At 43.7% G+C, this 57,671-nt stretch carries 51 protein-coding genes and 2 pseudogenes (2 of these 53 cut by a window edge); 38 read left to right on the forward strand and 15 right to left on the reverse strand.

Annotated elements, in window-relative coordinates:
- The 5 genes from BLQ13_RS02830 to BLQ13_RS02850 form a co-directional block, all read left to right on the forward strand.
- A protein-coding gene (locus BLQ13_RS02830) for a sensor histidine kinase (protein ID WP_090915792.1) crosses the window boundary here: on the forward strand, positions 1-1,025 show its 3' portion. 274 nt of this gene lie to the left of the window's left edge; only the last 1,025 of its 1,299 coding nucleotides appear in the window; its start codon lies beyond the left edge, outside the window; the stop codon is at positions 1,023-1,025.
- 111 nt (positions 1,026-1,136) lie between these two features.
- Positions 1,137-3,188: a serine hydrolase domain-containing protein gene (locus tag BLQ13_RS02835; RefSeq protein WP_090915795.1), complete on the forward strand. Its 2,052-nt coding sequence runs from the start codon at positions 1,137-1,139 to the stop codon at positions 3,186-3,188.
- Positions 3,189-3,430: 242 nt separating this feature from the next.
- Complete coding sequence (locus tag BLQ13_RS02840) at positions 3,431-4,420, forward strand: SDR family NAD(P)-dependent oxidoreductase (RefSeq protein ID WP_090915797.1); 990 nt, start codon at positions 3,431-3,433, stop codon at positions 4,418-4,420.
- Positions 4,421-4,727: 307 nt separating this feature from the next.
- Positions 4,728-5,621: a UDP-N-acetylmuramate dehydrogenase gene (gene murB, locus BLQ13_RS02845; protein WP_090915799.1), complete on the forward strand. Its 894-nt coding sequence runs from the start codon at positions 4,728-4,730 to the stop codon at positions 5,619-5,621.
- 210 nt (positions 5,622-5,831) lie between these two features.
- A complete protein-coding gene (locus BLQ13_RS02850) occupies positions 5,832-6,551 on the forward strand; it encodes a hypothetical protein (protein WP_090915801.1) in 720 nt (239 codons plus the stop codon).
- A gap of 22 nt (positions 6,552-6,573) precedes the next feature.
- On the opposite strand, the gene BLQ13_RS02855 is transcribed toward BLQ13_RS02850, so the two are convergent.
- A complete protein-coding gene (locus tag BLQ13_RS02855; RefSeq protein WP_090915803.1) occupies positions 6,574-7,344 on the reverse strand; it encodes a DUF817 domain-containing protein in 771 nt (256 codons plus the stop codon).
- A 225-nt stretch (positions 7,345-7,569) separates the two neighbouring features.
- Here BLQ13_RS02855 and BLQ13_RS02860 point away from each other — a divergent pair, with 225 nt between their 5' ends.
- The 7 genes from BLQ13_RS02860 (at position 7,570) to BLQ13_RS02890 (ending at position 12,986) form a co-directional block, all read left to right on the forward strand.
- Complete coding sequence (locus tag BLQ13_RS02860) at positions 7,570-7,914, forward strand: YojF family protein (RefSeq protein ID WP_090915805.1); 345 nt, start codon at positions 7,570-7,572, stop codon at positions 7,912-7,914.
- 20 nt (positions 7,915-7,934) lie between these two features.
- A complete protein-coding gene (gene bshB2, locus BLQ13_RS02865; protein ID WP_090916477.1) occupies positions 7,935-8,612 on the forward strand; it encodes a bacillithiol biosynthesis deacetylase BshB2 in 678 nt (225 codons plus the stop codon).
- Between the two features lie 191 nt (positions 8,613-8,803).
- On the forward strand, positions 8,804-10,228 hold the full coding sequence (locus BLQ13_RS02870; RefSeq protein WP_244159195.1) for a right-handed parallel beta-helix repeat-containing protein: 1,425 nt from the start codon (positions 8,804-8,806) through the stop codon (positions 10,226-10,228).
- Entirely contained in the window at positions 10,225-10,827 is a 603-nt protein-coding gene (locus BLQ13_RS02875; RefSeq protein ID WP_244159196.1) for a nitrous oxide reductase accessory protein NosL, read from the forward strand. The genes BLQ13_RS02870 and BLQ13_RS02875 overlap by 4 nt, the downstream gene beginning before the upstream one ends.
- 24 nt (positions 10,828-10,851) lie before the next feature.
- Positions 10,852-11,673 (forward strand): ABC transporter permease, encoded by an 822-nt coding sequence (locus tag BLQ13_RS02880; RefSeq protein ID WP_090915809.1) that lies wholly within the window; start codon positions 10,852-10,854, stop codon positions 11,671-11,673.
- Entirely contained in the window at positions 11,666-12,379 is a 714-nt protein-coding gene (ccmA, locus tag BLQ13_RS02885) for a heme ABC exporter ATP-binding protein CcmA (RefSeq protein WP_090915811.1), read from the forward strand. The genes BLQ13_RS02880 and ccmA overlap by 8 nt, the downstream gene beginning before the upstream one ends.
- A gap of 13 nt (positions 12,380-12,392) precedes the next feature.
- Positions 12,393-12,986, forward strand: a complete 594-nt coding sequence (locus BLQ13_RS02890; RefSeq protein ID WP_244159197.1) for a redoxin domain-containing protein — start codon at positions 12,393-12,395, stop codon at positions 12,984-12,986.
- A gap of 75 nt (positions 12,987-13,061) precedes the next feature.
- Here BLQ13_RS02890 and BLQ13_RS02895 read toward each other — a convergent pair whose 3' ends face one another.
- On the reverse strand, positions 13,062-13,400 hold the full coding sequence (locus BLQ13_RS02895; RefSeq protein ID WP_244159198.1) for a hypothetical protein: 339 nt from the start codon (positions 13,398-13,400) through the stop codon (positions 13,062-13,064).
- A gap of 48 nt (positions 13,401-13,448) precedes the next feature.
- Positions 13,449-13,580 (reverse strand): annotated as a pseudogene (locus BLQ13_RS29135) (TetR/AcrR family transcriptional regulator); the annotation flags it as partial.
- 205 nt (positions 13,581-13,785) lie between these two features.
- Here BLQ13_RS29135 and BLQ13_RS02900 point away from each other — a divergent pair.
- Positions 13,786-15,300 (forward strand): FAD-dependent oxidoreductase, encoded by a 1,515-nt coding sequence (locus BLQ13_RS02900; RefSeq protein ID WP_090915815.1) that lies wholly within the window; start codon positions 13,786-13,788, stop codon positions 15,298-15,300.
- Between the two features lie 259 nt (positions 15,301-15,559).
- On the opposite strand, the gene BLQ13_RS02905 is transcribed toward BLQ13_RS02900, so the two are convergent.
- Positions 15,560-16,132, reverse strand: a complete 573-nt coding sequence (locus tag BLQ13_RS02905; protein WP_090915817.1) for a flavin reductase family protein — start codon at positions 16,130-16,132, stop codon at positions 15,560-15,562.
- Positions 16,133-16,257: 125 nt separating this feature from the next.
- Here BLQ13_RS02905 and BLQ13_RS02910 point away from each other — a divergent pair, with 125 nt between their 5' ends.
- From BLQ13_RS02910 to BLQ13_RS02925, 4 genes are all read left to right on the forward strand, one after another.
- Positions 16,258-16,602 (forward strand): winged helix-turn-helix transcriptional regulator, encoded by a 345-nt coding sequence (locus tag BLQ13_RS02910; RefSeq protein ID WP_090915819.1) that lies wholly within the window; start codon positions 16,258-16,260, stop codon positions 16,600-16,602.
- 233 nt (positions 16,603-16,835) lie between these two features.
- Positions 16,836-17,510, forward strand: coding sequence for an MBL fold metallo-hydrolase (locus BLQ13_RS02915; protein WP_090915821.1), 675 nt, complete (start codon positions 16,836-16,838; stop codon positions 17,508-17,510).
- 301 nt (positions 17,511-17,811) lie between these two features.
- Positions 17,812-19,236 (forward strand): glycoside hydrolase family 1 protein, encoded by a 1,425-nt coding sequence (locus BLQ13_RS02920; RefSeq protein WP_090915823.1) that lies wholly within the window; start codon positions 17,812-17,814, stop codon positions 19,234-19,236.
- A gap of 3 nt (positions 19,237-19,239) precedes the next feature.
- Positions 19,240-20,415 carry an MFS transporter gene (locus tag BLQ13_RS02925; RefSeq protein WP_090915825.1) on the forward strand — a complete coding sequence of 392 codons (1,176 nt, stop codon included), beginning with the start codon at positions 19,240-19,242 and terminating at the stop codon, positions 20,413-20,415.
- Between the two features lie 102 nt (positions 20,416-20,517).
- On the opposite strand, the gene BLQ13_RS02930 is transcribed toward BLQ13_RS02925, so the two are convergent.
- Complete coding sequence (locus BLQ13_RS02930; RefSeq protein WP_090915827.1) at positions 20,518-21,261, reverse strand: MurR/RpiR family transcriptional regulator; 744 nt, start codon at positions 21,259-21,261, stop codon at positions 20,518-20,520.
- Positions 21,262-21,527: 266 nt separating this feature from the next.
- Here BLQ13_RS02930 and BLQ13_RS02935 point away from each other — a divergent pair.
- A pseudogene (locus BLQ13_RS02935) lies at positions 21,528-23,411 on the forward strand (beta-glucoside-specific PTS transporter subunit IIABC).
- A gap of 163 nt (positions 23,412-23,574) precedes the next feature.
- On the opposite strand, the gene metE reads toward BLQ13_RS02935, so the two are convergent.
- Positions 23,575-25,872 carry a 5-methyltetrahydropteroyltriglutamate--homocysteine S-methyltransferase gene (metE, locus tag BLQ13_RS02940; protein ID WP_090915829.1) on the reverse strand — a complete coding sequence of 766 codons (2,298 nt, stop codon included), beginning with the start codon at positions 25,870-25,872 and terminating at the stop codon, positions 23,575-23,577.
- A gap of 290 nt (positions 25,873-26,162) precedes the next feature.
- On the opposite strand from metE, the gene BLQ13_RS02945 reads away from it, so the two are divergent.
- Complete coding sequence (locus tag BLQ13_RS02945; protein ID WP_090915831.1) at positions 26,163-26,852, forward strand: hypothetical protein; 690 nt, start codon at positions 26,163-26,165, stop codon at positions 26,850-26,852.
- A gap of 87 nt (positions 26,853-26,939) precedes the next feature.
- Here the strand turns inward: BLQ13_RS02945 and BLQ13_RS02950 are convergent, their stop codons facing one another.
- A complete protein-coding gene (locus BLQ13_RS02950; RefSeq protein ID WP_090915833.1) occupies positions 26,940-27,752 on the reverse strand; it encodes an undecaprenyl-diphosphate phosphatase in 813 nt (270 codons plus the stop codon).
- A gap of 286 nt (positions 27,753-28,038) precedes the next feature.
- On the opposite strand from BLQ13_RS02950, the gene BLQ13_RS02955 reads away from it, so the two are divergent.
- Complete coding sequence (locus BLQ13_RS02955; protein WP_244159199.1) at positions 28,039-29,085, forward strand: ABC transporter substrate-binding protein; 1,047 nt, start codon at positions 28,039-28,041, stop codon at positions 29,083-29,085.
- A gap of 95 nt (positions 29,086-29,180) precedes the next feature.
- On the opposite strand, the gene BLQ13_RS02960 is transcribed toward BLQ13_RS02955, so the two are convergent.
- Together BLQ13_RS02960 and BLQ13_RS02965 are read right to left on the reverse strand one after the other, a co-directional pair.
- Complete coding sequence (locus tag BLQ13_RS02960; RefSeq protein ID WP_090915835.1) at positions 29,181-30,113, reverse strand: AraC family transcriptional regulator; 933 nt, start codon at positions 30,111-30,113, stop codon at positions 29,181-29,183.
- 24 nt (positions 30,114-30,137) lie between these two features.
- A complete protein-coding gene (locus BLQ13_RS02965) occupies positions 30,138-30,560 on the reverse strand; it encodes a MerR family transcriptional regulator (protein ID WP_090915837.1) in 423 nt (140 codons plus the stop codon).
- A gap of 210 nt (positions 30,561-30,770) precedes the next feature.
- Between BLQ13_RS02965 and BLQ13_RS02970 the strand changes: the two genes are divergently transcribed.
- Positions 30,771-31,811 carry an NAD(P)-dependent alcohol dehydrogenase gene (locus tag BLQ13_RS02970; protein ID WP_090915840.1) on the forward strand — a complete coding sequence of 347 codons (1,041 nt, stop codon included), beginning with the start codon at positions 30,771-30,773 and terminating at the stop codon, positions 31,809-31,811.
- Between the two features lie 197 nt (positions 31,812-32,008).
- Here BLQ13_RS02970 and BLQ13_RS02975 read toward each other — a convergent pair whose 3' ends face one another.
- Positions 32,009-32,989: an aldo/keto reductase gene (locus BLQ13_RS02975; RefSeq protein WP_090916486.1), complete on the reverse strand. Its 981-nt coding sequence runs from the start codon at positions 32,987-32,989 to the stop codon at positions 32,009-32,011.
- A gap of 466 nt (positions 32,990-33,455) precedes the next feature.
- On the opposite strand from BLQ13_RS02975, the gene helD reads away from it, so the two are divergent.
- The 5 genes from helD (at position 33,456) to BLQ13_RS03000 (ending at position 38,916) form a co-directional block, all read left to right on the forward strand.
- Positions 33,456-35,876 carry an RNA polymerase recycling motor HelD gene (helD, locus tag BLQ13_RS02980; protein ID WP_090915842.1) on the forward strand — a complete coding sequence of 807 codons (2,421 nt, stop codon included), beginning with the start codon at positions 33,456-33,458 and terminating at the stop codon, positions 35,874-35,876.
- 330 nt (positions 35,877-36,206) lie between these two features.
- A complete protein-coding gene (locus BLQ13_RS02985; protein ID WP_090915844.1) occupies positions 36,207-36,956 on the forward strand; it encodes a gamma-glutamyl-gamma-aminobutyrate hydrolase family protein in 750 nt (249 codons plus the stop codon).
- 332 nt (positions 36,957-37,288) lie between these two features.
- The gene (locus BLQ13_RS02990; protein WP_244159219.1) at positions 37,289-37,639 is read left to right on the forward strand and encodes a DoxX family protein; all 351 of its coding nucleotides are present in this window, start codon (positions 37,289-37,291) and stop codon (positions 37,637-37,639) included.
- A gap of 25 nt (positions 37,640-37,664) precedes the next feature.
- On the forward strand, positions 37,665-38,369 hold the full coding sequence (locus BLQ13_RS02995; protein WP_090915848.1) for a response regulator transcription factor: 705 nt from the start codon (positions 37,665-37,667) through the stop codon (positions 38,367-38,369).
- Positions 38,370-38,490: 121 nt separating this feature from the next.
- On the forward strand, positions 38,491-38,916 hold the full coding sequence (locus tag BLQ13_RS03000) for a MarR family winged helix-turn-helix transcriptional regulator (protein ID WP_090915850.1): 426 nt from the start codon (positions 38,491-38,493) through the stop codon (positions 38,914-38,916).
- A 170-nt stretch (positions 38,917-39,086) separates the two neighbouring features.
- Here the strand turns inward: BLQ13_RS03000 and BLQ13_RS03005 are convergent, their stop codons facing one another.
- The gene (locus BLQ13_RS03005; RefSeq protein WP_090915852.1) at positions 39,087-41,408 is read right to left on the reverse strand and encodes an MMPL family transporter; all 2,322 of its coding nucleotides are present in this window, start codon (positions 41,406-41,408) and stop codon (positions 39,087-39,089) included.
- An 80-nt stretch (positions 41,409-41,488) separates the two neighbouring features.
- Positions 41,489-42,106, reverse strand: a complete 618-nt coding sequence (locus BLQ13_RS03010) for a TetR/AcrR family transcriptional regulator (RefSeq protein WP_244159200.1) — start codon at positions 42,104-42,106, stop codon at positions 41,489-41,491.
- A 1,119-nt stretch (positions 42,107-43,225) separates the two neighbouring features.
- Here BLQ13_RS03010 and BLQ13_RS03015 point away from each other — a divergent pair.
- Positions 43,226-44,470 (forward strand): saccharopine dehydrogenase family protein, encoded by a 1,245-nt coding sequence (locus tag BLQ13_RS03015; RefSeq protein WP_090915856.1) that lies wholly within the window; start codon positions 43,226-43,228, stop codon positions 44,468-44,470.
- A gap of 1 nt (position 44,471) precedes the next feature.
- Positions 44,472-45,599 (forward strand): carboxynorspermidine decarboxylase, encoded by a 1,128-nt coding sequence (gene nspC, locus BLQ13_RS03020; RefSeq protein WP_090915858.1) that lies wholly within the window; start codon positions 44,472-44,474, stop codon positions 45,597-45,599.
- 129 nt (positions 45,600-45,728) lie between these two features.
- On the opposite strand, the gene BLQ13_RS03025 is transcribed toward nspC, so the two are convergent.
- Positions 45,729-46,511 (reverse strand): SDR family NAD(P)-dependent oxidoreductase, encoded by a 783-nt coding sequence (locus BLQ13_RS03025; protein ID WP_090915860.1) that lies wholly within the window; start codon positions 46,509-46,511, stop codon positions 45,729-45,731.
- 112 nt (positions 46,512-46,623) lie between these two features.
- On the opposite strand from BLQ13_RS03025, the gene BLQ13_RS03030 reads away from it, so the two are divergent.
- Together BLQ13_RS03030 and BLQ13_RS03035 are read left to right on the forward strand one after the other, a co-directional pair.
- Complete coding sequence (locus BLQ13_RS03030; protein WP_090915862.1) at positions 46,624-46,980, forward strand: MerR family transcriptional regulator; 357 nt, start codon at positions 46,624-46,626, stop codon at positions 46,978-46,980.
- 143 nt (positions 46,981-47,123) lie between these two features.
- Positions 47,124-47,996, forward strand: a complete 873-nt coding sequence (locus BLQ13_RS03035; RefSeq protein WP_090915864.1) for a YitT family protein — start codon at positions 47,124-47,126, stop codon at positions 47,994-47,996.
- 86 nt (positions 47,997-48,082) lie between these two features.
- Here BLQ13_RS03035 and BLQ13_RS03040 read toward each other — a convergent pair whose 3' ends face one another.
- Positions 48,083-48,754: a cyclase family protein gene (locus tag BLQ13_RS03040; protein ID WP_090915866.1), complete on the reverse strand. Its 672-nt coding sequence runs from the start codon at positions 48,752-48,754 to the stop codon at positions 48,083-48,085.
- A 322-nt stretch (positions 48,755-49,076) separates the two neighbouring features.
- On the opposite strand from BLQ13_RS03040, the gene BLQ13_RS03045 reads away from it, so the two are divergent.
- The 3 genes from BLQ13_RS03045 (at position 49,077) to BLQ13_RS03055 (ending at position 52,124) form a co-directional block, all read left to right on the forward strand.
- Entirely contained in the window at positions 49,077-49,274 is a 198-nt protein-coding gene (locus BLQ13_RS03045) for a hypothetical protein (RefSeq protein WP_145330658.1), read from the forward strand.
- A gap of 221 nt (positions 49,275-49,495) precedes the next feature.
- The gene (locus BLQ13_RS03050; RefSeq protein WP_090915870.1) at positions 49,496-50,629 is read left to right on the forward strand and encodes a serine hydrolase domain-containing protein; all 1,134 of its coding nucleotides are present in this window, start codon (positions 49,496-49,498) and stop codon (positions 50,627-50,629) included.
- Between the two features lie 352 nt (positions 50,630-50,981).
- Positions 50,982-52,124: a DUF4309 domain-containing protein gene (locus BLQ13_RS03055; RefSeq protein ID WP_090915873.1), complete on the forward strand. Its 1,143-nt coding sequence runs from the start codon at positions 50,982-50,984 to the stop codon at positions 52,122-52,124.
- A gap of 98 nt (positions 52,125-52,222) precedes the next feature.
- On the opposite strand, the gene BLQ13_RS03060 is transcribed toward BLQ13_RS03055, so the two are convergent.
- A complete protein-coding gene (locus BLQ13_RS03060; protein ID WP_244159201.1) occupies positions 52,223-53,257 on the reverse strand; it encodes a DMT family transporter in 1,035 nt (344 codons plus the stop codon).
- 267 nt (positions 53,258-53,524) lie between these two features.
- Here BLQ13_RS03060 and BLQ13_RS03065 point away from each other — a divergent pair, with 267 nt between their 5' ends.
- The 5 genes in view from BLQ13_RS03065 to BLQ13_RS03085 are tightly spaced (at most 14 nt apart) and all read left to right on the forward strand, a layout consistent with a single transcriptional unit that may run on beyond the window.
- Positions 53,525-54,514, forward strand: a complete 990-nt coding sequence (locus BLQ13_RS03065) for a LacI family DNA-binding transcriptional regulator (protein ID WP_090915875.1) — start codon at positions 53,525-53,527, stop codon at positions 54,512-54,514.
- Positions 54,507-55,385 (forward strand): ribokinase, encoded by an 879-nt coding sequence (rbsK, locus tag BLQ13_RS03070; RefSeq protein ID WP_090915877.1) that lies wholly within the window; start codon positions 54,507-54,509, stop codon positions 55,383-55,385. Before BLQ13_RS03065 ends, rbsK begins: the two co-directional genes overlap by 8 nt.
- Positions 55,385-55,786, forward strand: coding sequence for a D-ribose pyranase (gene rbsD, locus BLQ13_RS03075; protein WP_090915879.1), 402 nt, complete (start codon positions 55,385-55,387; stop codon positions 55,784-55,786). The genes rbsK and rbsD overlap by 1 nt, the downstream gene beginning before the upstream one ends.
- A 14-nt stretch (positions 55,787-55,800) precedes the next feature.
- Positions 55,801-57,282 (forward strand): sugar ABC transporter ATP-binding protein, encoded by a 1,482-nt coding sequence (locus tag BLQ13_RS03080; RefSeq protein ID WP_090915881.1) that lies wholly within the window; start codon positions 55,801-55,803, stop codon positions 57,280-57,282.
- 1 nt (position 57,283) lies between these two features.
- Positions 57,284-57,671 carry the 5' portion of an ABC transporter permease subunit gene (locus BLQ13_RS03085; protein ID WP_090915883.1) on the forward strand. 584 nt of this gene lie beyond the right edge of the window, so 388 of the gene's 972 nt are visible here — the first part of the coding sequence; the start codon lies at positions 57,284-57,286; the stop codon falls past the right edge of the window.

Genomic DNA, 57,671 nt, shown 5'->3' on the forward strand with positions numbered 1-57,671 from the left:
CGCTGTTAACCACGGTAAATATCATTTCAGTTTATGTTTTTAGTGTGATTGACGGCATCGACTACCTGAAAGTGCCTGTCTATGGCCCGGAAGCGATATGGTTGTTCTCCAAAGTTCTGCTGCTAGGATGCAGCATTATGTTTGTTGTGATCCCCATTGTTCATCTCATCGCCAAACGCAGGAGCTTTAGGGTGCACCATAGGTCTTATCTTTTATTTTTGATCGTTACTGCGATTACGGTGTACCAGATCAATGTCATTTCAATATATAGCGAAAAAAATATCTTCTATATTTTTTCAGTGCTAGGCTCCCTTTTTCTAAACGTATTTATTGTGTATGTGTTTGATAATATCGTGGAGAAGGCGCATCTCGCTCATGAGAATGAACAATTGCAGCGGCAGATGGATTACCAGGATGCTAACTACGAGAAGACCGTGCACAGTTTCAAAAGCATTAAAAGTATTATCCACGATATCAATCAGCAATTTCTATATATCGAAGAGTGTGTGAAACGTAACGAACTTGCGGCAGCAACAGAGCATATGCATGTTACGATGAACACCATTGAGCATGCGTACCAACGTGTGAATAGCGGTAATCTGGTCATTGATGCTCTCGTTACAAATACGCTAACCGTCGGGCAGGCAAACGGCATTCGAATCGATACGCGTATCAATCTCCATTCTCAACACATAGGCATTGAGCGTTATGATTTGTGCGTGGTGCTCGGAAATATTCTAGACAATGCTGTTGAAGCATCCAAGAAAGTACGGGTCGCCGAGGATCGTTATATCGTAGTATCTATTCATTCTACAGCTTCTGCTCTGGTAATCCAGATTATGAACCATACCGCCCAACCGGCAACGGATCTGAAAAGTGACAAAACGGATTCAGAATTTCATGGTTTTGGCCTGACCAATATATCCAGAATATGTAGCAAATATGGAGGACATATGACCATTGAGCAAGGACAAGGGTCTTTTAACAATATGGTCGTTCTTCCTTACAACACAAACAACGTCTGAACTGTCGTTCAGGGGTTGTTTTTTTCCATTCGGGGTTCTTTTCCGCAGGCCACGTCTTTGCCAAGTATGATGAGTTCATTCAAGTATATCGATCTGAAGGAGGAAATCTGAATGAAAAGGATAATTACGGTTTTATGTGCGTTTATGCTTGTCATCATGCCTGTAGCAGATGTTAAAGCTGAGGCGACAGAAAAGCAGACAACCCAAGCGAAAGCTAAACAACTCGCTGACATGCTGGTTCAGAATTATGGCGTCACAAGTATGCAATATGCGATTATGGACAAAGGTGAAATGATTTTATCTGACGGTGCTGGATTTCATGATAAGGCGAGCCAGAAAGCCGTGGACAAAGATACCATGTACGGTATAGGCTCCGTAAGCAAAATGGTGGTGACAACTGCGGTCATGATGTTGGTCGATTCTGGTAAGGTTGACCTGGACCAGCCACTTACTACGTATATTACCGATTTCAAAATGGCAGACCCCCGCTATAAAGAAATCACACCGCGTATGTTAATGAATCATTCATCCGGGTTGTACGGTTCGCAGTATGGAAACAGCATTCTTTTTGATGATAACGACACACGCAATCATGATGAACTGCTGATCAAACTTCAGGCCGAACGTCTCAAGTCTAAACCCGGGGAATACTCCGTTTATTGCAATGATGGCTTTCAATTGCTGGAGATTCTAGTTGAGCGCGTGAGTGGGCAAAGTTACAGTAAATATGTGGAACAGTCTATCAGCAAGCCGTTGCAACTTGGTTCTACGAAGACACCACTGGATTCTTTCAATAGAGACAAATTAGCTGGAACCTATTGGCCAACTTTTAAATCAAAGATGCCTGTTGAAAATGCCAATATCATCGGTACGGGTGGCATTTATTCAACGGCTGAGGAGTTAACGCAATTTGCTGAGGTACTGATGGGTAACCGCCCGGATCTTCTATCCAAGGCTTCGGCTAAAGCGATGCAAAGTCCAGAATATCGCAAAGGCATATGGGTGTCTGACGAAATCAATTCGTTCAACTACGGACTCGGCTGGGATGCAGTAGAACTTGCTCCATTCAGTGAGTATGGCATTAAAGCACTGACCAAGGGCGGCGATACGATCATGTATCACGCTTCATTAATTACGATTCCAGAGCACGACATATCCATGGCTGTGTTATCTTCAGGTGGATCTTCTGTTTTTGACCAGATGTTTGCCTCTAAAGTGTTGCTGGAAGTACTGAAGGAACAGGGCATTATTGACAACATTAAACCGGATCGCACCTTCTCTGTCCCAGTCCAGACCGAGATGCCTGCTGAGTTGAAAGATTACTCCGGTTTGTATGGAACCGTTGGTGCAACAACGGAGATTAATATTCAAGACGGAGCATTCACCTTACCAGCTATGCTGGGCGGACTAATTGCTGAACAAAAGTATGTGTATACAGGTGACGGGTATTTTACCGGCAAGGACGGAAGCGTGAAGGTGAGTTTTGTAAAGGAGCGGAACGCCAAGACCTATGTTAAAGTCCAAGGATATCTTAGCTTGCCGGGACTGGGACAGATGGGCATGAGCACGTACGATTATCAAAAGCTGGAGCCTAACAAGCTGGATGCAGTTACCCAAGAGAAGTGGGCTGCACGGAACGGTGTGAACTATTTTGCGCTGGACGAAAAAATCACATCGCTCTTCTACCTGGTTCCATCACAGCTTATTAAAAATTTTAAGGTTAACGCAGAGCATGGCTATGTAAATGGGACGCAAATCAAGGATGCCAATTATGCCGTTAATGTTGCGGAGATTCCAGTCATGAATGGCCGAGATGCATTCGACTTGGAATTAATGATGAAAAAAGATGCTGAGATTCTCACGCAGAACGGACAGCAGTACATCTCGGAAAAGGCGATTCCGCCTATTTTCAGTGGGAAATCAGGAATTGCGACTATACCAGCTAACGGTCAAGCTCGATGGTATGCGATTGACGGGAAATCAGCTGAAAAAACGATAACGGTGGATTCTCCTAAGCACGGCGGTTATGCGGTTTATGATGATCAAGGTCAGGCGCTACAGTTCTCTATCGCGACTGGGGAACAGTCCACGAAGCTACCGAAGAAAGGCTTTATCGTATTTGGAGGTAACGCCGGTGATGTTTTCCACATTCGTCTGAAATAAAGAGAATAGAAATGTTTTAATGTTTTAGAACACTCAAATGTGTATGGAAAAAGCTGCCGAATGGCGGCTTTTTTGTTCATCCTGATGGCGAATGAAGATCAATGGTGAATTGTCAGGATAGACGTTTTAAGGGGCATCGTTTGACTTCGAGTTTACTCTAGGGTGTAGACTGATTATTGAAGTCCTAACAGGGATAAATACTAAAGGCAGTTAGAAGTACGAATATGAAGGAGCTGAGTTAAATGGATACAAACAAAGAGACAAGAACAGTTCAGCATAACATACATTCAGGTTTTGACAAGAGTAGTACAGCGGATGAGGTCTTACATGGCCTGGATCTGTCAGGGCGCCTCGCCGTAGTGACAGGTGGATATTCCGGTCTGGGACTGGAAACAACTCGTGCATTGGTTCGAGCGGGAGCACACGTTGTTGTGACTGCGCGCAGACCAGATGTTGCACGTGAAGCATTGGCAGATATTGAGAACGTGGAAGTACACGAGCTTGATCTGGCTGACCTGTCCAGTGTTGCTGCATTTGCGGGACGTTTTCTGGCAAGTTCACGCAGTATAGATATGTTAATCCTGAATGCAGGTATCATGGCCTGTCCAGAGACCCGGATTGGTCCGGGATGGGAAGCGCAGTTTGCTACGAACCATCTGGGACATTTCGCGCTAACCAATCAATTGTGGCCTGCGCTGGTCAGTGAAGGTGGAGCCCGTGTCGTTTCGCTTTCCTCTGCAGGACATCATTTCTCACCAATCCGCTGGCATGATATTCATTTTGAACAGGGATACGAGAAGTTCCCGGCATACGGTCAGTCCAAAACAGCGATCAGCTTATTCACGGTAGAGCTCGACAGACTTGGCAAGCAGCATGGAGTTCGTGCATTTGCTGTACATCCGGGTGGAATCATGACTCCATTACAACGTTATATGCCCAAAGATGAGATGGTTGCTCTCGGTTGGATTGATGAATCCGGCAACGTGGCTAATCCGGGCTTCAAATCACCGGAGCAGGGGGCAGCAACCCAGGTGTGGGCTGCGACTTCTCCCAAGCTTGAAGGCATGGGCGGTGTGTACTGTGAAGATTGCAATATCAGTGAGATGGCTCCCGAAGATGGCGGTTTTTACGGCGTGAAGCCATATGCGATTGATGCAGAACAGGCGGAACGCTTATGGGCGTTATCTGCTGAATTGACAAAGACGGATATTCCGGATAACGATCGTGGATGAAGCGGACTTCTATTCAGAAGATAGAGAAGTTTAAGAATATGTGGTAAAATGTTCAGGGCGCTGCGGTTGTTACATCCGCAGCGCTATTGCTTTTTTTTGATGCCGTACAATCTGAAAATGGTTGTTCATTTATAATTTAACTTGCATTCAAGTATCTATTCAGTAAACAGGCGAATATCATTATAGTAATACGTTTGAATTTCATCAGTCTGTAAAGGGAAATATGAGGATAGATTGTCATTGGAGTGTGTTTCGATTTACAATGTAGGAATCATGTTCTTTTTGAAGAACGCAGGGAGAGAAAATCATGAATATTTTTGAAAATCACATACCTAACGAAAAAGTAAAATTTAATGAACCGCTAAAAAATCATACGTTTATCCAAATTGGAGGCAAGGCCGATATTCTCGTGCATCCAACGACGGTGGAGGAGATTACCAAAGTGGTTGAAATTGCGAACAGCCATCAGCTGCCGCTGACCGTTATTGGTAAAGGCTCCAACGTTATTATTAAGGACGGAGGCATCCGGGGAGTCACGATTTCGCTTAGCCGCTTCGATCAGATCGAAGTCAGTGGAACACGTATCATGGCACAGAGCGGCTCCGATATTATTGACGTATCCAGAGCCGCTTTGGCACATAGCCTGAAGGGTATGGAATTCGCCTGTGGCATTCCTGGCAGTACAGGAGGCGCTCTTTACATGAACGCTGGCGCTTACGGCGGTCAGATCGCGGATGTCATTGAAAAGGCGACGGTCATTACCCGTGAAGGCAACGTTGTTGTTATCCCTCGTGAAGAGATGAAGCTGAGTTACCGCAACAGTCTTTTCAAGATGGATCATTATATTATTTTAGATGCCGAGTTTACGCTTAACGAAGGGGATCAGGAGGAGATCTCTAGCAAGATGAAGGAATTAACGTTCCTGAGAGAATCGAAACAGCCATTGGAATACCCTTCTTGCGGAAGTGTGTTCAAACGTCCAGAAGGACATTTTGCCGGTAAACTAATTCAGGATTGTCAATTGCAAGGCACTCGCATCGGTGGGGCTGAAATCTCGACTAAACATGCTGGATTTATCGTGAATGTGGATCACGCCACTGCCAAGGATTATGAGGATCTGATTCAGTTTATTCAGAAAAAGGTGTGGGACACGTTCCAGGTGGAATTAGAAACTGAAGTGATTTTCCTTGGAGAATATTAATTCAGTACACGATTTATGAAGGCTGGAGCACTAAAGCACGTGTAAGCCATGACTAGAATATGAGTCGTTAATAAGATGGAGCCGCCATATGGCGGCTTTTTTGCTATATCTTATAAGAAGTGAAAAAACGATTATGATAATTTTGGTAATATTAGATGGGTTTATATGTTATATTGTTAATTTATCTGTTTTCAAGAAGGAGGCTCGAACATGAGTAAAGGAAAAGGAAACTTTCTCAAGATTATCGTCGTAACGATAGCGTTATTAGCACTCTCTTTGATATCCGTATACACATATATGTATATAAAAGAAAAACCGGGTGGTCTGGCGGATCAGACTTTGTCCAAAGCTATGGGGCTGGATGAAACCATGTCGATTCCGATCGGCAGTACGCCAGAGGATGCAGTTCAACAATTCAGAGCGTCGACTCCTAATGTCCGTGTAGTTCATCAGGAACCTGTGGACGACGGCATGATCGTGTTTACGCAGAGAACGAACAGTGAGGCAGCAAGTAATATGCAGCTGGAGTACGTGCGAAAAAATAGTTTTGGTTGGAAGTGGGTGTGGGGCGGAGGTTATGGAATAGGAGATGTGGATCCGTCTGAGTATGCATTGTATTATATGAACTTACCGAAGCTTGACGGGATAGATGCTCCTTTTCCAATGGTGTTTGGTACTATCGAGCATCCGGGGATCCAGCGTCTAACTGCTGAAACAGAACAGAACGGCTCCATGTCCATAACGGAAGCCAAGTTGATAAAAACAGATATGGAAGAGTATATCTGGTTTGTGATGCTGCCTTCATCGGAGGGTACACCCTATACCATTAAAATATATGATGAAGAGGGAAAACAAGTGGGCAGCAAACAAAATGAAATGGTAAATGATAGCGGATCATTAACGCTGGGGAAAAGGTCAGCGTCAATGTGATCCGCACGTGGTCTTCTTTAAATTATTTTGCGATGCGATTGGCTTTCACATATTTAAGTTGTGCGACGATGATTACACTGATAATAACCAGTAGAAACCATGAACTGATCTTACTGAAGCTCACCAGTTGCCAGCTATCATGTTGATCCGGATATTTCCATCCATTGAAGAAGGTAGCGATATTTTCTGCCAGCCAGATAAAGAATCCTACGATAATGAAAGCAAGAGACAATGGCATACGATAGGTTGTATGGCGTACCCGGTAGATAATCCACGTTTTCCAGAAGACAACAAAGACAAGCGCTGTCAGCCACCAGCGAAAATCGGGTATGAAGTGATGGGTGAAAAAATTAAGGTAGATGGCTCCGCCAAGCAGCATGGAGGGGACCACACCCGGCCAGCTGGTCATATCCATACGTAACCTTCGCCAGATCTGACACATGAAGCTGGCTACACTTGCGTACATAAATCCGCTGTACAGCGGAACGCCAAATATTTTGCTATATGCGGGCTCCGGGTAAGACCATGATCCCATATGTACTTTGTAAATTTCGAGTAGGAGACCGATTACGTGGAATACACAAATAACCTTGATTTCGTCCAACGTCTCTAGTCCAGTGCGAAACATCAAATATTGAACAGCAAGCAGAATAAGTAGAATTGCATCATAGCGCTGGATATAAGGAAATGGAATGACCGTTGAAAGAGCCAGTGTACAAAAAATGGCTACGGGAAAAATACAACTCATGGCTTGATGATATCCAAAATGTAATAACTGAATGAATGATTTCATAGGAAGTAGCTCCTTTTGACACTTCTGAACTGGAGTGAATTTGAGTGTGCATGATCACTTATATTAATCTAATCGATTTTGTGCCATTTGAAAAATAGAAAAAAATGAAGAAGAAAGTTCATATTTTTGTCTGTCATTTTATGCAACTGAGCAGCTTTAAATGTATATTCTTTGATGCATATGATAAAATGGAGTTCATACTTTACAAGAAACAAGGAGGCCGTCATGCAACTGATACAACCACAAGATATCCAGCTTCGGCTCGATCGCCTTGTTGATCAGGATGTATATATGCATCTTGAGATGACAACGGGCGCTTACGCTCAACATTACGATAGTTCACGGCATCCGGCTTCAGCTTTTATCACCAATGCCGCCATTCGATATACACAGGGCTCCATTTCAGGTGAGGGACCTTACCGTGTCGGTCTCAAGACGACAGATGGCTGGGTGTATGCTGAAGGGCTAACCCATATTGATGAGCAGGAACAAGATAGATTGATTATGGCCGGCCATGACACCCAGGGCAAACTGGTTGTGGCTCTGCAGCTAAGCCGGGAGAAGTTCTAATGGAAGTGGAGGAACAACATATGACAAAGAATGCACACGATGAGCATCAACGCATCCTGGTGGTTTATCCTCATCCAGACGACGAAGCATTCTCCGTATCGGGCACGTTAGCCAAATACATTGATTCTGGAGCACACGTTACATATGCTTGTCTGACGCTGGGTGAGATGGGACGTAACATGGGTATTCCGCCGTTTGCGAACCGCGTGACCCTGCCATCTATCCGCAAAGATGAGCTTATTGAAGCAGCTAGTGCGATTGGTATTCAAGATTTAAGGATGCTCGGATTTCATGATAAAATGGTAGAGTTTGAAGATCCTCAATTGCTCGATGGCAGCATTATGGCTCTTCTTGAGGAGATTAAGCCATCACTGATCTTTACATTTTATCCTGGATACAGTGTTCACCCCGATCATGATGCGACAGGAGCTGCGGTGATCAGGGTTGTTAGCCGTCTACCGCTGGAAGAGCGTCCTGTCGTTCACTGTGTAGCTTTCTCTAATAATCACGAGCAGCATATTGGTAAACCAGATGTAACCGTTGATGTCTCTCAATTTCTGGCGCAAAAGCTAGCTTCAATTCGTGCACACCGCTCGCAATTTCAAGCCGCAGAGTTGCTGGGTAACCGTAAGCTGAACGACGAAGAACTTCAAGCACGCTTTGGTCGCGAACGATTCTGGACCTATTCATTTGCATAAACTCAACATGTTTAAAGTCGCCAATTTGGCGGCTTTTTTTCATTCAATCACAATTTGGACACAAAAGTAAGCAAGCTATAGCCTAATGGGGCTATATGGGAAATTTATCATTTTCGATACACTGTGTGAAGGACTGGGATAACGCATTAATGTAATACCAAAAAGAAGGAACGGAGGGAAGGGGGGATGATATGGATGAGAAATGCAGGAACAAAAATATGAACAGTAATAAACGATTCAATATCCGTAGACATGCATTGATTACTCTGATCGGGATTGGACTGGGGTTGCTTTCCGTGTTCCAAACTGTTGTTAATGCTACTGGAGTCACTGGAGATCGTGAACCCGTCCTACTTCAGCCCATTATAGACCAAGCGGATGCCGGAGCGGTTATTCATCTTGAACCTGGTCGATATGAAGGCCCCGTTCTCATCTCTAAAGCACTCACTCTAATTGGGGATGATTCGGTTACCATCCATAATGAACAGGAACAAAGTGCGATATCCATTCAGGCGGAAGGTGTGAAATTGGAAGGGTTTACAATCGAACATAACGGTCGTCAACCAGCAGCAGCTGTGCAGATTACGGGCAGCAATAACGAAATATCTGACCTTAAGCTTCGTACCAAGGGAGCTGGTTTGCTTCTACGTGATGCGACTACTTCTGTAATACGAAATAATTCAATTCAATGGGCAGGTGCAAGCACAGTATCCAGCAGTCAAAAAGGCAACGGGATCGATCTCTACAATTCGCATAACAGTAGGATTGAAGGGAATCAGATTGAGGGTGTGCTCGATAGCATCTATGTGGAGAACAGCCGAAACGTAGCGGTGAACAATAATCGTTTCATGCAAACCAGGTACGGTATTCATTGCATGTATATTGATGGATCATCTGTTACGAATAACACAGGAGAAGGTAACATGACAGGTGCCATGATCATGGGTGTGAAAAATACGGTTGTATCAGGCAATACCTTTCGCAAACAAAGTTCAAATGTTCATTCGCAAGGTATCTTGCTCTATGACGTGCATCAGTCCAAGATCCACAGCAATACAGTAGAGGGCAATCGTGTGGGCATGAATATCGCTGAATCCTCGGGCAATGAAATTGATGACAACGGCTTAATTCGTAATTTCGTTGGAATTCAGATGGTGCTTGCTGAGGGAAATGAATTTAAGCAAAATCGATTTGTTTCCAACGTTATTGATGCCTCGACAATGGACAGCAAGGATAATATTTTGAAAGAAAACTATTGGGATTCCTTTCAGGGATTGGATCTGAATCAGGATGGAATCAGCGAGCTTTCCTATGCGCTCAACCCGTTCTACGAACAAGTAATAAGCAGAAATGCAGCATATCAACTGTTTTTTCAATCCCCGGGCATGGTCTTTCTCAGTGAACTGCACTCGGAAGGGAAAAGCAATTGGACAACAGACGAGTCACCGCAGATGAGCATTGTGAAAAAGCATACTGAAGTTGCAGCAACATCGGGAACATCCGGGACAGCTAGAACAAATGTGGGAACCTGGTCTAGTCCCGTTATGATAATCAGTTTACTTTTACTTGGTTTGTCTGCTAGTACGATGATCTATATGGGGGTATGGAGAAAATGAATAAACGATGGATTTTGGCAATGGTGTTGCTGTTAGGGACTTTGATGTTAACGGCTTGTGGGCAGAAGTATGCGGCTGTGCCCATTAATGAGGACGTGGATATCTGTGCGATCTGTAACATGCAGGTGAAGGATGATGCGTTTGCCACACAGCTTACAACGAAGGACGGTAAAAACTTCAAGTTCGATGACCTTGGCTGCATGAATGAATGGAAAAAAGAAAATGGCACAGACAACATTGGCATGGACTATGTGCGTGATTATAACGATAAGGAATGGATCGAATTCAATAAAGCGACTTATGTATATGACCCTTCACTCAGAACACCCATGGCGTATGGCATTGTTAACTTCAAGGATAAAGCTTCTGCCGAGGCTTTCGTAGCCGAGCAGGGGGTAGGCAAGGTTATGACTGCGGATGAACTTGCTTCTCACGATTGGACTCAGAATATGGATAACATGAATATGGACGGAGACGGGCACGGACATGGTCACGATGAGGGCGGGACGGATCAAGGCTCGAAGCATGATATGGGTGAAGATATGAGCAAAGATATGCATCAAGAAGGTGAGTCGAAAGAAGGATCAGGCAACCACTGATGCTGATAGGGGGTGCTGAAGCCGATGTCTGATATGTTACAAATAACAAAACGAGAGTTGAAAACGGGGTTTCGTAACCCCTGGTCATATTCGTTTCTCGTTCTTTTTTGCACATTTAGCTTAAGTTTATTACTACTAAATGCACAGAATCCAGTAGAAGGATACTCGGGCACGACAGGTTCTATGCTGAACCTTATCCTCTATCTTTTGCCGCTAATGACGCTTTTTCTGGGTTCATTCTCATTGACTGCTGAAAAGGAAGACGGAAGCTGGCAGCTTCTATCGACGTATCCCATCGGTACGTTATCGTTCATTACAGGCAAATATCTCGGACTAGCCGCGGTGCTGCTACTCATCGTGACATTTGGCTACGGCCTGATGGGGCTAGTTAGCGGGTTGCTTGGCAATTCGATCGATCTACTGACCTATCTACTGTTTTTAGCGTTTTCTTGTGGACTTGTGCTGTTATTCCTAAGTGTTGCATTGCTGATCGGCTCACTGTCTCGCAATCGCTGGCAAGCTTTAACGATTTCCGTATCGATCTGGTTTTTCGCCGTTATTGGCTGGCCTACATTATTACTTGCGATATTAGGGCTAATGCCGTACCTCTGGATAAAACCGTTGCTGGTGGTGTTAACCTTTTTGAACCCGGCTGAATTGGTACGGCTGTTTATTGTGATCAAGCTCGGTGGCGGTTCTATACTGGGGCCTGAGTATTATCAATGGGTTACCTGGGTGCAACAGCCAAGCGGCAGTGCCATATTTGTTGGAATGTGCTTGTTATGGGTGAGTTGCTCGATCCTTGTTGTTTACGTTATATGGGAAAGGGGGCGTTCCCGTGCTTGAAACGGAAGTTATTGTGAAGGGACTAGGCAAACAAATCAAAAAACAAACCATCGTCGAAGAAATCTCCTTTCATCTTGGTTCTGGTCAGGTACTTGCCGTATGCGGCGGGAACGGTGCAGGCAAAAGCACCTTGCTACGTATGCTGGCAGGCATTCTGCGTCCAACGTCAGGGGAAATTATGGTGAATAACGTACGCTGGTCACAGGATCGCAAACGGTATGCGAATCAGATTGGGTATATGCCGGATAATTATCAGTTCAGCCAAGGTCTTACGGCCGAGGAATCTTTATTATTCTGGGCATCTCTGCGTAAACTTCCCCGAGATAGGGTGCAGGAAGTATTAGTGATGGTTGGACTTGACGAGCAAAAACATAAACGGGTAACGACCTTTTCCAAAGGGATGCGGCAGCGTGTATTGTTTGCTCAGGCGATGCTTGCAAAGCCTGCTCTTCTGATCATGGACGAGCCTACCAATGGACTGGACCCCTTCTGGATGCAGGAATTCGTACATTTGCTGAGAGGTATCAAACAGGAAGGGCATATGGTTGTGTTCTCCACACATCAGCTTGAAGTGGCGAATGATATCGCAGATCAGGTGATGTTTATGAATCAGGGGTGTAATGTTGGGGAAGGTACTGTAGAAGATATTCGGAATCAGTATGGTTCACTTCATGCTGCTTTTCATCTGAGTCTGGGAATAAAGTGAAGGTGATGTGAACATGCATAACAAGCCGCAAAGTATGGATACGAACAGTGCACAACAGGACGGACAAAAAAAGACAGGGTCGAAAATAAGTCGGGTTGTTACGATGTTGATTGCACTGGCAGCATTAGCTACAGGTATATGGGCTGTGCTGGCAAATTTATCGGACTCTGATTCGAAAAGTAGGAATCCAATTCGTACAGGAGTCGAGGCTCCTGATTTTACAGCAGTTAATTCCAAAGGGGAGCAAGTCAAGTTGTCTGATTACCGGGGCAAAGCCGTGATGATTAACTTCTGGGCATCATGGTGCACGCCATGTGTAAGAGAGATGCCCTTAGTTCACGAGCTAGCGCAGCAAAATCAAAACAAGGTGGAGACACTGTTTGTTAACGTGGGGGAGAGCAAGGGCACAATTAACGAGTTTATGAAAAGCCATCAGTTCGATTTTCCAGTGATCATTGACGCAACGGGCAAAGTATCCAAGCTGTACCGTATCACTGGCCTGCCAGCCACAATGGTTATTGACCAAGCGGGACAGTTTAGCCATATTTTGCTCGGTGAACTGACAGAGGATATTCCTTTGCAGCAATGGCTGGAGGAAAGTATGTGAATGTTGATGATTAGCCAAATGAAGCAAATACAACTCACTCTAAAATCAGCCATTGATTTGAAAGTGAGTTGTTTGCTATTCCAACATGATTTTCTCATTAACCATTTGATAATAATACTCATCCATCTGTTCTGCCGTAATATCTTCTTCAAGATGATATATCCACCACGTCACAAGTAAACTAATGACTCCTGAATGATATTCGGCTAAAAGTTCAATTGGAGCTGAAAGCTGTTTACCTCTTCGTTTTAGTTCGAGAAAATCTCTTCTGGAAATATCTCCGATATAAGTTTTGAAAAAATCAGTAAATCCTTTATCATTCTTCTGATTTTGAACAATCGGTTCTAATAAATTCTCCAACATGAATCTGGATAGGCTTTGTAAGGGCTGCCGTAGCCGATCTTCTATATTCATGTGTAAATAATCCTGAAGCACCCAGGTTAGTGTCGAGTGTAACAGTGCAAATTTATCCTCGAAATGTTTGTAAAATGTGGTACGGTGAACCATCGCTCTGTCGCATATTTCATTAATCGTGATATTACTGAATGATTGTCCTTGCTCGGATAACAGATCTTTAAAGGCAGTGGTTAACAACTTTTTAGTTCGGGCAACTCTTAAATCAACCTTTTTCTCTATAATTTCATCTACACCTCCTGGTTATCGTAGTTTAACTATACAGCGTCTTTATATTGATTCTTACATAAGAGAGATTTTGATTATATATTGGTATTATAAGTAATATTTTTAGTGATCTACAACTGTACATTCAATATAATTCTGAAGAAAGGATGAAGTTGAAATGTCTGACATGAAAAAAGCGATAGTCATTGGGGCAGGGATTGCAGGGTTGATTACTGCCAGAATGTTAGCTGACTATTATGACGAGGTATGTGTGATTGAAAGGGATGAGTTCCCTTTGGATCCAGATAACAGGCAGGGTGTACCTCAGTCATTTCATCCACACCGTGTACAACCACGTGGCGCACTTATTATGGAGCATTACTTCCCGGGATACAATGATGAGTTAATCCAGATGGGAGCGATATCTTCGCATGATGAGCAGTTCCAGATTGCTAACCGATACGGCACATTAGTCAACAAGGAGGACTCTTCTTCGTTTAAAATTGCATCGTGTAGCAGAGCTTTACTGGAATGTGTGCTGCGCAAGCGAATCCAGAACATGCCTCAGATAGGCTTCTTAACAAGCAAGGAAGTGACTGGACTTATCGTATCTGACGATGAGCGTGCCGTCACCGGCGTGTATACCAAAGAAAGAAGCGGAGAAAAGAAGGAAGAGCAAATTCCAGCCAATATGGTTATTGATGCTTCAGGACGTTCTTCCAAGATCATCAGATGGCTTAATAAGATCGGATTAACAGTGCCAGAGCCTGAAGTGCTTAAGGTATCTCTTGGTTACAGTACCCGGTATTACAAAATAAAAGGCTTCATTCCGAACGAATGGGTGATGTCTGACTCCGATCCTGAGCGAGGTATTCGTGCAGGTATATTTACGCGTATTGAGGATGATATTGTTGGACTCATTCTTTTTAATGCAGGAGGAGATGAATACCCGTCTACTCAGCCTGAGGAGTTTCAAGAACAAATCAAACATCTGTTTGCTGGAGATAAAATCGTCGGACTTATGGAGCGATTAGAACCCTTGCAAGGGCCTAGAGGATACCGTATTTCCGAGTCTGTTCGTCAGCATTTTGAACTGATGGAGAATTGGCCTTCGGGCTTACTCGTTCTGGGTGACGCACTGTGTGGTTTTGATCCTATTCACGGACAAGGCATAACTGTTGCGGCGATTGAAGCCGAGACGATAGGCAAATGTCTGGAAGAACAGCGCATACAACATGAACCACAGTTTGAGCGTAAGGCGTTACAGCGTATGCAGCAGGCCATCGAACCGGCTTGGTGGCTTAGTTCTGTGGCTGACATGCGTTGGAAAGGGGTGGAGCATGGTGGACCTTACGAACTGAAAGGAGTTACTTTTGGTCAGAAATATATTAATTTGTTTACCAAACAGGCGATGAAAAAAGCGGACCAGGAAAAAGATAATCAGCTCTTCTTTATGCAATTCATGATGAACGCGTTGATCCTTCCGCCAAGTGAATACTTTAAAAAGGAAGTTCTGGACATGATTCTGGACGATAATGGTTCAGAAGAGGAGATGGAATTAAGGGCAGAGCTTGGTGTACATGATCCTGATTTGTTCCAGCAAAAATTAGATGAGACTCTTCCAATATTTGAACTGGAGTATGATGAGCAGATTAAACAATTGCTCGAATCACTTCAGCCTGCGATGAGCTAACCCTTTCATTGTAAAGTATTACTAGCTTCCTTAACCATTGAATATGCTCTCAAGAGGAATCTGACTTATCATTAATAGTGAAAGATGAACTTAGCTCCAACCCAGAAACACAAAAAGAGTCGCTATAGTAGCTACTTTTTTTGTGTTTTTTGTATATTCCCAAAAAAGATTCCCTGTTCGTACTGAGAAAATTTATATTATCTCTTTGATCATTTCATGAAACTAAAATGGAAGTTGAGAGTTTTCTTCACCAAATTATTTAGTCTTTACCTGGTCCGTGATTAAATTTAGTACCTTTTCCAATCGCATAGAATTGACCGCCAGCCACATAGTGTACTGTACGTAATTCATCAGGAGCATCATCAAAAATCCAATGTCCGTTGTTGAATACTCGATCATCACTCCAAGCACCGACAATTTCACCCATGAACAGATCAAGTTCTTGTTCATTTTGAGCATTGGGAATAACCTTGCATACTAGCCAGCCAGCGGAACCTTCAACTAGTGGTAAATCAAACTCTTCTTGGTAAAAGAGTGGGATATGTTCAAGTTTGTTGTCCATTTCTTTAGCGCTGTGCTCACCAACATACAAGACCGTTTCCATTTGTTGAACAGTTGGAACATGTACTACATAGTAACCACTCTTTTCAACGAGTTCACGTGTGAAAGCTTGTTTGCCGATATATGCCATCACTTTATTATTTCCCACCAGACCGACCCAAGCGGCTGCCATTACATTTTCTATCCCATCGTGTTTAGCAGAAATCATGGTTGTTGGACCTACTTGCAATAAACGGTATGCTTTCTTTAAATCAACAGGCTTAATTGCCATTATTTATTCACCTTTTCATTATTAGCTTATTTTCTTGTTGAACACTGAGGTATAGTATAATGGAATCATGAAAAAAGAATAGTATGCACTTTTTAGTGAGATACTATCAAAAAGGAGAGCGCTAAATGATTCCAATTAAAACAAAAAATGAAAAAGAAAATAGTCATCAATCATTTGTGTATACCTTATCGCTAATTAGTGGTAAATGGAAATTACATATCTTATTTTTACTACTGAAGGAAGACATTATGCGTTATGGTGAGTTGAAAAGAGCGCTTCAAGGAATTACACACAAAATGCTCAGTAATCAATTAAAAGAGCTGGAGGCTGATTCGCTCATTACACGCCATGAATACTCACAAGTGCCGCCTAAAGTTGAGTATTACCTTTCAGAGCGTGGCAAGTCCCTCATCCCTGCTCTGCAAGAGCTATGCAAGTGGGGAGTAGATCATATGGATGATGAACTATAAGTTGCGAGTCATTCTGAATACCCCACTAAATAGTGAGAAACCCGGGTGAATTATAACTTTGGGTTTCTTTCATTTTCAAATGAAAACGTACAAAATAGAAGAAGAGAAGGCATCTTTTTTAGCTATGTTTGTAGCATTAAGTACCAAACCAATAAGAGAGTGAGCTGAAAAAGTGTTGACTTCTGACTTACTTTAAGTAATATAATATCTTTACGAATTGAAGGAGATTGTCTATGTCTCAACCGAATACCGGAATCAAAACGATAAAACTTGAAATGGAATATTATGGAGAACCATTTATAGTATATCCAACATTGTTATGGGATGAACAGAATGTAGTGCTCGTTGATACGGGCATTCCTGGGCAATTGGCACAAATTCGTACGTTACTCGAAAAGGAGAATTTCAGTTTCAATAAGCTGACGCATATCATCATCACGCATCAAGATGGGGATCACATTGGCAGTCTGCCGGAATTAGTTGAGGCAAGAGGGAGCGAGGTGAAGGTACTTGCACATGAGGAGGCGGTACCCTATTTGACCGGAACCATTCCGCTTATCAAAAGTAAAGATTTCGCACCGTCTGTGCACGTTCATACCGCTTTAAAGGATGGAGACATTCTGCCCTTGGCAGGTGGTATTCAAGTCGTCTTTACACCAGGACACACACCAGATCATATGTCGCTATATCATATTCCAAGCCAAACGTTGATTGCTGGTGACGCTTTAAATGCGGAAGATGGTCGTCTCTTGTCCTTTAATGACGAGCAAACTTTGGATCATACGACTGCGTTCGAGTCGATTGCAAAACTGTTAGAGCTTGATATTAAAAAAGTGATTACGTATCATGGTCACGAAGTTACGAATCAGATTAAGGAAAGTCTCCAGAACTTTGTAGATATGAAATAACTTATCATGGATGAAGTCGTCATTTTGGCGGCTTTTTTTATTTTGTTACATAACTATGATGGCGTAGTTGAATGCAGTTACCCTTGAGCTTGCACGCATTAAGCTTCTGAAACACTGTGTTACTTTTATGTTACAAATGTGAATCTCTGATACCTTGTACTAAATACGAAATAACATGTATTTTATGCACTAATCTATGTAACATAAGTTGTGAAAACAAATACAAGATAAAAAACCGATACAGCGTGATTCGTTTTATATCCAGATCCGCAGAAGGTTTAAAAGAAAGGTGGCTTACCAAATGAGTAAAACATTTCAATTTCCTAACGGTTTTTTGTGGGGAGGTTCCGTCTCTGCAAACCAAATAGAAGGTGCGTATCAAGAAGATGGAAAAGGACTTTCCATTCAGGATATCATGCCAAACGGCATTCAGACACCTCCGACGAATGAACTGACAGAGGATAATATGAAGTTATTTGCGATTGACTTCTATCACCGATATAAAGAGGATATTAAACTCCTTTCCGAAATGGGTTTCAAAGTTTTTCGTACGTCGATAGCTTGGTCCAGAATCTTCCCAAAAGGGGATGAACTTGAGCCAAACGAAAAAGGTCTCCAATTTTACGATGATCTCTTTGACGAGTGCCTGAAATACGGGATTGAACCTTTAGTTACAATCTCTCATTATGAGACTCCGTTACATCTCGTTAGAGAATACGATGGCTGGGCGAACCGAAAAATGGTCGATTTCTATGAACGATATGTGCGAACGATTTTTGAGAGATACAAAAACAAAGTGAAGTATTGGCTCACATTTAACGAGATTAATTCGATTCTTGAACACCCGTTTGCAAGTGGCGGGATTAACACTCCTAAGGATCAACTTAGCAAACAGGCTTTGTACCAAGCGGTTCACCACGAGTTTGTTGCAAGTGCACTGGCGGTTAAAATTGGGCATGAAATTAACCCGGATTTCAAAATTGGTTGTATGGTCATTGCTATGCCGATTTACCCATTGACTCCTGACCCTAATGATATGATCAAAGTGATGGAAGCAGATCATAAGAACACAGGTTTTACGGATGTTCACGTGCGTGGTTATTACCCGGGTTACATGAAACGTTATTTGAAAGATAACGGAATTACCATTCATTTCGAGCCTGGTGACGAAGAAATTTTGAAAAATACCGTTGATTTTATTTCCTTTAGCTATTATCAAAGCAGTTGCGAAACGGCTGATCCTGCCAAGCAAATTAAAGGAGAAGGAAACCTGATTGGTGGTGTTCCTAATCCGCTCTTGACTGCGAGTGATTGGGGTTGGCAGATTGACCCTCAAGGCTTAAGGTACATCATGAATGCGATGTATGATCGTTATCAGAAGCCATTGTTCATCGTTGAAAATGGATTAGGAGCCGTAGATGAACTGATTACGGACGAAAATGGTAACAAAACCGTTCATGATGACTATCGTATTAACTATTTGAAGGAGCACTTGCTTCAAGTCGCTGAAGCTATTAAAGACGGTGTCGAATTGATGGGATATGCATCATGGGGTTGTATTGACTTGGTTAGTGCCACAACTGCAGAAATGAAAAAACGATACGGATACATTTATGTGGATCGTCATGATGATGGTTCAGGAACATTGGAACGCTATCGTAAAAAGTCCTTCTACTGGTACAAAGATGTCATTGAGAGCAACGGGAGCAGTTTGTTTCGGGAGTAGAAGATGAGAAAAAAAAGTATATTTTTAATTATTGCATTATTTGTTGCTACATTGAATTTGCGCCCAGCTATTAATTCCATATCTCCACTGCTAGATACGATTCGGGAAGATTTGGGGATGAGCGCTGCACTAGCCAGTTTGCTAACGTCAATACCTGTATTATGTATGGGCGTATTTTCACCTTTTGCCGTCAAAGCAAGTGGGAGATGGGGAATAGAGCGAATCATTGGATATTCCCTGATTGTGGTGGGAATCGGAATAGCCACTCGGCTATTTACACAGTCTACGTCCGTTTTACTTTTATCTGCATTGATCGTAGGTATCGGGATCGCTTCGATTGGCCCGTTAACTTCAGGCTTTATAAAAAAGTATTTTCCCGATCATGTTCCATCTATGATTGCACTCTATAGTATTGCAATCACTGTAGGGGCTGCGGGCAGTTCAATGGTATCCATTCCCTTAGAGGCATATTTCAATTCTTGGCAGATCGCAGTAGGAGGGTGGGCAGTCATTGCCTTTGTAGCAGCGATCATGTGGTGGATCATGGTGAAACCGCGATCTGAATCTGCTCATGTGAGTGGAATAAAAGAACGTCCGCAAATTAAACTTCCCTGGGGAAATAGAAGAGCATGGACGATTACGCTCTCATTTGGATTAATGGCGATGTTGTTTTATTCTTTTACAGCGTGGCTCCCGTTGATGATTCAGGAAATGGGGTATAGCAAATCCTATGCAACGCTTTGTCTGACCATATTTGTTGTCATCCAAATTCCGATTAGCTTTGTACTTCCTGTATTATTGAAGAACTTTCCTTCAAGAAGAGTATGGTTGGTTGGTGAATCTCTGTTCATGATTGTTGGGTTGGTTTTATTGATGATGAATTTCATGCCGATGGTTTCCGTTATACTCTTTGGAGTTGAGGCAGGGGGCTTGTTCACTTTAAACCTGATGTTACCGATTGATTCTACAACCAATGTGAACGATGCTACTTCTTGGTCAGCGATGCAGCAATCTGCTGGATATGTGATTGGAGCGATGGGTCCAATATTGCTAGGCTGGATTCATGATGCTTCACATAGCTTCACACCTGCTATGATTGGAATGATGGTGATCATCATTCTAATGATCATGACACAAATTGCAGCAACACGGAAGAAAAAAGGAATGGAAAGAGCTTAAAGTAAGCATTCATTTGAGAACTATAGCAGCGTAAAAGAGAGTCGAAATGACTCTCTTTTTGTTTGCGTAAATTTAGAAAGAATGGATGCTCCACTATAACTCTTATTCTAGTTTTGCAATAAGATTGTAAACCTCTTTGCCTAGCCATTCTAATAAGAAAATAACAGGTGTGTGTGTAGTGAGGTCAATACTTCCGAGATACTCTTCTTTTACATAATATGGAATACATACATCTGAAATTTTAGCCATGGTAGATTGGCGATTATTTGTAATTGCAATAATTTTATGCTTATCCTGCTTGATCCGCTCGAGATAAGGTTGAACATATGGGTTTTCACCTCGCGTAGACAAAGCAATCGTAATACTGTCTTTTTGAATTCTCGTATGAATAGGATAATGAGGATCTTTTATGTACATAGAGAATATCCCTAAATTTGAAAATAACCTAGCTCCATATTCACCCATTACTCCAGAGCTTCCGATACCAATAAAAATGACATTACTAGCTGTAACAATTAATTTCGCTGCTGCCGAAATTTTTTCCACCAATTCAGGAGATTGAGAATGTTCAAAAAACGCATACACGGCATGATGAGGACTTTTCAACTCTTGCTTCGTTAATTTATCTTTTTGGGAAACGAGCATCTTAAGTTTTACTTTAAATTCGGAAAATCCCTCACATTGATTCTTTCTGCAAAATCGCAGAATGGTGGCTGTAGATACATGAGTTTCATTGGCCAGTTCTCTAATACGCATGTAAGCCACTTTTTCCATGTTCTGAGAAATATAGTTGTATAAAGATAGTTCTAAATCGTTATAGGATGAGATTTGCTCACTGGTGAATATAAATATGCACTCCTTAGACCATAGTCAAAATAATAAGTAGCCTGCTTAGACAGTATATATTACCTACGATTTGGAAACAACGTGTTACACTTTTGTAACAAAAATCATTTCGTGTCAAAGCAAACTAAACACTTAAATCATATATATTTTCTTCCCTGTTCTGAGTAACATGACGTTATAACATATGTTTCGTACTTCCATTATATCTGGTCAGACGCGTCCATGGTCAGAGAATACCTTATTATACGTCGAAGGAGCCTTACAACATGGATAAACAACAATTGTCCAAAGATATTCTCAAACTGGTTGGTGGGGAAGAGAATATCGATCAAGTTACACACTGTATGACTCGACTCAGATTCAATCTGAACGATAACAATCAAGCTGACAAAATTACGTTGAAAAACATACCTGGCGTTATGGGTGTAACGGAAAACGGTGGACAGTTTCAGGTGATTATTGGCAATGAAGTTTCCGAAGTGTACAAAGCACTAGTGGACAATATGAGCAATAAGCCTAGCACAGAGAGTGCTCCAAAAAGCGAAAAGAAACAAAGGAATCCGATTAGCGCATTGTTTGACTTCATCTCGGGTATGTTCACGCCAATCCTGCCAGCCATTGCTGGCGCAGGTATGATCAAAGGGATTATATCCATTCTGGTGGCTGTTGGTTGGATGAGTCAAACTAGTTCAACCTATACCATTTTGGCAGCCTTTGGCGATGGTGCATTCTACTTCCTGCCTATACTTCTAGCCGTTAGTGCTTCGAAGAAAATGGGTAGCAATGTTTATGTAGGAGCTGCCTTAGCTGCTGGTCTTATGCACCCTACCATTGGAGCCTTATTTCAAGGGGGGAATACATCGTTTGCAGGGATTACAGTTATTGCTACATCCTATGCCTCATCAGTTATTCCTATCATCATTGCAATCTGGATTGCTGCTTAAGTGGAGAGAGCGATTGAACGTATCACTCATTCTTCACTGAAACTGATTGTTGTACCAACCGTAACTTTACTTATTATGGTACCGCTTACTTTGATAGCGATCGGGCCACTGGGCGGCATTATTGGGAACGGTTTATCTGGAGGTATCAGTTGGTTATTTGATAACGCATCCATTTTAGCAAGTATTTTGATTGGGGGCACGATGTCTGTACTAATCATTACAGGCATACATTATGCGCTGTTGCCACTTGTAGTGGGTTCGATCGCAACACTTGGTTACGATTTTATCATTCCGTTGATGTTCGCAGCTAATATGGCCCAGGGTGGTGCTGCATTTGGGGTTGGCTTCAAGTCTAAAAACACCGATACCAAATCACTCTCATATTCTACAGGACTTACTGCTCTTATGGGAATTACCGAGCCAGCCATGTACGGAATTAACATGAAATTCAAAAAACCATTTATTGCAGCGCTCATTGGGGGGGCAGTCGCTGGAGCGTTTCTGGGAGCCTTTTCGGTTAAAGCCTATTTCATTAGCACAGTAGGTCTTCCGGGAGCTGCCTCATATGTGGGTCCAGACATTAGCAACCTGCTCTATGCACTGATTGCTGCTTTAATTGCATTTGTTGTAGCTAGCGTCATTACTTATATTCTGGGCTTCCAGGAAGACGCACCTGCACCATCAGCAACGTCTGCAACTACTCCTGTAGTAACTGAAGACACTAATGTAATAGCTGAAGACATTAAATTACAGGATGAGCAAATATTCAGTCCTATGAATGGGGAAGTTAAGCCACTTAGCGTGGTTCCAGATCCTGCTTTTGCAGAAGAAATGATGGGTAAAGGATTTGCCATTCAACCTTCAGAAGGACGTGCAGTTTCCCCGGTTAACGGCACAGTATTCTCTGTTTCCAAGAGTGGTCACGCTATTGGTCTCGTAAGTGATCATGGCGCAGAGATGCTGATTCACATCGGGATTGACACGGTAAAGCTGAAAGGCCAATTTTTCTCGCCAAAGGTACAGGCTGGAGCAAAAGTATCCGTAGGCGACCTATTGATGGAATTTGATCGTGAAGAGATCGAAAAAGCGGGTTACAGCATGATTACGCCTGTCATTATTACGAACATGCATCAATATACCGATGTGGAATCAGCTGGTCGTACCCATATTCTTGAAAAAGAATTGATGTATACAGTCAAAGTTTAATCTGGTTCCTCTGAACAGGGAGAATACTATAAAAAGCCGCAATCCTGCATGATCAGGATTGCGGCTTTTTCAGTGTTGCTATTAGAACAAAAACAGAGACTATGCAGATTAAGTTTATCTGTTATTAAAACTTCCATACGAATCATCAGTTGTTCAGCTTAAATTAGTTCAGAACAGGAGTAGCATTATACTTCGCTCGGGCAATCCGGGTAGCATCTACCATGTTTCTTAGTGAAGCCACGGTTTCTTCCTGTCCGCGAGTTTTCAGGCCGCAGTCTGGATTAATCCAGAACAGCTTCGGATCGAGCACACGCAAAGCACGGTCAATCATGTTACTCATTTCTTCCACGCTTGGTACACGCGGGCTATGGATGTCGTATACGCCAAGTCCAATACCGAGCTCATACGTATTCTCTTCAAAGCTGTGAATTAACTCTCCATGGCTACGCGATGTTTCAATGGAGATGACGTCGGCATCCATTGCTTCGATAGAATCAATCATATCGTGGAATTCGCAATAGCACATATGAGTATGAATTTGGGTGGTTTCCTGTACGGTGCATGTTGTAATACGGAACGCTTTGACCGCCCAATCCAGATAATGAGCTTGTTTATGTTCTTTGAGTGGCAAGCCTTCACGAACGGCAGGTTCATCGACCTGAATCATACCGATGCCAGCTTTTTCGAGCGCTTCAACCTCTTGTCTGAGCGCATAGGCCAATTGATACGCGATGGTTTCCCGTTCAATATCATCCCGTACAAAGGACCAGTTCATAATGGTGATCGGGCCTGTCAGCATGCCTTTAACAGGACGGTCTGTCTTCGACTGTGCGTACTTCGTTTCCTCGACCGTCATTTCACCTACAAATTCTACATCTCCGAAAATAACAGGTGGTTTCACGCAACGTGAGCCATAGGACTGAACCCATCCATATTGCGTAAAGGCAAATCCAGCCAGCTTCTCGCCGAAAAATTCAACCATATCGGTACGTTCAAACTCACCGTGAACCAGCACGTCAATACCGATCTCTTCTTGAATGTTAATCCAGCTGTCAATCTGATCGCGGATAAAGGAATCGTATTGTTCATTGCTCAGCTCGTTTTTGCGCCATTGTTGGCGAGCTTTTCGAACCTCCGTGGATTGCGGGAAACTGCCAATCGTTGTTGTCGGGAACAAAGGCAATTGCCACTTGTCTTGCTGGGCAACATGACGTTCGGCAAATGGACGTGAGCGGTCAGGCTCTTGTACACGGATGGAAGCAACAGCTTCCTGCACGGCTTTGCGGTTACGATCTCCGGAGCTTTGCAATGCCTGTAGTTTTTGCTCGGCGTCTTTAATTTTAGCGGTGATGTCCGCATCAGTGCTGCGGATTGCTTGGGTCAAAATAACGATCTCATCCAGCTTTTCATCCGCAAATGCGAGTGCCTCTTTAAGTTCAACAGCAAGTTTCGTTTCACGAGCTGTTGTCACTGGCACATGTAGCAAGCTACAGGAGGACTGTACAATTAACCTTTCAGGGGTAACGAGTGAAGTAAGTGTCTGGAGTAAAGTCAGCTTGTCCTGAAGGGACGCTTTCCAGATGCCGCGTCCATCAATGATACCCGCACCCAGCAATTTGTCTGCCGGAAAACCGCTCGTTTGAATCGATTGAAGGTTACCTTCAAGACCATGAACGAAGTCAAAACCGATGCCTTGAACTGGCAATTGAATGATTTCATTATAGTTTTCAACGGATTCAAAGTACGTCTGGAGCAAGATATTTAAACCTGGAGCAGCGGATGCAAAGGCTGCATAAATCTTATTCAGGCGCTGAACATCTGCATCATTCAATTTAGTTACGAGAACCGGCTCATCGATCTGTACCCACTGTACACCAGCGTCCGCAAGTTCTTGCAGCACCTGAGTGTAGAGTGGAAGCAACTGATCCAGCCAAGCGTCCGTTTCGGAGGCATCATAGCCTTTGGAGAGCTTCAGGAAGGTCAGCGGTCCAACGATGACTGGTTTACCTTCAATGCCGAGTTTCTCTTTGGCTTCAAGGTATGCAATTAGCGGTTTATTCTCGGTTAAAATCGGCGAAGCATCATTCAGTTCAGGTACAATATAGTGATAGTTCGTATTGAACCATTTGGTCATTTCACTGGCTGCGGCATCTTTCGTCCCACGGGCGATGCCGTAATAGGTGGAGAGAGGCACAGCGCCTCCGGTATAAGCGAAGCGTTTTGGCACAATACCAAACATCACGGCTGTATCCAGAATATGATCATAATAACTGAAGTCATTCACTGGAATCAGATCGATACCTTTGGCTTGTTGCTTGCGCAAATGATCTAAACGAATCTCTTGTAATCTCGCGTGGAGTTCGTTTTCTTGTAATTTTCCTGACCAGAAGGCCTCAAGTGCTTTTTTCCATTCCCGATCGGCTCCGATTCGCGGGTATCCCAATACGCTACTTTTTGTCATTTGCCATAACCCCTCTGCAATGTGTTAACAACAAGGTATCACAGAAGTATGGTTATTAAGTAATTCCATTAAATTATATCCAGCTATAGCTATGGGCTATAGCAGACGGGACTAACAAGATAGAGGAGTGAGGATAAGGGAGTTAATTGGGAAAGGTTTGATAGGGAAGGTGAGATAGCGAAGGTGATTTGAAGCAGTGACTGCCATAGATAATCTGCTATGGAAGTAGACATAGGAGCTTTCCAATGGTTAACTAAGCTTATGGCAAGAAGGAAGGGAAGGCGGCATCCGTGAATCTGTTTTATGTGCAGTCGATTGTAGGTGGAGTCAGTAAAGTGAAAAGTTTTCTGGAGGATAACTATATCGGCATCCCGTGGTCAGCGCTTGGCGATCTGGAGCAGGCGTCATCGGAGGAATTATGTGAACTGTTGGAGCAACGCTATGGAATTATTGCTGATAATTCAGGCGACGTTTTGGAGACGATCCAGCTGTTTGCAGACAGGATGAGTGACGGGGATTATGTTGTGATTAAGGATGAGGATTGGATGTATGTCGGAGACCTTGGTGATTATTATTATGACGACTCCATTGGCACAAGCGAAGACTTAATATGCCACCGCAGGGGTGTAACCTGGCTTGGACGGGTACCGCTGGAGGATATTAATGAACACATGCAAACTTTGCTGCAAGAACCCAACGTTGTTGCCCAATTTAAGTTGCCTGTAAAGCAGGCGAGGCTGGATCAAGCTCTTAGGGGGAATAGCGATGCAGCGGCGAGTATTGGGACAGCATTGAACCAAGAAACTCAGCGGGTAGCACCAGAATCAATCAAAACGTTAACACATGATCACACACTTCCACGAGTTGAGCAATCCACGATTGATACCGCGCTGCAAGTACTTCAAGAGGCATTGCTGAGCAAAGATGAAGGACTGCGAGTACAAGCGGCAATCGCCATTTTGCAATATGCCAAACCGTAAGCTCAGCATCAAAGTGGAGCGTTTGGGATTATAGAATAAAAGGGACAACCGCCATGGTTGTCCCTTTGCTGTGTATAGAGATCCTTTTTATAAAAAGATAAGTAACAATGTTCCTGCCGCAAAGCAGTAATATGAAAAATACTTCAGATTGCCTCGGGCCATAATGCCCATAAACCATCTCATCGAGAAATAGGTAACAACCAGCGTCGTGATAAACGCGATCAGGTAAGGAATAGCAAGCTGAGCACGGTTAGGATCATGCGCTATATCTGAAGCACCCAGAATCACACCGCCGATACTGATCGGAATGTAGAGCATAAAAGAGAACTTTAACGCTGTTTCCTGTTTCATGCCTACTGCAATGGACGAAATAACGGTAGCACCCGAACGGCTGATGCCCGGAATAAGTGCAACGGCCTGAGCGAGCCCAACCAGCACAGCATCTTTCATCTTCAGATCGCCGTCCTGTTTGCGGCCGCGAAGATTACGAATAAGCCAGAGAGCTACACCTGTAATTAGCAGGGCTACTGCAACCGTATAAACGGATGAGAAGATGCTCTCAATCTGATCTTTGAACAGCACAGCAGCAACGGCAGCTGGAATCGTACCGATGACAATATATAAGCAAAACATAAAGTCTGCCCGATATTCCGGTTTACGAGTTGTTAAGTAACCCCATCCACCGGTAATCAGCTTCATGATGTCTTCCCGAAAAATAAAAACAATGGCAATTAATGAAGCAGTGTTAGTCAAAATTTCAAACGAAAGGCCATTTTGCTTCAGTCCCATTAGTCGCTGGGCAATAATTAAATGACCGCTGGAGGAGACCGGAATCGGCTCCGTTGCCCCTTGAACGATACCCAAAAAAAAGTACTTTAACCACAGTATAATCTGATCCATCTTGTCCTCCTTGAAACAATTCTCTACAATCTCTAAAATCATTCTCGTTGTTACATCTCTCTATCCACTCTAATGATGATAGCCTTTTAACTTACTAGATGGCAAGTTTGGAATGAAATTGTCAGTGGAAATGGGATGTATATTCTCTTTTCTCCCTTAATAGACGAAGTTTGGAATGAATATATTAAACTTGTATTGTAAAAAGGATAAAGTCGTGATATCGTTGATAACGATTATCAATATCATTTATTTGATTGAATCCAATACATTAAAGGTGGGGTTATTTTTGCGTAGTACAAAACGAAGTTCAATATGGATCATGATGGCGCTGGTGTTTATGCTGATCTTGAGTGCATGTGGTCAGTCTGCTTCAAATACAGCTAAAGATGGGGCGGAGAAGACTACTGCATCTTCAGATGCGGGAAGCAAAACCAGTAACAATTCAGATGGTTCGACCGACACAGGAGCAGGTGCAGGTGCAGAAGATGAGATGGTTTCATTCCAGTCTGATGCTGGTGAAGTGAAAGTCCCGAAAAATCCTAAACGGATTGTTGATCTGACGGCCTTCTCTACGGGATACTTTGTCGCACTGAATGCTCCAGTGGTGGGGGCAACTACAGGTGCAATGAACAACAAATACATTAAAGAGCAGCTTGCTGCACAAGGAACAGCAGATTTAGGTGATCAGCCGCCAACACCAGAGCAACTGCTTGCTTTGAAACCTGATCTGTTTATTGTGTACACAGGTACAGAAGGCATCGACAAGCTGTCACAGATTGCACCTGTGGTTCAGATTGAGTACGGTAAACGTAACTACAAAGACTTGATGCTGGAGATGGGCAAACTTACAAACAGGGAAGAAGCAGCTAAGGCCTGGATAAGCAAGTGGGAAGCTCAGATTAACGAGTTGAAACCGAAGGTAGAAGCAGCTGTAGGTAATCGTACCGTATCGATCCTGAATCCGTATGATAAAGGGTTGTATGTCTTCGGTCATAACTATGGCCGCGGGGGAGAGATTATTTATGGCGAGTTTGGACTGAGAGCACCGACTAAGGCTCAAGCGGAAGCTATTGATAGCGGAACAGGTTGGGCTTCCATCTCGATAGAAGTGCTGCCGGATTATGCAGGGGATATTATTTTCACCAGCCCGTGGTCCGGGGACACGAGTGATTCTAAAAAGATTTACGAAAATAAGCTATGGAAGAACCTCCCGGCTGTCAAAGCCAATCATGTATTTCAGCTAGATCCATCGTCTGATACTTATAACGATCCGGTATCGTTGGAAGGACAGCTTAAATTTATTACGGATAGCTTACTTTCGGCATCCAAGTAGTTTCGGGCAGGCAGACTGTATTTTAGAGCAAATGGAACGAAGAAAAAAAAGAGGCTCTCACCGTTTAGGTGTGAGTCTCTTTGCGTGGAACAGGATTATTTTCTGGAGATGAAATCAGTAAGTCTGCCTCTCAAACGTTTCATATCCTCCATTGGGGGACAACCAAACATGCGTGAATACTCACGGCTGAATTGTGACGGACTCTCGTATCCAACCTGGTAAGCAGCCTCTGATGCGTCTACAGCTTGAGACATTAAGAGACGACGTGCTTCTTGTAGCCGCAGTTGTTTGATGAACTGAAGCGGGCTCATCGCAGTGACTGCTTTAAAATGTCGATGGAAGGAAGCCTGGCTCATATTCGCCAGCTCTGCCAGTTCTTCAATCCGGACGGGCCGACTAACATGTGTCACCATGTGTTCAATCACGTTACGAATACGGTACGCGTGAGATCCTTCTTGTGCCATCTGCTTCAGCGCACTGCCCTGAGGTCCTTTGAGTACTCTGTACAAAATCTCCTTTTTAAACAATGGGAAGAGTATGAAGATATCCTCCGCATCCCCTTCAAGCAACTGAGCTAATCGGATCACGGCATTCAGCAGCTCTGATGAAGTTTTGCTCACATACATGGCTCGTCTGGTAGCATCGTTTGTATCGTTCGAATTAGGGGAGAGACGGGTATGCTGAATTACCTCCAAAATTTCACTGCCTGTGAATTCAAGCTTTAATGCGAGATAAGGAGTGACAGGCGAAGCCTCTATGACTTGGCCGCTTACAGGCAAATCCATCGTAGCTACAATATAGCTGCCAGGTCCGTACTGGAAACGTTCTTGTCCCAGCAACATTTCCTTTTGACCCTGGACGACGATACAAAAAGAAGCTTCGTTCAACCTGAAAATCGGTTCAGTGATGTCAGATTCACGAATCAGAGAAAGGGAGGGAAGTTCGGTTGAATGGACCCCTTCATTGACCGTGTGCTGATGAATAAGTCTGGCAAGTTCATCTAACTGCTGCTGAAATGGCTTAGACATAGGATGAAATCCTTTCGTTTAACTCTAGGAGCTTGCTGCGTGCTCAGGCTTAGGAGCCAGTGTAGTTTTATGAATGTTCTCCGTTCCAGCTTCGATGGCCTGCTGATAATAACTGCGCTTATGCTCAATAACTTCCATTGTTCTCCGAAGTTCTTCCATTTGAGCCTCGACGCTGGCTTTGCGCTCGGTAAACATGTCATACCTCTGATGCAAAGTTGCGTCACCTTCCGAGCACCAGGCTATGAATTCCCGGATATCCTTGATCGGCATTCCGGTAGCTTTCAGACATTGGATTATTTTCAGAAAATCAATATCGGAGTCCTTGAATTGTCTCGTTCCGGTCGAATTACGTTCGACGAAGGGCATGAGTCCCTCTTTGTCATAATAGCGCAATGTATACACAGTCAGATCCAATTTTTTAGCGACTTCACTAATGGAATAGGTCATATCGAGTTTGTTCCTTTCAGTTCTAGATCAGATCGAGATTAAAGCCGATAGGCTGCATGGCATTCGCTGACGCGAGTGAATTCTATCATGCGGTCAGGAGTGATGTCAAAACGAACACTTTTTAGAAAAAGTAGAGCAAAACATTTGACCTAGAGTTAACTATAGGGCGTAAGATAAAGAGGATTCCAAAATCATAAGGAGGTTATCATATTGATTACAGCTAAAGCCAGAGCCGTGGATGGACCCGATCAAGCCTTCCGTTCCGCAGAAATTAACCGCCGTGATCTGGATACCACGGATGTATTAATTGAGATTAAGTTTGCCGGTATCTGCCACTCGGACATTCATACCGCTCATGGGGAGTGGGGACCCGTTAATTATCCACTCGTACCGGGCCACGAAATTGCCGGGATTGTGACTGAAGTAGGCAGTGGTGTAACGAAATATAAAGTAGGCGACCGCGTAGGTGTTGGATGTATGGTCGACTCTTGCGGCGAATGTGAGAATTGCCGTAAAGGAGAAGAGCAATACTGCCTGAAAGGTAACATTCCAACGTATGCAGGAGTAGACAAATACGGTGAGCCGACCCAAGGCGGTTATTCCACACATATCGTGGTAACCGAGGATTTTGTAGTGCGCATTCCTGACAATATTGAGCTGGATGCTGCTGCACCGCTGCTATGTGCCGGAATCACAACCTATTCTCCACTGCATCACTGGGGCGCTGGCCCGGGTAAGAAAGTCGCAGTCGTAGGGATGGGTGGCCTTGGTCATATGGCAGTTAAAATCGCACATGCGATGGGAGCTGAGGTCACGGTTCTTTCTCAGTCCCTGAGCAAAAAGCAAGACGGATTGCAGTTTGGCGCAGATCATTACTACGCAACGAGCGACCCGGAAACATTTGAAAAGCTCGCAGGCTCATTAGACCTGATCATTAATACGGTTAGTGCCAGCATTGATATCAATGCTTATTTCTCCCTGCTCAAGTTGGACGGCACACTCGTTAATGTAGGGGCTCCGCCAGAGCCACTGCCCGTCAATGCATTCTCGCTGATCGGACATCGTCGTTCATTCGCAGGTTCCATGATTGGCGGCATACGTGAGACACAAGAAATGCTTGATTTCTGTGCTGAGCATGATATTGCCCCTAGCATTGAGGTCATTTCGGCAGATCAGATTGATGAAGCTTATAAACGTGTGCTCGCTTCAGATGTAAAATATCGCTTTGTTATTGATACAAGCACTATTTAACATAGCAGAGGAGAAGGGAGTTCAGTTAACGCCTTCGCCTTTGAATAAATAAAACTGATACATCAGCGAATAGCCCCTATTTCCGCAAAAGGAAAGGAGGGGCTATTGTTGTTACGATAACATTTTGAAGACCGTAAACCTTACGACCATATCGTTGACAGATCATAAGTATGTTTCTTGTGCTCCATCAATGTTGTTTACTGTGCGCCCACGACAGGATGCGGTATATAAGGCTCTTCCAGAAAAGCGACATCCTCTGAATTAAGCTTCACAGACAGTGCGCCCAAGGCAACATCGAGATGTGAATGTTTCGTTGCGCCGATAATCGGAGCAGTCACGGTCTCTTTCTGTAACAGCCATGCCAGCGCTATGTGTGTACGAGGCACATCATACTTCTCGGCAATATCCGCCACCCGTTCGACAACAATGCGATCCGCGTCACTTGTGGCATTGTACTTTGATTTCTGTATCATATCCGTCTCAGAGCGATGCGTCGTCACCGACCAATCTCTTGTTAACCTGCCGGAAGCGAGTGGGCTGTATGGTGTAACGCCGATCTTTTCCTCTTTGCAAAGTGGCAGCATCTCCCGTTCCTCTTCACGGTAGATCAGGTTCAAATGGTTCTGCATGGAAACAAATTTGGTCCAGCCATTTTTCTCCGCTGTATATAACGCTTTCTGGAACTGCCACGCAAACATGGCGGAAGCTCCAATATATCTGGCTTTACCTGACTTCACTACATCATGGAGTGCTTCCATCGTTTCTTCAATAGGAGTGTTATAGTCCCAGCGGTGAATGATATATAGATCCACATAATCGGTTTCGAGTCGTTTCAGACTTTTGTCGATTTCACTTAAAATGGCTTTTCTGGACAACCCGGAGCCGTTGGGGCCTTCATGCATTCGTCCATGAACCTTGGTCGCAATCACGACCTGATCACGGTCTGCGTAGTCTTTCAAAGCCCGTCCCAGATATTCCTCGCTCGTACCAAGAGAGTATATATTGGCTGTATCGAAGAAATTAATACCAAGATCCAGTGCCTTGCGAATCACGGATCGGGAGTCTTCTTCGTTCAGCACCCACTCGTGAACCCATTTACTGGCGTCCCCGAATCCCATACAGCCGAGACAGAAGCGCGAGACATCGAGTCCTGTATTACCAAGTTTAACGTATTCCATCGTAATCACATTTCCTTTCTTCTCCAAGTTGCCACGTATTCCACATATCTAATAGGATGGCTGTTTTCTGTTCTATTATGTCATGATTCTCTAATGAAACTGTAGTTCATTTCAATCAAAAGTTTGCCTGATCCGATCAAAATGGGAGTAGCAGTCTTTTACGTATAGAAACGTAGAGCATAAACTGAAATAAAGCCCCTTGGAACAACCAAAGGGCTTTAAAGAGAGTGGAGCTATCGTTTAAATGTTGAAACTTTGATATGCAGAGGTCTCATGACCGTAAATATAATAAAAAAAGATTGAACGCAAAAATACGCTGTGATATAATCATGAGCGCAGTTGATTTCGTTGAATATGTAATTGATGTATCATTATTTCTCCTAAATTAATCATACATCGGATTCTTCGGTTTGTCAACGCGCTTTTTTTCTCCAAAAAAAATGGGCTGAGGAGTGTGGTTAAAGATATGACAGAAACGAACGAATGGCAATTGGAAAAAGAAAGATTGGCTTACGTGCGAAATGAACTGCAGGCGAGACTTGCTGAACTTGAACCCCAAGTTGAAGGTCTTGCGGATCAGGCTACGGAAATTCGTAAACGTTTCTGGGAAGAAGTCACGATTAATACGGGTTCATACACGGATTTTGAAGAAGCCTTTTATACCATTAATCAGCAAGCGAGAGTGTTGGCTGAACGAGAACGTGGGCATAAGTTATTAGTACAGCAGTGGAAAAATGTAAATCGTTTGTTGCCTTTACCTTACTTCGGACGTATTGATTTTAAGGAAAAGGGTCTTGGTTTTACGGAGCCAATTTACATTGGGGTGTCTTCTTTTACAGACAAGGAAGGCTTGAATTTTCTCATCTATGATTGGCGTACGCCTATCGCGAGTCTCTATTATGACTATGGCTCCGGTACGGCAGATTATGAGACACCTATGGGGAAAATCGAGGGGACGGTTGAACTGAAACGTCAGTTTCAAATTCAGGATGGTCAGTTGCTGGGCATGTTTGATGCTAGTGAAACCATTGGGGATGCCATGCTCCAGGAAGTGCTCTCCAAAGGTGCGAATTCTCAGATGAGAAGCATTGTAGCAACGATACAAAAGGAACAGAATGCCATTATTCGTGATGATCGCAGCCGAATGCTGATTGTTCAGGGCGCCGCAGGTAGCGGCAAGACATCCGCTGCGCTCCAGCGAGTGGCCTATCTATTATATAAACATCGCCAGACGATCAAGGCAGATCAGATGGTTCTTTTTTCACCAAATCCGATGTTTGCGAGTTATATCTCGACCGTTTTGCCAGAGCTAGGTGAAGAGAACATTCAACAGACGACGTTTCAGGAATACTTGAATTATTGGCTCGGATCGAGCTTGAGTCCGGAAGATCCACTTGATCAGATCGAGTATGTACTTACTGCTGGTGCGGAACCAGATTACACTGCTCGTATGGAAGGCATTCGCTATAAAGCATCCGCGGAATTTATGAAAGCTTTGAAGAACTATGGGGAATGGCTAGGGCATGAGGGGTTAAACTTTATCGGCATCCGGTTCCGTGAACGGGAGTTCATTACTTCAGCTCAGATGAAGGCACAATTTTCAACGTATGACGTCCATCTTCCGTTGCCAAGCCGCATATTGTTATTGCAGGAATGGTTGCTGAAACAGCTGTCTGTTCTAGAGCAACAGGAACGACAAGCGGACTGGGTGGAGGAAGAGTTGAATTATCTCGATACGGACGACTACGCAGACGCGTACGGTAAGCTGCACAAGGAAAAGGCTGTGTTCGAAGTGGCGGAGCAGTATGCAGCACGGGAGAATGCTGGCAAACACCCTGACCTGGATGAAGGCTCATTTGATTTTCTGGAGCGAGAAGAAGAGTTGCTACGGCGAAAAATAGTGAAGCAAACGTTCAAGCCTCTAAGGCAGCGTGTCCGAAAGTTCAAGTTCGTCAATGTACAATCAGCCTATGAACAACTATTTGTAGATTCCGCAGCCTATCAAGAACGTACGAATGGAGCGACAGTTCCACCTCACTGGGATGAAATCTGTACCCAAACCAAAGATATGTTGCGTCAGAACAAGCTGTTCCATGAAGACGCTACCCCATATTTATATGTAAAAGAAATCATCGAAGGGGTACGAATCAACACGGATATCCGTCATGTGTTCGTCGACGAAGGTCAGGATTACTCGGCATTTCAATATGAATATCTCAAAAAGCTGTTCCCTCGTGCCCGCATGACGGTACTAGGTGATTTCGGGCAAGCGATCTATATGCAGGCGACAGAACTAGCCGCTACTGATTCGCCAATAATTTCGTTATATGGGGACAAAGAAACGACGCTTATTCGGCTAGTACAGAGCTATCGCTCAACTCGTGAAATTGTTGAATTCACGAAGGCGATGCTACCTGGCGGTGATGAGATTGTTGCTTTTGACAGAAGGGACCAGAAGCCGGCTTTAATCCGGGTGGAGGCAGGAGAGAACGAGCGTGATGAGTTCATTCGATCTGACGTTGAGGCGCTTCAAAAAGAGGGTTTTCGTTCGATTGCGATCATAACCAAAACGGCAGCCGAGAGTCACCTTGCATATGAATGTTTGCGAGAGGTCGGTGTAGAGGGACTAAGGCTGATTACGAAAGACACGGAGCAGTTTGAAAAAGGCGTGATGGTCATTCCCGTCTACCTCGCCAAGGGTGTAGAATTCGATGCGGTGCTTGTATATGATGCCTCCACAGTTCGATATGGGGAAGAATATGACCGCAAGCTTCTTTACACGGTTTGTACTCGCGCGATGCATCGGTTGAATCTATATACGTCGAAGGACTGGTCGCCTTTTTTGCAGGCATTGCCTGAGAACTTGTATGATGTGAAAAATGTATAAGAGCCCCTTTTTCCATAGTATAAATCCCTGATCAACGACGCATTTATTTAAAGCGGCTTACATGCGGATGTCTATATGCAACAGTTGATTCAATGAGTTTCGTATTTAATAATGTCATAAGAGAGTCGCTGCATCTAGCGGCTTTTTTTACGTTGAAATCTATTTTTTCTCAAGCTAACAGAGGATGTAACAGGTAAGGAAATGCAAGGTTTTGTGCATGTTGTTCAACGAAAACTCTGATAAAATAAAACAAACTTGAATGTAAATCCCGGTACGACATAAACAACGGATGAAGCGCTGAATCCAATATAAAACAGGAGGTGGCTTGAGATGAACAAACCGATGATAGGGGTACTTCCTTTATACGATACGGACAAAAAAAGTTACTGGATGCTTCCTGACTATATGAAGGCCATTGAAGATTCAGGTGGTATCCCGGTCATGCTGCCATTAACGACAGACGAGGACATGATCACAACGCTGGCGCACACCTTTGACGGATTTCTGTTTACTGGTGGCCATGATGTTAATCCGGAACTTTATGATGAGCGGATGCAGAGCGTCTGTGGCGAGTTGTGTATGGAGCGGGATCAGATGGAGGTTATTCTGTTTCATAAAGTAATAGCGCTTGGTAAACCAGCTTTTGGCATATGCCGCGGATTACAGCTGTTTAACGCCATATTAGGGGGAACGTTATATCAGGATATTCCTACAGATATGGAAGCAGAGCAGAAGATTGTTCATCAGCAAAAGCCCCCGTATACGAATCTCGTACATTCCGTACATATTGAAAAAGATAATCTGCTTCATGATATCTTGCAGACGGATCAGATTCAGGTTAACAGCTATCACCATCAGGGCATCAAAACGTTATCCGATCAATTAGTGGCTGTTGCCATTGCGGAGGATGGATTAGTTGAATCTGTCGTCATGCCAGGTTATTCGTTTGTACTCGCTGTTCAGTGGCATCCGGAGTATAGTTATGCCGTGGACGGGTACAGTCAGCAGTTATTTGCAGCTTTCGTCAGAGCATGCAGTTCAGCTCAATATAAGAGTCCTGTGCAAGACATTACGGCTTGATTTTTTTCGATGATATGAAAGGTTGGATACAAAAATCACTTTCGAGTATAGATTAGAGCATACGCTTGAAAGTGATTCTTATTTTTTATTCGAGATAACGTATGAATGGTTACATTTTAATAAAGTTATACTCCAGGGTTGACATTAGATTAAATTTAAAACAAAATATATGCTATAGCATATAGAATGCGAATGGGATTGATGGTTGTAGTTAAACGTGAGAGCTGTCAGTGCAACTAAATAATCTTTTTCATAAGCAGAGTCACAGACCAGATACATGGTATAGCATGTAATTGAATTGCGATCTATATGTAATAACGAATGAAAGAAGGATAGCGATGTTCATTTTTATTACGGTTTTACAGGTTCTGTTAGGCCTCTTTTTCCTGGTTACAGGAAGCAAGATTATTTCGGGGAAGATGGCCGATGAATTCAAACGTTTTGGATTGCCTTCATTCTTTAATATTTTGACCGGATCGTTTGAGATTGTTGGAGCTATGGGTATGCTTGCTGGCATATGGATACCTGGTGTTGCATTTTGGGCAGGATTGTTACTGGGGGGTACAATGATTGCTGGAGCCTTTACTTTGATTGTTTTAGCTAAAGATCCCATACAAAAAGCCATTCCTGCCATTGTTTTGTTCGTACTTAGCTTGATTGTATCACTGTATTATTTCTTCTAAGCGCTGAATAAGGAGGAGACGTAAGATGGGATTACAATCCCAACAAATTCTAATTGTTGAAGATGAGCTGAGAATTCGAAATCTTCTACGGTTGTATTTAGAGAGAGAAGGTTTCGAAGTAGATGAAGCTACCACAGGAGAGATTGGTCTGGAAAAAGCACTTCGTTATGACTACGATCTGTTGATCCTTGATGTCATGTTACCCAGCATGGATGGCTTTTTCGTAACTTCAAGAATACGTCAATATAAGACAACTCCCATCTTAATTTTAACTGCAAAAGATAGTGAAGAGGATGTTATTCAAGGTTTTGAGTCAGGAGCGGATGATTATGTCACCAAACCGTTTAGTCCACGTGAAGTCGTTCATCGTATTAGAAGTGTCGTTCGGAGAAGACAAGCGGGGAATCACGACAACCTTACTTTTTATCGAAGATTGAAATTGCGTGATTTCATTTTGGAAGACGATCACAAATTGTCTTCTAGGGGGAAAGAGATTCATTTAACTCCTAAAGAATACGAATTGTTATTTTATTTAGCGACGTCACCAGATAAGTTGTTTTCGAGAGAGAATATACTTCAAAATGTATGGAACTATGATTATAGTGTGGACTATCGTACCGTAGACACACACATCAAACGAGTTCGGGAAAAGCTGGATGACATTTCGGCGGGTTCCTCCTCTATGATCAAAACGATATGGGGGTTAGGATATAAATTTGAAATCGGATAATTAAGCAAGCATCTGAATGAAAATCAGTTTAGCCGCCTCATTCCTTGATGAGTGTCGTTTGTAACATTCGTTCAGATCACCTATAATTGGGTGTAAGAAAATGATGAATGAGGGTACAACAATGGACTTATACAGTGTGACTGGTTTTTTAATTCACCGAACGGATCTCAAGCTTACGAATTATTTTATCAAACAATTGAAACCTTACGAGGTCACACCTGAACAATGGAGTATTATATCTTACATGGATCTCGATAAAGCTACGACTCAAAAAGAGTTGGCAGAGGCTATCGATCGGGATCAAACGACTGTCGTTCGAATGATTCATTCACTAGAGCGTAAAGGAATGGTTCGACGTATCGTTAATGATCAAGATAAACGTTCACACCATTTATATTTGTCTCCCAAAGGAGAAGAAGTGAAAGAAAAGTTGTTGTTAACGGTCCAAGACGCTCATAACTATGTTACACGAGGGATAGAGCCTGAGGAACTGGAACAATTAAAGGCAATATTAGAAAAGCTGTACATGAATGTGCAAGAGGATTAAGTGAATTTAAGATAGAGAGTTAAAGAACATTAAATACATGCTATAGCATGTATATTGGTGTGCGACAGTTGTTTGGGTTAGATAGTTTTGTGTTAGATAATAGGCTTAATGTAAAGACCTCCTCATGAACTGAGGAGGCCTTTTGTTGAAGATATATTATTGAAAATCCGTTATGATTTGGAACCCGACTGTGACTTAACTTCGTTTTGGGCATTGAGGGAAGCAATCAGCTTTTCACCTTCTACATCGAGATTAGGCAGGATGCGATCCAGCCATTTCGGAAGAGACCAAGCTTTATCGCCAAACATCGCCATAATAGCCGGAACCAGAGCCATGCGAATGATAAAAGCATCAACTAAAATACCTACCGCGAGTGTGAAGCCGATCTGTTTAATCATGACATCATCAGTAAAGATAAAACCAGCGAATACGGAAACCATGATAACCGCAGCGGCAACAACGACACGACTAACCTGATTATAACCATGTATAACGGATTCCGTTCCACGGTGACCATGAACATAGGATTCGCGCATCGAGCTAACCAAGAATACCTGATAATCCATGGCTAGACCGTAGAGAATCCCGGTTACGATGATAGGCATGAAGCTGAGCAACGGGCCGCCTGTATCGAAACCAAAGAGGGAGTGCAACCAGCCCCATTGGAACACTGCGGTTGTCATACCGAATGTGGCTAGAATGCTAAGCAGGAAACCAATCGTTGCTTTGATCGGAACGATGATCGAACGGAACACAAGCAACAAGATGATCAATGAAAGTAGAATGATGATACCTACATAGATCGGGAAAACCTGAGCCAGCTTGGCGGACATATCAATATTTACGGCGGTAAGTCCGGTTACACCAAGTTTGACGTCATAGGTCTTAGCCATATTAGAGTCTGCTGACCGCAGGTCGTTAACCAACGTCTTAGTTAATTGATCGTTAGGGCCTGTCTTGGGAATGAGACTGAAAATAGCCAAATCCTCCGTCATCCCTAAAGGAGAGACTTGAGCCACGTTATTCTGACCCTGCAACTCCATGGCGAGTCCTCCCAGAAGCTCTGGTGTCATTTTGGCAGAGGCATTACGTGGTTCGGCCACCAGGATTAGCGGCCCGTTAAAGCCTTCACCAAAACCTTTCGAAATGGCATCATAGCTCTGTCTTGCATCCGTATCCAGGTTTGCTGAGGAAGCTCCCGGAATGCCCATTTCCATTTTAGTAATCGGAGTTGCGGCAAAACCAAGGACAAGGATAATCGCAATAACGGTTGCCCAGCGATGTTTAATAACGAATTTGACCCATCTGTTAGCTACGCCATGACTTGACGCTTCTGATGAGTTGGTAGCTTTCGCACGAGCTTTCTTCGAGCAGATTCGTTCACCAACAAGGCCGAGCAAGGCTGGCAGTAAGGTTAATGCAACGAATACGTTGATTAGTACCGTTGCCGCTGCGACGAGTGCCATCGTGGACAAGAAAGTGAGTCCGATGACGAGCATACCGCAGAGGGCAATAATGACGGTTAAGCCGGCAAAAAATACAGCACTGCCTGATGTGCCAATTGCCCGCGCTGTAGCTTCCTGTGCGCTTAGGCGCCCGTCAATAATCATCCGGCGCTGACGATTGACGATGAAAAGTGCATAGTCGATGCCGACAGCCAAACCTACCATTAGAGCCAAAACGGATGTTACACTTGGCATATCAACAAATTTGGAGATCGAGAATGCTCCCCCAACCCCAATAGCGACACCAAGAAGGGCTGTGATCAGCGGCAGGCCTGCTGCAACAACGGAACCAAGGGTAATGAGCAGTACGATGACCGCGATAACCAGCCCTACAATTTCGGCGGAACCAACCCCGATGGATACGGATTTAAGCGTTTCACCAGGCAATACCTTAATTTGTGTGCCTTCTTCAACCTTCATGACCGATTGAATAACAGAATCAAACACATCTTGCGTAATAGCAGACTGTTCAATCGTGAATTGGAACTGAAACAGTGCTGTGCTACCATCCGATGAGATTAACAAACCTGGTACGGGGACGTTGTTAACCATGAATGGTCCGTATGGAGGCGGCGAGGCTGTAGCCGACTGGGCCAAGTTCATCGCATGAGCCGCGTCCGCAGATGCCCCTGAGCTGTTCCCTTGCGCAGCTGCATAGTCGGCTGGATTAATCACTTTGTCCAGCCCGTATACTTCGCTGACACCTTTCATAATGGCAGCTGTACGTTCAGGTGTATCCAGCCGCTCGTTGTCCGGCGCTTTGAACACAACGCTTCCTTGACCGCCGGAGGCGGCAGGCAGTTCTTTTGCAAGCTGATCCAAAACTTTCTGTGATTCTGTTCCTTCAATTTTCATTTCCGAGCTGATGTGCACGCCGTTGATACTGATCATGGAGATGACGATCCCCAGAATGATCACCCAGCCAATGATGAAATATCCGGGCTTGCGAAAAGCGGTTTTTCCTATTTTATATAATAAGGTAGACATTTCTCTTTTTTACACTCCTTCTATTATAAGTATGACAATTCTAATGGTGGATTATGATTAAAAAACATAAAAGAAGGGGCTTAAAATCCTTTTCGCAAATGATCAAACACCGTTTCCATAAACTGCTCAAACGGGACTGCATCTGAACCTGAGCCTGCGGGGATTTGCTTACCGGGCAACAGTACGTTCAGTCTTCCTTCAATTAAGGGCAACACGGTGCCATAAATAGCGCTGATCAACAAGTAAGTATAGATTTCGTCGTTTTGGCCGTTCGACAGGTCGAGCAGGGTTTCCTGCGCCTGAGTTTGCAGTCTGTGCATCGCTGCCAAATAGTGAGGTTCAAGCACGGGATAGGTTCGGGACAAGATGACAAGTTGATGCAGTCTGCCAATCAATTCGGACGTGAGTTGCATTTTAACCAGTTCATACATAATTTCCAGCAGTGAGGCATGATCCGGAATCTCTGTGATCAGATGTTCAAGCTCGGCTGTATTTGGCACAGATAGAGCTCCAAGCGCAACAGCTTCTTCCTTGCACGTAAAGTAGTTGGCAAATGTTCTACGAGAGCATCCGACCTGTTGCACGATATCTTCTACCGTAAATCCGTCTAGTCCATGCTCCAGCGTCAGATTAAAAGCAACTCCGGCAAGGGCTTTCTCCGTGGCTTCTTTTTTTAAGTGTCGCAACGTTCGTTTCATAATTTATACCGCCTACGCGTTCACCTCCTTAAGATGGATTAAAGGAAAATATCCACAGTAACTCTTTTGTGAAAATAAGCATAACAACAATTTGCCCAATGTGCAAATTTACTCATTGTGCAAATTTTTAACGTGAATGAATATCCAATAATAGTTTATTAATATGCACCTTATTTTGATTTGAAATTTGTACTTTATAGACACAGTGCATGCTTTGATGCTCTTTGGATTTCATCCCTGTAAATTGTTTGAATTATTCGTAAACCACCATCAGAGAACTATATAGACAAATGGAGAAACGTTTTTTCGAAAAAGTATGGCTTCATTAGGAAAGTATATCGATTAAATCAATACAGAAGGATAGAGGCTGAAGTTAAAATATAACAGTCATGACTTTATCTATAATTACGTGAGAAGTGGACTTGAATAAAAGAGGGGGCATATTTATGCAGAAAAGTTTGATCTCAAGTGAAGAACGCTGAAGTTGACTTTAAAGGTTATGATGAACAGTTCATTCCTGATCTAATAAAAATAAAAAATAAATTTTAAAATATCCCTTGATTTTTCGGGAAACGTCTGATAGTGTAATACCTGTGATTTTGGAAAGTTGATTTATCAATATGAATTAGAGCTTTCCAGCAGATAATTTTTGACCACTTCTACCAAGGAGTTAAGGCCATACGGACAGCCGGGTCAAATGCCGATTGGCAACTTCTGTTGCCTTATTGATTGAGTTCAAAGCTCAAATTTTATAAGTTGGTTACTTTACAACCAGTGCATCTGCACATCAACTTGTGAAACGGTCAATAAGAGTGGTAAAGGCGAATTATTTGCTATATAGACTCTGATCCAATATTGATATACATGAAGAAGCTTTCCGCTGAAGGGGTTCTTATGGACTTTTTTGGTCAAGGAGTCTTCACGTCTTTTTTATGATGTATATCGACAAGCAAGTGTGATGGTGTGCGCAAAAGTGCGACATTTTTCACCTTGCTTTTTTTATTGTATCAGGAGCGGGTGGACGTTGCATAATGAAACAATACAACTGCGAACGTCTTGGAATTTTACGAAAAAAACAAAAACTAAAAAACCTGATTATGGGGATAGGAGAATGAGAAAATGGGAAAAGCACTAATCATCGGCGCCGGCGGCGTGGCTTCTGTAGCAGTACACAAATGCGTTCAAAACAGCGAGGTTTTTGAAGAAATCTGTATCGCAAGCCGTACCAAATCCAAATGTGATGATCTGAAAGCAAAATTGGATGGCGGCAAAACAAAAATTACAACAGCTCAAGTGGACGCGGACAATGTAGAAGAGCTGATTGCATTGATCAACGAGTTCCAACCGGATATCGTAATGAACTTGGCGTTACCATACCAGGATCTGACGATCATGGATGCTTGCTTGGCTACGAAAACAAACTACATGGATACAGCAAACTATGAGCCGGAAGATACGGCAAAATTCGAATATAGCTGGCAATGGGATTACAAAGAGCGTTTCGAAAAAGCAGGCATCACTGCATTGCTGGGTAGCGGATTTGACCCTGGCGTAACGGGCGTATTCTCCGCATACGCATTGAAACACTATTTTGACGAGATCGAATATATCGATATCCTCGATTGCAATGGCGGCGACCATGGTTACCCATTTGCTACCAACTTCAACCCTGAGATCAACATTCGTGAAGTTTCTGCAAACGGCAGATACTGGGAGAATGGTGAATGGATCGAAACTAAACCGATGGAAATCAAACGTGTGTACGACTTCAAAGAAGTTGGCGAAAAAGATATGTACCTGTTGTACCATGAAGAGCTGGAGTCTCTGGCGAAAAATATCCCTGGCTTGAAACGTATCCGTTTCTTCATGACATTTGGTCAAAGCTATCTGACTCACCTGAAAGCTCTGGAAAACGTAGGCATGACTTCCATCGAGCCGATCGAGTTCGAAGGAAAACAAATCATTCCTTTGCAATTCCTGAAAGCTGTTCTGCCTGATCCGGCGTCCCTCGGACCTCGTACAGTAGGTAAAACGAACATCGGTTGTATCTTCAAAGGTAAAAAAGACGGTCAAGACAAAACATATTATGTGTACAACATCTGTGATCACCAAGAGTGCTATAAGGAAGTTGGTTCCCAAGCGATCTCTTACACAACTGGTGTACCGGCAATGATCGGTGCGGCTATGGTGATGACAGGAAAATGGAACAAACCAGGCGTATACAACGTGGAAGAGTTCAACCCGGATCCATTCATGGAAGAACTGAACAAATGGGGACTTCCTTGGGTAGAAGACTTCAATCCGGTTCTCGTGGATGAGCTGCCAGAAGAGTCCAAAGCAAAAGAATCGGAGCTTGTTCGCTAACATGCGGTTCGAGCAATTACCGACACCCTGTTTTGTTGTTGACGAAGGTCTGATTGAGAAAAACTTGAAAATCCTGAACGGTGTAATGCAGCGTACAGGAGCGAAAATCGTGCTTGCGCAGAAGGCGTTCTCCATGACGGCGATGTATCCGCTTATTGGAGAATACTTGAGCGGTGCGACTGCGAGCGGTTTGTATGAAGCGCGTCTTGGTCACGAAGAGATGGGCAAAGAGAATCATGTCTTTGCTCCGGCTTTTCGTGAGGAAGAGATGGATGAGATTGTTGCGATCTGTGATCACATCATTTTTAATTCCTTTTCCCAACTGGCAAAATTCAAGGATAAAGCACTGCAAGCGGGCTGTAAGGTTGGTTTGCGTGTAAACCCGGAATGCTCCACTCAGGAAGGACATGAGATCTATGATCCGTGTGCTCCAGGTTCACGTTTCGGCGCGAAGCAGGAGGATTTCCGTGCAGAGTTGCTTGAAGGGGTATCTGGACTGCACTTCCACACGCTGTGCCAGCAAAACTCGGACGACTTGGAAACAACGTTGAATGCATTTGTTGAGAAGTTCGGACAATGGTTGCCGCAGATGGAATGGATTAACTTCGGCGGAGGACACCATATTACCCGTGAAGATTACGACATCCCAAGACTCGAAGCTTGCATTAAACGGATGCAAAATGATTATGGTCTGGAAGTGTACCTGGAGCCGGGAGAAGCGGTTGCACTTAATGCAGGTTATCTGGTGACTTCCGTACTGGACTTCCACAAGAATGGCATGGATATTGCGATTTTGGATACTTCTGCAACTTGTCATATGCCAGATGTTCTGGAGATGCCGTATCGTCCGCCATTGATTGGATCGGGTGAAGTGGGCGAGAAAGCTCACCTGTATCGTCTAGGTGGTCAAACATGTCTGTCTGGTGACGTGATTGGCGACTATTCATTCGATGAGCCTTTGAAAGAAGGCGACCGTCTCGTATTTGAAGACATGGCGATCTACTCCATGGTTAAAACCAATACGTTTAACGGCATGCCGCTTCCTGCCATTGCGGTTAAACGCAAGGATGGAGATTGCGAAGTTGTACGTGAATTCGGATATCAGGATTTCAAAATGCGATTGGCATAATACTTTATTATATATCCGAGCAATATAGAGATATTACAATAGAGAGTAATAATATTGCAGTACAAGTAAAAGGCTGTCCAAGGTCACAACTTAGTGTGACCAGAGGACAGCCTTTTTTGGCTACTTCTATTATTCGTTAGAATCGACAGGTTTGCTTGCAGCTCTTGCGGCATAGGGGAAGATTGGGTCTTTCAGTTCGAATTCATACGTTAGACCATTCACAATACCTACAACATGTTTGCTGTCATAGAGATCGAGTAAAAATCCAGCCATTTGCTCGGCTGTATGGAACTTGGGCACACGGCCTTCGTACTGGAACTGATCCAGATCAAAGGCACGTTCAGCAAACTCAGTTTCTGTGGCCGCAGGTGCCAGCACTTTGGCTTGCATTGGAGCGCCTTTGCTTTGGAGTTCTTGTGCTAGCCCTTCGGTAAAGGCACTGACATAAAACTTCGTGGCACAATAGGTCACCGCATCTGGAACGATAGTGTAGCCGCCCCCTGAAGAGATGTTGATGATCTGCGTGCCCGGAGTATTGGCATAATCCCGAACATACAGAGTGGAGAGAATCGTCAGTGCTTCAATATTCAGATGAAGCATTTGCTCAATTTTAGGCAAATTTTGCTCACCGATCGAAGCAAAGTTGCCAAAGCCTGCGTTGTTGATCCATGTTTCAATGGAGTAACCTTTCAAGCTATCATAGAAAGCATGTACATCTGCGGCAATGGACAAATCCACTGGACGAACAACAACATCGAGTTCCGAGTTGAGTTCGGCGATTTTATTTTTTAACATATCCAATGCTTCAGTTCTGCGGGCTGCTAAAATGAGATGTTTGCCTCTGGCTGCAAAAGCCAAAGCGGCTTCATACCCAATGCCTGAGCTGGCACCGGTAATAACGGTATATTTCATATGAATTCCTCCTGGGATCAATTCCTTATATATTGTGGGATGACCACGAATTGATTATACTGATTAGAGTTTACTCTAAGTCAAGCCATCCGAAGGAGGAGGTGAAACAACCATGCATACGATCGGAGAAGTCGCCGAGATGCTGGGCATCAGTGCACATACACTACGTTATTATGAGAAGGAACAAATTATAATTCCTTTGCGTGACTCCAGTGGGGACAGGCGCTATAATGAGTCGCATCTTAAATGGCTGCAGTTTGTCATCAAGCTAAAAGAAACACAAATGCCGATTGCGATAATCAAACAGTATGCTTCTTTATTTCAAGAAGGTGAGCATACGGCTCCAGAACGTTTAAAGTTGCTCGAGAACCATAAAAAAGCCGTTGAAGATCAGATGAATACCCTTCATGCGGCGAATGAAATGCTTGAACTTAAAATCACAGCATATCGATCCTTTATCGGGAAATAATGTAACGTAGAAAGAATGCGATCGGAAGACTGAACTAACTTTTGGATTGCCCTTCTATTGCCAAATGTGTGATTTTTGTTATAGACTATTTTTTATGTTTGTTAAAATTTATCGTGTTTATCGTTTATCAAGGGGGAAATGGAATGCATCAACACAAACCACACAAGTCGAACCAGCTCAAAATCCTTTCCAAAGCGCTGCTCATCATTATCGGGGGATTCATCACGGCCTATGGTCTGGAGGCCATATTGATTCCAAACCAGGTATCCGATGGTGGCGTAACCGGTCTCAGTATCGTCGGCTCGAATTTGTTCGGATTGCCACTCGGATTACTCATCGGATTGCTGAACATTCCGTTTGTGTGGCTCGGTTACAAGCAAATTGGTAAAAGCTTTGCACTTTACTCCGTCATTGGTATTGCGTCACTGGCGATTAGTGCCAGTCTGATGCATCATGTGCCCACGATTATTAAAGGGGACACGTTGCTGGTAACGGTTGTGGGTGGTATCATTATCGGTTTTGGTATGGGTCTTGCACTACGTAACGGCGGAGCACTTGATGGGATTGATATGCTTGCCGTATTGTTATCTCGTAAGCTTCCGTTCGGAACGAGTGACCTGATTCTATTCCTGAACATGTTTGTATTTATCGTTGTTTCGACCGTATTTGGTCTGCAAGGTGCGATTTTGTCAGGACTCGCTTATTTCATTGCCTCGAAAGTGATACATATTGTTGAAGAAGGTTTGAGCGGTTCGAAGACATTCAAAATAATTACGACACAACCGGAAGTCATGGTGGAGACTATTCGTGATCGACTCGGACGCGGAGCAACGTACACCGAGGCATATGGTGGATACTCCAACGAGCAGTTCAAGGAAATCACTTGTGTCATCAACCGGATGGAAGAGAGTAAAATCAAAGAAATCATTAACGAGATTGACCCTACAGCCTTTGTTGTTGTCTACGATGTAGCCGAAGTGAAGGGCGGCAATTTCAAGAAGAAAGACATTCACTAAGAACAAGCGTTGATAAGAGCAGCCCTCTTGTCGGCGCTTTTTCTTATCTTTTTTTCACAAAACCATAATCATTCCGCTAGCCAGCGTTAATCTTCCGTAAAAACAGTAGCAAAGCTGCTGTCGACGCCTTCGATGTACAGAGGGATCGCGTAGACCCTAGAGATGTGGGAAAGATCCTGATTCAGATTCAGATCTTCAATGACGAGAATGTACTTACCATCGACACGACCTTTACCCAGAATAATCTGGTGAAAAGCAACGGCTTCATCTGGATGATTCGCTGCACCAGCGGATATCATATCAATACCAATAGCACGCAAGGAGTTGAAAATCATCAGGTACTGTGCTGCCGAGGCGGATAAACCCGGGTTATGATTGGCGTATCTGTCAGGATCAGATGAGCGAATTCTGCCAAATCCCGTACGAATCAGCAGCAGGTCAGCTCCAGCGATCTGATGCTCATAAGGCTGCAGATCAGCTTTGGTGATCAACTCATCATCACTTTTGGGAATATCTATCACCACGGGGTGTGTAAAAATAAAATCATCTATAGGAATCTCACTGATCTTTTTGCCTTGAGGATTAAAATGCCACGGCGCATCAATATGTGTACCATTATGATTAAGGCTTGAGACAATAAACTGGTTGTAGGCATCACCTTGAGCGATACTGGATTGTTGCTGTATCACGACGGGAGGATTACCTTTGTACACCGGGGTGTTCACACCCAGCGGATAAGATAAGAGAAGGCGCGTCATATTGGGAATGATCTCCTTTCCTTTGCGTTAACCTGGATTACTTGCATTTACTTGCATAAGTGGGGCTTCTGTATGGAAAGCTTTTGTATATAAGTCGAACTGGATTGGTGTGCACAAAAACGGAGAGGACAGAAAAAACCTGAAAAAGCGAAGCGCTCGCCTTTATCACTGGATTTTCCCCTCGAGAAAAGAGAATTAAAAAAATCTGGGGATAACAGCGATTGGAAGGTTATTCTGTCATCGAAGTGCTTTGCAAACCCTCTTTAGTTCGATTTATGTAGTGAGAAGACGTACAAGACATTTCAATATGGAGGTTAGTGCGATGACAAAGCAAGACCCGCAGGAACTTTTGAAACAGAAGCACGAACAGGATGAGCACAAAAGACAATTTACCAATTTCTCCCGCAACGTATCCGGTCATGGTGAGATGGAGGCAGGGCAGGAATTTAGTCAGGACCACGTAACGGATGACCAGAATCGTATGAAATCGGTTGAGAATAGACGATCTTATCCAAATTAGCGTGCGAATATGATTTTAAGGTTATTAGCTGGTCCAGTTATGGATCGGCTTTTTGCCATTTGAATTGCAATATCTGGCCTGACGAAATTAACATTTAATCAAACTAGTCAACAGGTTCAAAAGGTCGTATAGTAGTATATGTCGTAGGGAAGAGAAGTATATTTCGCTAAGTGCTCTTCGTAGCACAAACAACACAATTTTACATATAAGGATGGGGAAATATGGACTTTAAACCGGTTGCTTCATTAATTGATCGTTTAACCTCATGGAGAGTTCCATGGGCAGAAGTGCTTATTATGCATCAAAACGAAACCGTTTTCCAGTATCGCAATGGATTTGAGAATCTGGAGGAGAAGACTCCAATTCGGGATAACGCCATCTTTAATTTGTACTCCATGACCAAGATTATGACCTGTGTTGCTGCACTGCAACTGGTTGAGAAAGGGGATATCCTTTTACTTGACCCGCTTTCTCAGTACTTACCTGAATTTGAGGAAATGCAGGTGAAAAAGGCACTTCCGAATGGCGAGGTGTACTATGAGAAAGCGACAAGACCAATAACGGTACGTGATCTATTTACGATGACTGCTGGTTTTTCATATGATATCCATTCGCCAAGTATCAAGGAAGCCGTAGAACGCACGAATGGAACACTGCCAACGCGAGAGTTTGCAAGAGCTTTGGCCAAAGAACCACTCATGTTTGAGCCGGGTACCCACTGGAATTACAGCATGTGTCATGATGTACTTGGTGCACTGGTCGAAGTCGTAAGTGGGAAACGATTCGGCACGTATTTGCAAGATGAGATCATTAAACCACTTGGTATGCATGATACCACCTTTGACCTGAATGAAGCTCAACAATCTCGCTTAATCCCGCAATATCTTTTTGATGAAGAGCAAGATAAAGCGGTACGAATGGACGGCAACGGTTTCCGTGTAGGTACAGAATTGGATAGTGGCGGTGCCGGATTGTTATCTACTGTGAACGATTACGCCAAGTTCCTGAATGCCCTGACCGGATTTGGCACAAGTCCTGAAGGCGTGCGGATTTTGTCCCGAGCTTCCGTGGAGCTCATGAGAGCCGATCATCTGAATGACATGACACGACCAGACTTTTCATGGGATCATATGTATGGTTACGGCTATGGTCTCGGGGTTCGTACACATATCTCACCAGCAGGCAGTGGATCACTGAGTCCGGTTGGTGAATTTGGATGGGCCGGTGCGGCAGGCTGTATGGCGATTATCGATCCGGATTCTGGACTGACGGTGATGTATGCACAACATCTCTTGAACAGCCAGGAGCATTATGTGCAGCGCCGTTTACGCAACGTAGTGTATTCTTGCCTATAAAAAGCTGTATGCTCGAATGCTATTCTGATTAATATTAACTTATTTTGGACCCTGCTAAGGAAAAACAGCAGGGTTTTTGTTTATTTTAATGGTATAAGGAGTGGGCCAAGTATTCCTTATTATTTACATTTTTTCGTGGGAGAAAGTATGTTATTATGGTTTAGATAATTGGAACTAGAGGGAGATGTTTCCTCCAGATCAAATTATAAGAGAATACGTAAGGAGAGATGAAACACGCGAGAGTTTAGATTAAGTTGGATCCAATTAAAAGCATTAATCTAAAGCAGTCTAAGTTCATAAGAAGTACTCGGGTTTGGAAGAAATAAATTAAATACATAAGGGAGTTCACATCATGACTTATATGAAACATCATACCAAATGGGCATTTCTGATGATTTTAACTTTGGTTACCTCTGTTCTAAGTTCTTTGTTTTTCGTTTCAAGCACAGTCGGAGCAAGTGGAGAGCAAATTACTGCCGACCAGCTCAAGCAACAAAGTAGACTTTCGTTTACATTAAGAGATGCACAGGAGACTGCATATACGGTTTATATTTTTGCTGAAGATGAGGAAGTTAGCACCTTAACTGAACTTGATAGCTGGGGAGATAATAATGCAGGAGATGTAATTTACACAGGATCATATCATGCAGCAATTCTCAAATCGGGAGAAGCATTCGGCACGGTGCAGCATGTTAATTTGGAACTGGATACAATTATTTTACGTCAAAATTCGAATTTTGTTGTGGACAGCAGGGAGTCTGGTATCCCGGATCTGTTGATGATCACGGAGTGGGGTTCATCGAATGTGAATATGATTAAAACGTTTGTGATTCAATCCGGTGAGTTGAAGCGCGTGGGTTATGTGCTTAATGATGGCAAAACCGGTGGAGACTCTACTGTTGCTACGAGGGATCAGGGAATTCGGACATTGTCAGATGGTCGGGTACAATTCAGGTATTATAATAATGTGCAGGGTATTTACGAATTCAATACCTTTAAAATGAATGTAAACCAATTACAAATGCGTCTCGATGATACTCGAAATCAAAAGATTGCAGCTTGGCCTAATTCGGGCGTTGGGAATCGGGCTTACTTGAAGAGTCTCAAGGATGCTGCCTCCAAAGGACAGTTACCGGGACGGACAGATATTAAAACAGGCCTGACGTTGAAAACAGTGCAAAAGAAACTGGGCAAACCTAAATCCAAATCGAATGGAGAGTGGGGTGCTGTTTACAAATATGCCAACTTTGGTATCGGATTTGATGCCTACCTGCATGAATTGAAGAGCAAATCTCGCGTTTCCGTCATTGAGCTTTACAATGAGAAGCAGTATCTTTCCCCTGATGATATAAAGTTGTGGCTTGGAAAACCGTCTTCGGAATATTACAATGAAGCCGTTGGCGGATACGAGATGATATATAAATGGGGTAAACATGGTATTATGTTCAATTATGAAGAGGAAGATGATCTGATTGATTACACTGTAATTTACTAATCTAGTCCACAGTACAAGGTAAAATCAACATAGTATCTTATTTTCAAATTCGAGCTGACTGATCATATTATCGTATTATAAACAACAAAAGCCGCTGATTAGCGGCTTTTTGTCATTCGAAGTGCGTGTACACGGTTGACCAGATAAATGCCAACAGATACCAATATTAACGCAACAAGATTTTTTAGTTCCCAGATCGTTTCTCCAAGAAACAATGCGGATAACAGGGCACCAAAGATGGGAATTAAGAAATTATAAACCGATACTTTGCCAACTTTGTTGTACTTCAGAAGCAGATTCCACAGGCAAAAGGCCACGGATGAGAGCAAAGCCAAATACACCAGATTCAGTGTGGATTCCCATGTAAAATGAGTAACTTGACCTCCGAGTGATAGACCGAGCAAAGTCAGCACTAATCCGCCAACTAGAAGACTAACGCCGGTGATCATCATAACATCAATTGTTCCAGTTAAACGCTTCGCGTAAATGGCTGTTACCGAGAAAACGAGAGCGGCCATAATGATAAATCCTTCTCCTGTGAAAGAGAATGAAAAGGTAAGCAAGTCTGCATGAAAGTTGACGATAATGACACCGATAAACCCGATCACACAGCCGATGATTTTGTTACGGCTCAGCTTATCATTTTTATAGATAAAATGGGCCAATACAACACTGAAAAACGTCGTTGTTGCATTCATGATAGATCCTTTGACACCGGTGGTGTTGGCTACGCCTACATAAAAAAACATATATTGCAGTCCTGTCTGCAGTACGCCGAGCATGCTCAAACCTGCCCATTCACGTCCGCTAAGCTTTGGCTTCCGTCTGAAACCAACGCGATATAGAAGTAACAGCAATATACCTGCCAAACTGAATCGATACCCGGCAAAAACGTATTTTGAAGCAATGTCTTCGGGCAAAATGTGAAAAGCAACATAACCGAGTTTGATGGAAGGATAGGCACTCCCCCATAATAAGCAGCATAATCCTGCAATGAGCATCACAATGAATGGATCGCTTAGTTTGCTCCGATGTTCCTGTTCGCCTTGATTTTTGTTTTCTCGTGCTGTACTTTCACTTTGCATATGTTCTGTTGCCTTTGGACTAATGGATGTTGAATCTCTCTCGATCACGCTTAATCTTCTCCTCGCTTGTTGTGCACATCTGTATGTAAGAATAAACAATCATGCCTTATAGACCATATCATAAAAACCTGCTTTTGTGTTGGAAGAAAAATGGCTTGGAGCAGGCAACCTTGTTATGAGGTGATGAGAGAAATTACAGAGATGATCGCGAGAAAAGCGTGTGTGGATTTTATTCCCAACAAGAGAGCGCTTGCCAAATGAAAAATAATGTGATAATTTATGTCTGTAACCGGTTACACATAAGGAGAACATTCCATGACAACAATTAAAGACGTAGCAAATCTGGCCGGTGTATCCGTAGCCACGGTATCCAGAGTGATTAATGACAGGGGCTATGTGCACGCAGACACTCGTAAGAAAGTTGAAGAAGCAGTCAAGGCACTTCACTTTTCACCGAATGAAGTGGCACGTTCACTATACACACGCAAGTCGAAACTGATTGGCCTACTGCTTCCAGACATTGCGAATCCTTATTTCCCTCAGCTTGCGCGGGGTGTGGAGGATCGGATGCAAGAGCAGGATTACCGCTTAATATTTGGAAACAGTGATGAGGATGAAGGGAAGGAGCAGGATTACATCCAGACGTTTATCCAGAATAACGTAGTAGGTGTGATCTCATCCACCAATTACCCTCACTCTTCGATATATGAAAAGCTGAAGATTCCCGTTGTCTTTCTGGACAGAACTTCACTGGATCGACCTTCGGTCTATGCCGATGGCAGAGAAGGCGGAAGGCTTGCTGCCAAAGAAATCATCAAACGGGGCAGTAAAAGAATTACCGTTATGCAAGGACCATCCCATATTCGGCCGGCTCAAGATCGGTTTGAAGGAGCGATTGAAGTCATCCGACAAGCAGGACTGAATCATGAGGTCATTCAAACCACCTCGTTTTCATTTAATGAGGCAGGTGTATGGGCGGAGGAACTGTTCAGAAAATTTCCGGACACGGACGGCGTTATTGCCAGTAATGACATCGCCGCAATGGCGGTTTTGCATGAAGCTTATCGGATTGGGAGGAACGTCCCGATTGATGTACAGGTTATCGGGTTTGACGACATTCCGATGAGTGGTTTATTGTCACCTGCATTGTCTACAATTCGTCAGCCAGCATATGAAATGGGCAGAGAAGCGGCAGGATTACTTATTCAGTTAGTAGAGCAAAATAACATGGAGAATAAAAACATACAGTTGCCCGTGTCTTTCATTGAACGGGGAACAACGAGAAAGGTGAGAAACGATGGCTAACATTTGTGTGATTGGAAGCAGTTCAATGGACTTGGTTGTGACATCCTCCAGAAGACCGGGCGCGGGAGAAACCGTGCTTGGTGAAAGCTTTAAGACAGTACCCGGCGGGAAAGGCGCCAACCAAGCTGTGGCGGCAGCTCGTTTGGGAGCCGAGGTTGTCATGATCGGCCGTGTTGGAGATGATACATTCGGTACAGACATTTTAGAAAACTTTAAAGCAAATCGTGTAAATACAAGCAATGTGAAACCGGTTACACATTCGGAGAGTGGTACAGCTCATATCATCTTGGCAGAGGGAGATAATAGCATTGTGGTGGTCGAAGCGGCCAATCGCGAAGTGACTCCTGCTTATGTGGATGAAGCTGCTGAAGCAATTCGTAACGCGGATATTGTGCTGATCCAGCAAGAGATTCCAGAAGAAACGGTGATTCATGTCAGCCAATTATGTGCCAAATACAAGACACCCTTACTGCTCAATCCGGCTCCTGCCCGTGCGGTTCCACAAGAGGTGATCGACAATGCATCTTATATTACACCTAATGAGCATGAGGCCGAAATTTTGTTCAAAGGTATGAAGCCTGCGGAAGCGCTACGTCAACATCCAAACAAATTATTCATTACGGAAGGCAGTAAGGGTGTTCGATATTATGACGGTAATGAAGAGGTACTTGTGCCAACCTATAAAGTTGAAGCTGTAGATACAACCGGAGCTGGCGATACATTTAATGCAGCATTTGCAGTCGCTCTGGCTGAGGGTAAATTGATTCAGGACAGTGTGCGTTTTGCCAATCGGGCGGCATCGTTATCCGTAACCAAGTTTGGTGCACAGGGCGGTATGCCAACCAGGGACGAAGTAGAGGAGAGCTTGTAATGAAAAGAAACGGCATCTTGAACAGTCACATCTCTAAAATCTTGTCTGATCTGGGTCACACGGATCAAATTGCCATTGCGGATGCGGGCTTGCCCGTTCCGGATGGTGTGCCGAAGATTGATCTGGCACTCAAACTTGGTACACCAAGCTTTCGTGAAGTGCTGAACGTCATTGCGGAAGACATGGTCATTGAGAAAGTGATCATCGCTAGTGAAATCCATGAAGGGAATCCGCAGACACTTGCGTACCTGAATGAGAAATTTGATACGCAGATCATCGATGATAGCCAGAACCATGAGCAGTTTAAAGCGTTAACCCAGCAAGTGAAGGCCGTTATTCGTACAGGCGAGGCTACACCGTATGCCAATTGCATTTTACAATCGGGAGTTCATTTCGGTTAAAAGGAGGCAGCACCATGCACATTCAGATGCATAATATCCATAAAGCGTTTGGCACAAATCAAGTGTTAAGCGGTGTGGATTTTGAATTAAAAGAAGGCGAGGTTCATGCCCTGATGGGGGAGAATGGCGCCGGGAAATCAACGCTGATGAACATTTTGATCGGTCTGCACCAACGGGATCAAGGAACCATAGAGATTGATGGCAAAGAGACGTACTTCGGTAGTCCAAAAGAAGCAGAGCAGCTTGGGCTTACGTTTATTCACCAAGAATTGAATGTCTGGCCTGAGATGACGGTACTGGATAACCTGTTTATCGGTAAAGAGATATCGTCCTCCATGGGGTTGCTGAACACAAAACAAATGAAAGCGCTTGCTAGTGAACAATTCGCCAAACTTTCGGTGGACATTCCGCTAGAACGCCCTGCAGGAGAGTGCTCTGTCGGACAGCAGCAGATGATTGAGATAGCTAAAGCGCTTATGACCGAGGCCAAAGTCATTATCATGGACGAGCCTACAGCGGCTTTGACTGAACGTGAAATTCAGAAATTGTTTGAGGTCATTCGTTCTGTGCAAAAAAATGGCGTATCCGTTGTTTACATCTCTCACCGAATGGAGGAAATTTTCACGATCTGTGATCGCATCACCATTATGCGTGACGGGCGAACCGTGGATACCAAAGCCATTCCCGAGACAAACTTTGATGAAGTTGTACGCAAGATGGTAGGTCGTGAGCTGACTGAGCGTTATCCGTCCCGTCATCCGAAATCTGGTGAAGTCGTGCTTGAGGTGAGGGAAGCAAATCGGAAGGGATTATTCGAAAATGTCAGCTTTGACGTGAAGGCCGGTGAAGTACTCGGTTTCTCTGGTCTGATGGGATCGGGGCGTACGGAGATCATGAGAGCGATCTTTGGTCTGGATCGATTGGATAGCGGAGAGATTAAGATACGTGGCAAAAAAGTAAATATTCGCAAACCGGCGGATGCGGTGAAGCACGGTATCGGTTTTATAACAGAAGACCGGAAGGATGAAGGGCTGGTGCTCGACTTTTCCATCCGTGAAAATATGGCACTGATGAACCTATTCAGTTTTTCCAGCAAAGGCTTCATCTCGAATGGGAAAGAGCAGGAGTTTGTAGACACACTCATCAAACGGTTGCAGATCAAAACCCAATCCTCGGAAACCGCAGCCCGGAATTTGTCCGGTGGGAACCAGCAGAAGGTTGTCATTGCCAAATGGGTAGGTATCGGTCCAAGCGTGCTCATTCTGGACGAGCCTACACGCGGGGTAGACGTTGGAGCGAAGCGTGAGATCTATCAGCTCATGAACGAACTGACGGATCGCGGGGTAGCTATTATCATGGTTTCATCCGAACTGCCTGAAGTGCTGGGTATGAGCGACCGCATTGCCGTTGTGCATGAAGGTCACATTACCGGCGTTCTACCGAAGGAACAAGCGACACAAGAACACATTATGACTCTAGCTACAGGGGGACAGTAACATGACAACGATGCAGGATACTAAAACAGCCAAAAGCGGGTTCCGCTTGTCTAGCGTAACACAAAAACTCGGCCCACTTCTCGGATTAATCATTCTAATTGTGATTGTTTCCGTGCTCAATCCAAGCTTTTTGGAACCACTTAATATTCTAAATTTGCTACGCCAGGTTTCCATTAATGCTTTAATTGCATTTGGCATGACGTTTGTTATTCTTACTGGCGGGATTGACTTGTCGGTTGGTTCTATACTTGCGCTATCAAGTGCCTTCGTAGCCAATATGATGTTATCCGGTCTTGATCCAATCCTGTCCATCATCATTGGGGTAGCCCTTGGTGGAGTCATGGGTATGGTGAATGGACTGATGATTACCAAGGGTAACATGGCTCCAT

The sequence above is a fragment of the Paenibacillus polysaccharolyticus genome, assembly GCF_900102085.1.
Lineage (GTDB): Bacteria > Bacillota > Bacilli > Paenibacillales > Paenibacillaceae > Paenibacillus > Paenibacillus polysaccharolyticus.

Excerpts from the sequence above, each read along its gene's own strand:
- BLQ13_RS02835 (WP_090915795.1), top strand. The coding sequence starts at position 1,137 with ATGAAAAGGATAATTACGGTTTTATGTGCGTTTATGCTTGTCATCATG.
- BLQ13_RS02840 (WP_090915797.1), top strand. The coding sequence starts at position 3,431 with ATGGATACAAACAAAGAGACAAGAACAGTTCAGCATAACATACATTCA.
- murB (WP_090915799.1), top strand. The coding sequence starts at position 4,728 with ATGAATATTTTTGAAAATCACATACCTAACGAAAAAGTAAAATTTAAT.
- BLQ13_RS02850 (WP_090915801.1), top strand. The coding sequence starts at position 5,832 with ATGAGTAAAGGAAAAGGAAACTTTCTCAAGATTATCGTCGTAACGATA.
- BLQ13_RS02855 (WP_090915803.1), bottom strand. The coding sequence starts at position 7,344 with ATGAAATCATTCATTCAGTTATTACATTTTGGATATCATCAAGCCATG.
- BLQ13_RS02860 (WP_090915805.1), top strand. The coding sequence starts at position 7,570 with ATGCAACTGATACAACCACAAGATATCCAGCTTCGGCTCGATCGCCTT.
- bshB2 (WP_090916477.1), top strand. The coding sequence starts at position 7,935 with ATGACAAAGAATGCACACGATGAGCATCAACGCATCCTGGTGGTTTAT.
- BLQ13_RS02870 (WP_244159195.1), top strand. The coding sequence starts at position 8,804 with ATGGATGAGAAATGCAGGAACAAAAATATGAACAGTAATAAACGATTC.
- BLQ13_RS02875 (WP_244159196.1), top strand. The coding sequence starts at position 10,225 with ATGAATAAACGATGGATTTTGGCAATGGTGTTGCTGTTAGGGACTTTG.
- BLQ13_RS02880 (WP_090915809.1), top strand. The coding sequence starts at position 10,852 with ATGTCTGATATGTTACAAATAACAAAACGAGAGTTGAAAACGGGGTTT.
- BLQ13_RS02890 (WP_244159197.1), top strand. The coding sequence starts at position 12,393 with ATGCATAACAAGCCGCAAAGTATGGATACGAACAGTGCACAACAGGAC.
- BLQ13_RS02895 (WP_244159198.1), bottom strand. The coding sequence starts at position 13,400 with ATGAATATAGAAGATCGGCTACGGCAGCCCTTACAAAGCCTATCCAGA.
- BLQ13_RS02900 (WP_090915815.1), top strand. The coding sequence starts at position 13,786 with ATGTCTGACATGAAAAAAGCGATAGTCATTGGGGCAGGGATTGCAGGG.
- BLQ13_RS02905 (WP_090915817.1), bottom strand. The coding sequence starts at position 16,132 with ATGGCAATTAAGCCTGTTGATTTAAAGAAAGCATACCGTTTATTGCAA.
- BLQ13_RS02910 (WP_090915819.1), top strand. The coding sequence starts at position 16,258 with ATGATTCCAATTAAAACAAAAAATGAAAAAGAAAATAGTCATCAATCA.
- BLQ13_RS02915 (WP_090915821.1), top strand. The coding sequence starts at position 16,836 with ATGTCTCAACCGAATACCGGAATCAAAACGATAAAACTTGAAATGGAA.
- BLQ13_RS02920 (WP_090915823.1), top strand. The coding sequence starts at position 17,812 with ATGAGTAAAACATTTCAATTTCCTAACGGTTTTTTGTGGGGAGGTTCC.
- BLQ13_RS02925 (WP_090915825.1), top strand. The coding sequence starts at position 19,240 with ATGAGAAAAAAAAGTATATTTTTAATTATTGCATTATTTGTTGCTACA.
- metE (WP_090915829.1), bottom strand. The coding sequence starts at position 25,872 with ATGACAAAAAGTAGCGTATTGGGATACCCGCGAATCGGAGCCGATCGG.
- BLQ13_RS02950 (WP_090915833.1), bottom strand. The coding sequence starts at position 27,752 with ATGGATCAGATTATACTGTGGTTAAAGTACTTTTTTTTGGGTATCGTT.
- BLQ13_RS02960 (WP_090915835.1), bottom strand. The coding sequence starts at position 30,113 with ATGTCTAAGCCATTTCAGCAGCAGTTAGATGAACTTGCCAGACTTATT.
- BLQ13_RS02965 (WP_090915837.1), bottom strand. The coding sequence starts at position 30,560 with ATGACCTATTCCATTAGTGAAGTCGCTAAAAAATTGGATCTGACTGTG.
- BLQ13_RS02975 (WP_090916486.1), bottom strand. The coding sequence starts at position 32,989 with ATGGAATACGTTAAACTTGGTAATACAGGACTCGATGTCTCGCGCTTC.
- helD (WP_090915842.1), top strand. The coding sequence starts at position 33,456 with ATGACAGAAACGAACGAATGGCAATTGGAAAAAGAAAGATTGGCTTAC.
- BLQ13_RS02985 (WP_090915844.1), top strand. The coding sequence starts at position 36,207 with ATGAACAAACCGATGATAGGGGTACTTCCTTTATACGATACGGACAAA.
- BLQ13_RS02995 (WP_090915848.1), top strand. The coding sequence starts at position 37,665 with ATGGGATTACAATCCCAACAAATTCTAATTGTTGAAGATGAGCTGAGA.
- BLQ13_RS03000 (WP_090915850.1), top strand. The coding sequence starts at position 38,491 with ATGGACTTATACAGTGTGACTGGTTTTTTAATTCACCGAACGGATCTC.
- BLQ13_RS03005 (WP_090915852.1), bottom strand. The coding sequence starts at position 41,408 with ATGTCTACCTTATTATATAAAATAGGAAAAACCGCTTTTCGCAAGCCC.
- BLQ13_RS03010 (WP_244159200.1), bottom strand. The coding sequence starts at position 42,106 with ATGAAACGAACGTTGCGACACTTAAAAAAAGAAGCCACGGAGAAAGCC.
- BLQ13_RS03015 (WP_090915856.1), top strand. The coding sequence starts at position 43,226 with ATGGGAAAAGCACTAATCATCGGCGCCGGCGGCGTGGCTTCTGTAGCA.
- nspC (WP_090915858.1), top strand. The coding sequence starts at position 44,472 with ATGCGGTTCGAGCAATTACCGACACCCTGTTTTGTTGTTGACGAAGGT.
- BLQ13_RS03025 (WP_090915860.1), bottom strand. The coding sequence starts at position 46,511 with ATGAAATATACCGTTATTACCGGTGCCAGCTCAGGCATTGGGTATGAA.
- BLQ13_RS03030 (WP_090915862.1), top strand. The coding sequence starts at position 46,624 with ATGCATACGATCGGAGAAGTCGCCGAGATGCTGGGCATCAGTGCACAT.
- BLQ13_RS03035 (WP_090915864.1), top strand. The coding sequence starts at position 47,124 with ATGCATCAACACAAACCACACAAGTCGAACCAGCTCAAAATCCTTTCC.
- BLQ13_RS03040 (WP_090915866.1), bottom strand. The coding sequence starts at position 48,754 with ATGACGCGCCTTCTCTTATCTTATCCGCTGGGTGTGAACACCCCGGTG.
- BLQ13_RS03045 (WP_145330658.1), top strand. The coding sequence starts at position 49,077 with ATGACAAAGCAAGACCCGCAGGAACTTTTGAAACAGAAGCACGAACAG.
- BLQ13_RS03050 (WP_090915870.1), top strand. The coding sequence starts at position 49,496 with ATGGACTTTAAACCGGTTGCTTCATTAATTGATCGTTTAACCTCATGG.
- BLQ13_RS03055 (WP_090915873.1), top strand. The coding sequence starts at position 50,982 with ATGACTTATATGAAACATCATACCAAATGGGCATTTCTGATGATTTTA.
- BLQ13_RS03065 (WP_090915875.1), top strand. The coding sequence starts at position 53,525 with ATGACAACAATTAAAGACGTAGCAAATCTGGCCGGTGTATCCGTAGCC.
- rbsK (WP_090915877.1), top strand. The coding sequence starts at position 54,507 with ATGGCTAACATTTGTGTGATTGGAAGCAGTTCAATGGACTTGGTTGTG.
- rbsD (WP_090915879.1), top strand. The coding sequence starts at position 55,385 with ATGAAAAGAAACGGCATCTTGAACAGTCACATCTCTAAAATCTTGTCT.
- BLQ13_RS03080 (WP_090915881.1), top strand. The coding sequence starts at position 55,801 with ATGCACATTCAGATGCATAATATCCATAAAGCGTTTGGCACAAATCAA.